Annotated in this window: 42 protein-coding genes (1 of these 42 running past the window's edge); 16 read left to right on the top strand and 26 right to left on the bottom strand. The window is 71.7% G+C overall.

Annotated elements, in window-relative coordinates; all coding sequences use genetic code 11:
* The 4 genes from AB0D31_RS16310 to AB0D31_RS16295 all read right to left on the bottom strand — a co-directional run.
* Nucleotides 1-970, bottom strand: partial view of an alpha/beta hydrolase-fold protein gene (locus AB0D31_RS16310; protein WP_362722761.1) — the 5' portion only. It extends 167 nt beyond the left edge of the window; 970 of the gene's 1,137 nt are visible here — the first part of the coding sequence; its start codon is at nt 968-970; its stop codon lies off the left edge, out of view.
* 151 nt (nt 971-1,121) lie between these two features.
* A complete protein-coding gene (locus AB0D31_RS16305; protein ID WP_362722866.1) occupies nt 1,122-2,336 on the bottom strand; it encodes an alpha/beta hydrolase-fold protein in 1,215 nt (404 codons plus the stop codon).
* 137 nt (nt 2,337-2,473) lie between these two features.
* Nucleotides 2,474-3,154 carry a response regulator transcription factor gene (locus AB0D31_RS16300; protein WP_362722758.1) on the bottom strand — a complete coding sequence of 227 codons (681 nt, stop codon included), beginning with the start codon at nt 3,152-3,154 and terminating at the stop codon, nt 2,474-2,476.
* Entirely contained in the window at nt 3,151-4,434 is a 1,284-nt protein-coding gene (locus tag AB0D31_RS16295; RefSeq protein ID WP_362722756.1) for a PspC domain-containing protein, read from the bottom strand. Before AB0D31_RS16295 ends, AB0D31_RS16300 begins: the two co-directional genes overlap by 4 nt.
* Nucleotides 4,435-4,786: 352 nt before the next feature.
* Here AB0D31_RS16295 and AB0D31_RS16290 point away from each other — a divergent pair, with 352 nt between their 5' ends.
* Entirely contained in the window at nt 4,787-6,076 is a 1,290-nt protein-coding gene (locus AB0D31_RS16290) for a PspC domain-containing protein (protein WP_362722754.1), read from the top strand.
* 156 nt (nt 6,077-6,232) lie between these two features.
* Here AB0D31_RS16290 and AB0D31_RS16285 read toward each other — a convergent pair whose 3' ends face one another.
* Together AB0D31_RS16285 and AB0D31_RS16280 are read right to left on the bottom strand one after the other, a co-directional pair.
* Nucleotides 6,233-6,748 (bottom strand): TQO small subunit DoxD, encoded by a 516-nt coding sequence (locus tag AB0D31_RS16285; protein ID WP_362722752.1) that lies wholly within the window; start codon nt 6,746-6,748, stop codon nt 6,233-6,235.
* A 235-nt stretch (nt 6,749-6,983) separates the two neighbouring features.
* Nucleotides 6,984-8,228: a hypothetical protein gene (locus AB0D31_RS16280; protein WP_362722750.1), complete on the bottom strand. Its 1,245-nt coding sequence runs from the start codon at nt 8,226-8,228 to the stop codon at nt 6,984-6,986.
* A 334-nt stretch (nt 8,229-8,562) separates the two neighbouring features.
* On the opposite strand from AB0D31_RS16280, the gene AB0D31_RS16275 reads away from it, so the two are divergent.
* Nucleotides 8,563-9,171 carry a TerD family protein gene (locus AB0D31_RS16275; protein WP_362722748.1) on the top strand — a complete coding sequence of 203 codons (609 nt, stop codon included), beginning with the start codon at nt 8,563-8,565 and terminating at the stop codon, nt 9,169-9,171.
* A 109-nt stretch (nt 9,172-9,280) separates the two neighbouring features.
* The gene (locus AB0D31_RS16270; RefSeq protein ID WP_362722746.1) at nt 9,281-9,667 is read left to right on the top strand and encodes a hypothetical protein; all 387 of its coding nucleotides are present in this window, start codon (nt 9,281-9,283) and stop codon (nt 9,665-9,667) included.
* Between the two features lie 156 nt (nt 9,668-9,823).
* Here the strand turns inward: AB0D31_RS16270 and guaA are convergent, their stop codons facing one another.
* A complete protein-coding gene (gene guaA / locus AB0D31_RS16265) occupies nt 9,824-11,413 on the bottom strand; it encodes a glutamine-hydrolyzing GMP synthase (protein ID WP_362722743.1) in 1,590 nt (529 codons plus the stop codon).
* A gap of 325 nt (nt 11,414-11,738) precedes the next feature.
* On the opposite strand from guaA, the gene AB0D31_RS16260 reads away from it, so the two are divergent.
* Nucleotides 11,739-12,116 (top strand): chorismate mutase, encoded by a 378-nt coding sequence (locus AB0D31_RS16260; protein ID WP_362722740.1) that lies wholly within the window; start codon nt 11,739-11,741, stop codon nt 12,114-12,116.
* Nucleotides 12,117-12,531: 415 nt separating this feature from the next.
* Here the strand turns inward: AB0D31_RS16260 and AB0D31_RS16255 are convergent, their stop codons facing one another.
* The 9 genes from AB0D31_RS16255 to AB0D31_RS16215 all read right to left on the bottom strand — a co-directional run bounded on the left by AB0D31_RS16255 (nt 12,532) and on the right by AB0D31_RS16215 (nt 31,973).
* Complete coding sequence (locus tag AB0D31_RS16255) at nt 12,532-13,320, bottom strand: hypothetical protein (RefSeq protein ID WP_362722738.1); 789 nt, start codon at nt 13,318-13,320, stop codon at nt 12,532-12,534.
* Between the two features lie 314 nt (nt 13,321-13,634).
* Nucleotides 13,635-15,458, bottom strand: a complete 1,824-nt coding sequence (locus AB0D31_RS16250; RefSeq protein ID WP_362722735.1) for a GMC family oxidoreductase — start codon at nt 15,456-15,458, stop codon at nt 13,635-13,637.
* Between the two features lie 94 nt (nt 15,459-15,552).
* Nucleotides 15,553-17,181: a succinic semialdehyde dehydrogenase gene (locus AB0D31_RS16245; RefSeq protein WP_362722732.1), complete on the bottom strand. Its 1,629-nt coding sequence runs from the start codon at nt 17,179-17,181 to the stop codon at nt 15,553-15,555.
* A gap of 143 nt (nt 17,182-17,324) precedes the next feature.
* The gene (locus AB0D31_RS16240; protein ID WP_362722730.1) at nt 17,325-19,040 is read right to left on the bottom strand and encodes a serine/threonine-protein kinase; all 1,716 of its coding nucleotides are present in this window, start codon (nt 19,038-19,040) and stop codon (nt 17,325-17,327) included.
* Between the two features lie 225 nt (nt 19,041-19,265).
* Nucleotides 19,266-21,074, bottom strand: a complete 1,809-nt coding sequence (locus AB0D31_RS16235) for a serine/threonine-protein kinase (RefSeq protein ID WP_362722728.1) — start codon at nt 21,072-21,074, stop codon at nt 19,266-19,268.
* Nucleotides 21,075-21,218: 144 nt separating this feature from the next.
* Nucleotides 21,219-22,937: a serine/threonine-protein kinase gene (locus AB0D31_RS16230; protein WP_362722726.1), complete on the bottom strand. Its 1,719-nt coding sequence runs from the start codon at nt 22,935-22,937 to the stop codon at nt 21,219-21,221.
* A gap of 202 nt (nt 22,938-23,139) precedes the next feature.
* On the bottom strand, nt 23,140-26,301 hold the full coding sequence (locus AB0D31_RS16225; protein WP_362722722.1) for a protein kinase: 3,162 nt from the start codon (nt 26,299-26,301) through the stop codon (nt 23,140-23,142).
* A 205-nt stretch (nt 26,302-26,506) separates the two neighbouring features.
* On the bottom strand, nt 26,507-28,402 hold the full coding sequence (locus AB0D31_RS16220; RefSeq protein WP_362722720.1) for a serine/threonine-protein kinase: 1,896 nt from the start codon (nt 28,400-28,402) through the stop codon (nt 26,507-26,509).
* 1,864 nt (nt 28,403-30,266) lie between these two features.
* Nucleotides 30,267-31,973, bottom strand: coding sequence for a glycerol-3-phosphate dehydrogenase/oxidase (locus AB0D31_RS16215; RefSeq protein ID WP_362722718.1), 1,707 nt, complete (start codon nt 31,971-31,973; stop codon nt 30,267-30,269).
* A 233-nt stretch (nt 31,974-32,206) separates the two neighbouring features.
* Here AB0D31_RS16215 and AB0D31_RS16210 point away from each other — a divergent pair, with 233 nt between their 5' ends.
* Together AB0D31_RS16210 and AB0D31_RS16205 are read left to right on the top strand one after the other, a co-directional pair.
* A complete protein-coding gene (locus AB0D31_RS16210; protein ID WP_362722715.1) occupies nt 32,207-33,451 on the top strand; it encodes a nucleotide sugar dehydrogenase in 1,245 nt (414 codons plus the stop codon).
* A 155-nt stretch (nt 33,452-33,606) separates the two neighbouring features.
* Complete coding sequence (locus tag AB0D31_RS16205; RefSeq protein WP_362722712.1) at nt 33,607-34,122, top strand: hypothetical protein; 516 nt, start codon at nt 33,607-33,609, stop codon at nt 34,120-34,122.
* 73 nt (nt 34,123-34,195) lie between these two features.
* Here AB0D31_RS16205 and AB0D31_RS16200 read toward each other — a convergent pair whose 3' ends face one another.
* The 4 genes from AB0D31_RS16200 to AB0D31_RS16185 form a co-directional block, all read right to left on the bottom strand.
* Complete coding sequence (locus AB0D31_RS16200) at nt 34,196-35,320, bottom strand: GuaB3 family IMP dehydrogenase-related protein (protein WP_362722709.1); 1,125 nt, start codon at nt 35,318-35,320, stop codon at nt 34,196-34,198.
* Nucleotides 35,321-35,428: 108 nt separating this feature from the next.
* On the bottom strand, nt 35,429-36,934 hold the full coding sequence (gene guaB / locus AB0D31_RS16195) for an IMP dehydrogenase (protein WP_362722707.1): 1,506 nt from the start codon (nt 36,932-36,934) through the stop codon (nt 35,429-35,431).
* A gap of 243 nt (nt 36,935-37,177) precedes the next feature.
* A complete protein-coding gene (locus AB0D31_RS16190) occupies nt 37,178-37,762 on the bottom strand; it encodes a sigma-70 family RNA polymerase sigma factor (protein ID WP_362722704.1) in 585 nt (194 codons plus the stop codon).
* Nucleotides 37,763-38,016: 254 nt separating this feature from the next.
* On the bottom strand, nt 38,017-38,628 hold the full coding sequence (locus AB0D31_RS16185; RefSeq protein WP_003948568.1) for a response regulator transcription factor: 612 nt from the start codon (nt 38,626-38,628) through the stop codon (nt 38,017-38,019).
* Nucleotides 38,629-39,054: 426 nt separating this feature from the next.
* Between AB0D31_RS16185 and AB0D31_RS16180 the strand changes: the two genes are divergently transcribed.
* Entirely contained in the window at nt 39,055-39,384 is a 330-nt protein-coding gene (locus AB0D31_RS16180; RefSeq protein WP_328310856.1) for a WhiB family transcriptional regulator, read from the top strand.
* 226 nt (nt 39,385-39,610) lie between these two features.
* Here AB0D31_RS16180 and AB0D31_RS16175 read toward each other — a convergent pair whose 3' ends face one another.
* Nucleotides 39,611-40,504 (bottom strand): LysR family transcriptional regulator, encoded by an 894-nt coding sequence (locus tag AB0D31_RS16175; protein WP_362722701.1) that lies wholly within the window; start codon nt 40,502-40,504, stop codon nt 39,611-39,613.
* A gap of 81 nt (nt 40,505-40,585) precedes the next feature.
* Here AB0D31_RS16175 and AB0D31_RS16170 point away from each other — a divergent pair, with 81 nt between their 5' ends.
* A complete protein-coding gene (locus AB0D31_RS16170) occupies nt 40,586-41,254 on the top strand; it encodes an MOSC domain-containing protein (RefSeq protein WP_362722698.1) in 669 nt (222 codons plus the stop codon).
* A gap of 338 nt (nt 41,255-41,592) precedes the next feature.
* Nucleotides 41,593-42,366 carry an SDR family oxidoreductase gene (locus AB0D31_RS16165; RefSeq protein WP_362722695.1) on the top strand — a complete coding sequence of 258 codons (774 nt, stop codon included), beginning with the start codon at nt 41,593-41,595 and terminating at the stop codon, nt 42,364-42,366.
* A 33-nt stretch (nt 42,367-42,399) separates the two neighbouring features.
* On the opposite strand, the gene AB0D31_RS16160 is transcribed toward AB0D31_RS16165, so the two are convergent.
* Nucleotides 42,400-44,262, bottom strand: coding sequence for a DUF2264 domain-containing protein (locus AB0D31_RS16160; RefSeq protein ID WP_362722692.1), 1,863 nt, complete (start codon nt 44,260-44,262; stop codon nt 42,400-42,402).
* 481 nt (nt 44,263-44,743) lie between these two features.
* Here AB0D31_RS16160 and AB0D31_RS16155 point away from each other — a divergent pair, with 481 nt between their 5' ends.
* The 6 genes from AB0D31_RS16155 (at nt 44,744) to AB0D31_RS16130 (ending at nt 51,546) form a co-directional block, all read left to right on the top strand.
* Nucleotides 44,744-45,964 (top strand): substrate-binding domain-containing protein, encoded by a 1,221-nt coding sequence (locus tag AB0D31_RS16155; RefSeq protein WP_362722690.1) that lies wholly within the window; start codon nt 44,744-44,746, stop codon nt 45,962-45,964.
* 231 nt (nt 45,965-46,195) lie between these two features.
* Nucleotides 46,196-47,524, top strand: coding sequence for a sugar ABC transporter substrate-binding protein (locus AB0D31_RS16150; RefSeq protein WP_362722687.1), 1,329 nt, complete (start codon nt 46,196-46,198; stop codon nt 47,522-47,524).
* Nucleotides 47,525-47,867: 343 nt separating this feature from the next.
* The gene (locus AB0D31_RS16145; RefSeq protein ID WP_362722863.1) at nt 47,868-48,728 is read left to right on the top strand and encodes a sugar ABC transporter permease; all 861 of its coding nucleotides are present in this window, start codon (nt 47,868-47,870) and stop codon (nt 48,726-48,728) included.
* The gene (locus tag AB0D31_RS16140; protein ID WP_362722684.1) at nt 48,725-49,603 is read left to right on the top strand and encodes a carbohydrate ABC transporter permease; all 879 of its coding nucleotides are present in this window, start codon (nt 48,725-48,727) and stop codon (nt 49,601-49,603) included. The genes AB0D31_RS16145 and AB0D31_RS16140 overlap by 4 nt, the downstream gene beginning before the upstream one ends.
* Nucleotides 49,604-49,661: 58 nt before the next feature.
* On the top strand, nt 49,662-50,690 hold the full coding sequence (locus AB0D31_RS16135) for a hydroxyacid dehydrogenase (RefSeq protein ID WP_362722681.1): 1,029 nt from the start codon (nt 49,662-49,664) through the stop codon (nt 50,688-50,690).
* Nucleotides 50,691-50,850: 160 nt separating this feature from the next.
* Nucleotides 50,851-51,546 carry an ester cyclase gene (locus tag AB0D31_RS16130; protein ID WP_362722678.1) on the top strand — a complete coding sequence of 232 codons (696 nt, stop codon included), beginning with the start codon at nt 50,851-50,853 and terminating at the stop codon, nt 51,544-51,546.
* A 148-nt stretch (nt 51,547-51,694) separates the two neighbouring features.
* On the opposite strand, the gene groL is transcribed toward AB0D31_RS16130, so the two are convergent.
* The 4 genes from groL to AB0D31_RS16110 form a co-directional block, all read right to left on the bottom strand.
* Complete coding sequence (groL, locus tag AB0D31_RS16125) at nt 51,695-53,317, bottom strand: chaperonin GroEL (RefSeq protein WP_362722675.1); 1,623 nt, start codon at nt 53,315-53,317, stop codon at nt 51,695-51,697.
* Nucleotides 53,318-53,453: 136 nt separating this feature from the next.
* Nucleotides 53,454-53,762 (bottom strand): co-chaperone GroES, encoded by a 309-nt coding sequence (groES, locus tag AB0D31_RS16120; RefSeq protein ID WP_120721868.1) that lies wholly within the window; start codon nt 53,760-53,762, stop codon nt 53,454-53,456.
* 354 nt (nt 53,763-54,116) lie between these two features.
* A complete protein-coding gene (locus AB0D31_RS16115) occupies nt 54,117-55,193 on the bottom strand; it encodes a polysaccharide deacetylase family protein (RefSeq protein ID WP_362722672.1) in 1,077 nt (358 codons plus the stop codon).
* Between the two features lie 19 nt (nt 55,194-55,212).
* Nucleotides 55,213-56,118 (bottom strand): polysaccharide deacetylase family protein, encoded by a 906-nt coding sequence (locus AB0D31_RS16110; RefSeq protein ID WP_362722669.1) that lies wholly within the window; start codon nt 56,116-56,118, stop codon nt 55,213-55,215.
* A gap of 95 nt (nt 56,119-56,213) precedes the next feature.
* On the opposite strand from AB0D31_RS16110, the gene AB0D31_RS16105 reads away from it, so the two are divergent.
* Nucleotides 56,214-57,410, top strand: a complete 1,197-nt coding sequence (locus AB0D31_RS16105; protein WP_362722860.1) for a class I SAM-dependent methyltransferase — start codon at nt 56,214-56,216, stop codon at nt 57,408-57,410.
* The last annotated feature ends 261 nt before the right edge of the window (nt 57,411-57,671 follow it).

Raw genomic sequence — 57,671 nt, 5'->3', positions numbered from 1 at the left:
GCCCGTCGCTGTAACCGTCCTTCTGCTCTCCGGAGGCGAACAGCGAGACGCGCGGCGGTGTCGCAGCGTGCTTGAGGATCCACAGCGGGTTGGACTCCGTGCGCAGTTTGGGGTCCTTCGCGGTGATCGAGTCCTTCTCGGCGGCCGGGTCGTTGTAGCCGGACAGGGTGACGCCGGCCCGGTAACGGTCGGGGTGCTCGATGGCGAGCTTGGTAGCGCAGTGGGCGCCCGCCGAGTACCCGGCGACGGCCCAGCCGTCCGCGCCCGGGGTGGCACGGAAGTTGTCGGTGACCATCTTGCGGACGTCGACGCTGAGCCAGGTGTCGGCGTTGACCACGCCCGGCACGTTGGCGCAGCCGGTGTCCTTGCCGCTCAGGAGCGTGGTGCGCGGTGAGACGAGGATGAAGGGCGCGACCTCGCCGCGCTCCATCAGCGGGGTGAGCTGTTCCTGCGACTTCAGGGTGCCGAACCAGGCACCTATCGAGCCCGGGTAGCCGGGGAGCAGCTCGACGACGGGGAAGGTCTTGCCCCGGTAGGCGGGGTCGTCGTACTGCGGCGGCAGCCACACCGCCACCTCGCCCTCGACCCCGGAGACCTGCCCCTTGAGCAGGGTCTTCACGACGCCCTTGCCGACCTTGCTGGTGTACGGCTCGAACTTCTGTTTCACCTTGGGCTCGGTCGCCGTGTTCATGCCGCCGGTGCCGTCGGGGCCGAGGTCGGGGGCGGCGTTGACGTGGTCACCGCCGCCGAGCAGGTCGTCCCAGGTGTCGTAGAGGCCGTTGGCGTTGTTGACGAGCAGGAAGACCACGAGGATCGCGGTGACCTGGGCGAAGCCGAGCATGAGGAGCCGCGAGACCCAGCGGACGAACGCCGGACCGCCGATCCTGGTCCATAGGAGGAGGGGCAGCAGGAGTGCGGCCGCGGCCGCGACGATCGCGGTCACGAAGAAGGGGGTTCCGGTCAGGCTCATCACGCCCCGGAAGAGGGACGGTCGGGAGCACCAGTTGCCCACTTTGCCAGCGTTTTGCCAAAAGGTGACGCCTCGTGCCCTTTACTTCTCAGCCCGTGTGCGGTGGTGGGTTTGGGTACGTTTCGCCGCGCGCGCCGGGGCCGCCCGTGAGCTACCCGGCGCTGCGAATCCCGGTCTTCTGCGGTGCCGTCTTCTGGGGCGCGGTGTTCTGGGGGGCCGTGTTCGGGGGCGTGGCCTTCCGGGGCGCGGTGTTCTGGACGCCGCTCACCTGGGCGGACAGCCAGCGGAACACCTGGGGCACAAGCGGCTTCCACACCACGTTGAGATGGCCGCCGCCGGTTCGGTGCACCCACACCCGGGTGGGCGTCTTGGCGGCGGCGCGCAGCGCGAGCCCGTCCTCGTAGCCGTCGCCCGGCTGGCCGGTGAGGTAGAGCGAGGTGCGGGGCGGGTGCTTGGCGTGGGTGAGTATCCACAGCGGGTCGGTCTCGCGCCGCAGTACGGGATCGCCGGCGGTGATCGAGTCGGGCTCGGCGGCGGGGTCGTTGTAGCCGGACAGCGCGATCCCGGCGCGGTAGCGGTCGGGGTGTTCGACGGCGAGCTTGGCCGCGCAGTGCGCGCCGGCCGATATCCCGGCGACGGCCCATCCGTCGGGGCCGGGGACGGCACGGAAGGTGTCGGTGACCATCTTGCGGACGTCGACGCTCAGCCAGGTGTCGGCGTTGACGACGCCCGGCACGTTGGCACAGCCGGTGTCCTGGCCCCCGGCGAGCAGCGCGGTGCGCGGCGCGACCAGAATGAACGGCTTGACCTCGCCGGCCGCCATCAGCGGCCGGAGCTGCTCGGCGACGTCGAGGTTGGTGAACCAGTCCCGGGCCGAGCCGGGATGGCCGGGCAGCAGCTCGACCACGGGGAAGTCCTTGTTCTGGTACGCCGGTTCGCCGTACTGCGGTGGCAGCCACACATAGACCTCGCCCTCCGCCCCGGAGACCCGGCCGGTCAGCTGGGTGACCCGGACGCCGGCGCCCATCTCGGGGTCGCCGGCCGGGGTGAAGGTCTGCTTGATCCGCGGTTCCTCGCCGATGCGGCGGCCGCCGGTGCCGTCGGCGCCGAGGTTGGGGGCGGCCGCGACATGGCTGTCGGTGCCGAGCAGGTCGCCCCAGGTGTCGTAGAGACCGTTGGCGTTGTTGACGGCGACGAACACCACGAGGACCGCTGTCGCCTGCGCGGCGACCACCATGCCGAGCCGCAGGGCGCCGCGCACCACGACGGGCCCGCCGACCCGGTGCCACAGGAGCAGCGGCAGCAGCACGGCGAGCGCGGCCACCACGATCGTGGTGGCGAAGAAGGGCGTCCCGGTCAGGCTCATCACGTCCGGCAAGAGTGACATGAGCGCGCCCGCGTTGCCGGTTTTGCCATGGTTTTACACGGGTGAAACCGTGCGCGGGTAAGCCGTACGGTTCCTCCGTCGCGGCTCGGACGGACCCACGGCCCGGCGTGCGGACCTCAGACCAGCCTGCGTGCCGTCGCCCATCGGGTCAGCTCGTGGCGGTTGGAGAGCTGGAGCTTGCGCAGCACCGCCGAGACGTGCGACTCGACCGTCTTGACGGAGATGAAGAGCTGCTTGGCGATCTCCTTGTAGGCGTAGCCCCGGGCGATCAGGCGCAGCACCTCGCGCTCGCGCTGGGTGAGGCGGTCCATGTCCTCGTCGGCCGGCGGCGCGTCCGTGGAGGCGAACGCGTCCAGGACGAAGCCCGCGAGGCGCGGCGAGAACACCGCGTCGCCGTCCTGCACCCGGAAGATCGAGTCGATGAGGTCGGCGCCGGTGATGGTCTTGGTGACGTAGCCGCGGGCGCCGCCGCGGATCACCCCGATCACGTCCTCCGCCGCGTCCGAGACGGACAGCGCGAGGAAGCGCACCGGGTTCTCGGCGTCGGCCATCATCGTCGCCGAGCGGCGCAGCACCTCGACGCCGCCGCCGCCGGGCAGGTGGACGTCGAGCAGCACCACCTCGGGGCGGGTCGCGGTGATGACCGTGACCGCCTGGTCGACGTCGGCGGCCTCGCCGACCACCTCGACGCCCGTGGTCGCGGTCTGGCCGATCTCCGCCTGGACTCCGGTGCGGAACATCCGGTGGTCGTCGACGAGGACCACCCTGACGTGGCGGCCTGTCGTTTCCTCGGTCATCCCTGTGCCCTCTCCATCTCCAACTCGACCTCCGTGCCCCCGCCGGGCACCGAACGCAGCCTGGCCGTACCGCCGTTGCGCTGCATCCGGCCGATGATTGATTCCCGTACGCCCATCCGGTCGCCGGGCACCGCGTCCAGGTCGAATCCGGGTCCCCGGTCGCGTACCGAGACGAAGACCGTGCGGCCCTCGACCTCCGCGTACACCTGGACGGCGCCGCCCTCGCCACCGTACTTGGCCGCGTTGACCATTGCCTCGCGTGCGGCCTGCATTTGTGCGGACAGGCCGTCGTCCAGCGGGCAGTCGCCGACGACGACCACCTCAATGGGGACACCGTGCTTGTCCTCGACTTCGGCCGCCGCTTTCTTCACGGCCTCGGCGAGCGTCTGCGGCTCCTCTTCCTTGTCCTTTCCGGTGCCCCCCGGTTTGTAGAGCCAGGCGCGCAACTCCCGCTCCTGGGCCCGGGCCAGGCGCCGGACCTCGCCGGTGTTCTCCGCGTTGCGCTGGATCAGGGTCAGGGTGTGCAGCACCGAGTCGTGGACGTGGGCGGCGACTTCGGCGCGCTCCTGGGCGCGGATGCGCATCAGGCGCTCCTCGGACAGGTCCTGCGTCATGCGCACCAGGTAGGGCCCGGCGAGCAGGGCGATGCCGGCGAGGACGGCTATCGCCGCGGTCAGGACGTTGCCGAGCTGTGCGGCCGAGCCGTTGACCACGACGAAGCCGGTCAGTCCGGTGCCGACCAGGGCGACCCCGGCCAGACCCCGGGCCACCGGGAGCCATCGGCTGCGGCGGGCGCCCTCGGTCCAGCGGGCCCGGCGCGTGTTGTCGGCCTGGCGCCACACCAGGACGACGCCGACGCCGATGAGGAGAGTGGGGAAGACGTACGGGTTGGCCCAGCCGCCCACATCCACCTTGGAGGCGAAGATCGCGGCGCCGAGGACCAGCGCGATCAGCGCGACGATCTGCCCCTTGTCGGGCTTGCGCAGCCTGCGCCGCCCGTCCGCGCTCAGCTCGAACGCGGAGCGCTGGCCGGTCGTGGTGCCGCCGAGGCCCAGCGGGACCACGAACCAGAACGCCGCGTACAGCAGCGCCCCCAGGCCGTTGACCGCCAGCAGCCCGAGGAAGACGATCCGCACCCACACCACCGGAAGGCCCAGGTGTCCGGCGAGCCCGCGCGCGACGCCGCCGAGCATCCGCCCCTCGGCGGAGCGGTACAGCTTGCGGACCGGCGCTTCGTCGGCCTCGGGCGGCGACGACAGGCGGGGGGTGGCGACTGGCATGCCCCGATCGTCACACGGCCGCGGCCCCCGGAACATCAGGGTTGGCCCCCAGGCTTCCCTGAGGCAAGCCCCCGCACGCGGGGGAGGCCACCTCCCCTTCACGGGGGAGTCGTGGGGTCCACGGGAGAGCCTCGCGGGTCGCGAACGGAGCCTCGGGGGTCGCAAGGGGAAGCCTCGGGGACGAAATCAGGGTGAGGCCAGGGTCGGGGCGGGTGCCGTGTGCCGCATGGGCCCGTCACCATGTACGTATGAGCACGCCGACCCACGTGACCGTATGAGCACGCCGACCAAGGTGTCCGTATGACCACGCCCGCCCAGGTGACCGCATGAACACGCCGACCGAGGTCTCCGTATGAGCACGCCGACCGAGACGCCCCTCGCGCCGCCCGACCCGGCTGCCGAGCCTGCGCTGCTGCGCCGTAGCAGCCGCAACAAGGTCATCGGCGGGGTCTGCGGCGGCCTCGGCCGGTACTGCGACCTCGACCCGGTGATCTTCCGCATCGCACTCGGCGTGCTCGCGGCGACCGGCGGCCTCGGCCTGGTCCTGTACGGCTTCGCCTGGCTGATCCTGCCGCTCGACGGCGAGGACGAGAACGAGGCCCGGCGGCTGCTCACCGGCCGCGTCGAGGGTGCGGCGCTCATCGCCGTCCTGATGGCCCTGGCCGGCTGCGGGATCTTCCTGACGATGCTGAAGAACGGCCCGGTGATGACGTTCGCCGTGCTGCTCGTGCTGCTCACCGCGGGCTCCGGCGTCTGGTCGCAGCGCCGCGCCGCGACGCCGGCGGACACCCCGCTCGACCCGGTCGCCGCCCAGGCCGTGGCGGACGCGCCGCCCGAGACGAAGGCGCCGCCCGCGCCGTCCCCGCCGTCCTGGTGGCGGGACCCGATCATCAAGGACGGCACCACGGGCCCGGTCGCCACGGGCTATTTGTGGGGCCCCGCGGACGCGTTCGATCTCCCGGCCGCCAAGACCGGCAGGGCCGCGAAGGCGGCGGCGCGCGCCGACCGGGGGCCGCGCTCCATCGGTGGCCTCGTCTTCCTGGCGGCGCTGCTCGCCTTCGGGGCGGGCCTCGGCGACCAGTGGGGTCACCAGCCGCTCGGCACGGGGTTGCAGACCGGGTTCGCGGCCGCGCTCGCCGTGTTCGGGCTCGGCCTGCTCGTCAGCTCGTTCGCCGGCCGTACGGGCTTCGGCACCCTGTTCCTGGCGGTGCTCACGGCGGCCTTGCTCGCAGGTTCCGCCGCGCTCCCCAAGACCATCGACGCGCACTGGGTGCGCACGGGCTGGGCGCCGGTCACGGTCGGCGAGGTGCGGCCCGAGTACCGTCTGGGCACCGGTGTCGCCACCCTCGACCTGAGCAGGATCGCCGTGCCCGCGGGCCAGACCCTGACGACCGGCGCGCAGGTCGGCGCGGGCCGCGCCAGGGTCGTCGTACCGAAGGACGTGACCGTGAAAGTGAGTTTCGACGTCGGTCTCGCTGACATCCGGCTGCCCGGTGAGAAACCGGACGACCTACGGGTCTCGACGGACGACAAGCGCACGGCCACCCTGGCGCCGCCGGCGGGCGCCGCGCCGGCCGGCACGCTGGAGCTGCATCTCGCGGTCGCCGTCGGCCAGGCGGAGGTGGACCGTGCTGCGTCATGAGTTCCGCCCCGGCCGGGTTGTCGCCGGGCTCGCCCTGATCGTCACCGCCGTTCTGTTCGCGGGGGACGCGGCGGGCCGCTGGAACACCCCGTCGCCGGTCGCGATCCCGCTGATCTGCGGCGGCCTCGGGATCGCGTCCCTGGTGAGCTGGGTGGACTACGGGTTGCGGCGGCGCCGCCTTGCGAGGAAGGCGTCGGCGGAGAGCAAGGGTGTCCCGGCCAGCACCAGCGGCAGCCAGGCCATCAGGTAGGCGAGGTCGTTGCCGTAGTAGTACGGGGTCGTCTGCCAGCTCACCGTGAGCCACAGGGAGAGCGAGATGAGGGCCCCGCCCAGCGCGGCGAGCCGGCCGAACAGGCCGAGCAGCGTGCCGATGCCGACGGCCAGTTCGCCGAGGGCGATGGCGTACCCGAAGCCGACCGGGCTCTTGAGGGCGAGGTCCACGAGGGCGGGGATCGCCGAGCTGTCCCGCACCCCGTGCATGAGTTCGCCGATGGAGCCGGTCCCGCTCGCGTGCAGGAACGCGCTGTCGGTGAGCTTGTCGAGGCCGGCGTAGACGAACGTCACGCCGAGGAAGACGCGCAGCGGCACCAGTGCGTAGGTCCGGGCCGTGGCCCGCCACCCCCGCGTCCGGTCTGCTCCGGCCCGCTCCCTGGTCGCATATCCATGAGACATGGCTGATTCCGCCTCCATCCGATTCACCTGTCACCAGACGATACGGACGGGGGGAACGCGTGTCTCAATCCCCCACAGGTCGCCGCTCCGCGTCGCGGGCCGAGCCGGAGGGGGGCCGGGCGGCGGGGCCTATTCCGCGATCTCCACCGCACCGAGCCGGGGCCGGGCGGCGGAGGCTGGCCACGATCTCCACCGGCACCCGATCTCCACCGCGCCACGGGCCGGGCGGCAGAGGCTACTCGGCGATCTCCACCAGTACCCCGTTCGTCTCCACTCCCGCGGCCGTCACCACCCGCACCTCCACCCGTCCCGCCTCGACGTCCACCGGTACCGGCACGGTCAGCACCGTGTCCGTCGGGTTGGCGAAGCCGCCGGGGACGGGGATCAGCGGGACGTGGACATGGACGGCGCCGATGCGCACCACCATCCGCGCGAGCCGGTCCGGGGTGCCGGCGCCCGGCGGCACGAAGCCCACGCCGCGGATCTCGATGTCGTCGCCGGTCCTGATGGGCGCGTCCAGATCGCCCGCCTCCCGGGCCCGCACCACGGACAGCACCACCGGGCGGCCGCCCTCCGCGTACTTCGCGGACAGGTAGGTCGCCGCCGACACCACGACCAGCCCCGCCAACCCCCAGGGCAGGTCCGGGAGTTGTTCGGGTCGGCGTGCCAGGCGTACGGCCGCGAAGAGGAGGGCCACCAGGCTCACCGCCACGTACTGGACATCGGCGAGGCTCCCCCGGCCGGCGTCGTCGGCCAGGAGGTCGGCGCCGCGCGGGCGGTCGGCGCGCACCTTCTGGAGGCGTTGCCCGTGGAGACGTACGGTCACGACCCTGCGGACCAGGACCGCGATCGAGGAGGTGAGGAAGACGACGGTCAACAGGCCGCCGCAGCGGGCGAGTTCGAGGCCGTGCAGGACTTTCTCGCGCTCGGCGGCATCCGATGCGGCGGCCAGGCGCAGGGCGAGGACCAGTGTGGTGAAGAGCGCGAAGAGGACCCAGGACGCGGCGACCGCGCGCGAGGTCGAGAGGCGGTTGTCCTCGCCGAGCACGGGGGCGAGCAGCCCGCCGCCCGAGCGGTGCAGATGCGCGGTGGCCGTCAGGAGGGCGGCGACGGCGAGCGCAGCCAGGAGCCCGGCGGTGCGGGCCACCGTCCAGCCCGCTCCTACGGCGGTGGACGCCTCGGCGAGGGCGAGGGCGACCACCCCGCCCCAGACGGTGGCGAGCGTGCCCTGCCATACGCGGTCCGGCCAGCTCCGGCCGGCTTCCCGGCTGCGTTCGGCGACGGCTCGCGCGGACTGGGTGAGCTCGTCCGAGACCCACTGCCGTGAGGCGCCCGCGGAGTGGGCGAGGGCGGCGGGCAGCCCCTGGCCCGCGGCGAGTCCGTCCCGCTTGGCGAGGAACTCCGCCACCGCGCGCCGGTGTCCGTCCCGCGCGCCGTGCGCGCAGTCACCGCCGCATTGCCGAGCCTCCTGGACCGCCACCGGGACTCCGCCTTCCGTCAAACCCCTTGAACCGAGGAGGGAATTGTCGCGCACGAATCACGCCCCGGGGCCGGTGTGGCCCGGCCCTGAGGGTGATTGACGCACCATCGAATTGACGTACTACGACACGAGTTCGGGTCCGCCGGCCATACGACGGGCGGCTCGGCGCCCCTCGGAACCGCTTCCCTCATGTGAGGCGTGTGGGAAGGGAGGGGCTGCTGGCGCTTTATGACGGGGCGCCACCGACCCTGCCTTTTTAGCCCATCCGGATGGTTGAATAGCGCACATCACGTCACGTGACTTGACAAATCCGACACTGGAAAGGTTTTACATCATGACCACTCCGCCCTCACCCAGCGTCCTCACCCTGACCAAGGATCACGGCGCAGCCGACCTCGACGGTGTGACGAAGATGGGCATCGGTGCGTCCTGGGACACCACGTCCGGGGGGAGTGGCGCCCTCCTCGGCGCCCTGCGCAAGGCGCGCGGCACCGACCTGGACGTGTTCGCCATCCTCCTGAACGGCAAGGACCCGGTCCGCTACGCCGGCCTGGACGTGACCGACCCCCTGCAGAACGGCGCCGTGACGTCCACCGGCGACAACCAGACCGGGCGCGGGGACGGCGACGACGAACTGATCGAGGTCACCTTCGACCGGGTGCCGCCGCAGGTCACCAGCATCGTGTTCGTCTGCGCCGCCTATAAGAAGGGCAGCGACTTCAAGAAGGCCGCCAACGTGTCCTTCAAGGTCTACGACAGCACCGGCGGCACCACCCAGCAGGTCGCCGACATATGGCCCTCGCTCCTGGGCAACGGCAACGCCATCGCCGTCGCGAAGGCCTACCGCGTGGGCGCGGCCTGGAAGCTGGAGGTCATCAACACGCGCGGCACGGTCAAGCAGGGCGACCAGGAGAGCCTCCTGCGGTTCGCGGCCAACAAGTAGGCCACCGCGCGACGGCCTGTCGGCGCCCGGCCGTTACCGCCTCTTTCGCGAGCGGCCGGTGCACGGATCTTCTCGTCCCGCCCGGCTCGTGCGATCGTGATCTGACTGGATGTCAGGTAGTGGGCTGTGCGAGGGGGAGGTCACCGACGTGGCACAGGACTGGACGGCGGTCTATCTGGCGCACCGGGAGACGTACGCCGCGTTCTTGACCGCGACGGACCTGGAGGCCCGGGTGTCGTGGCACCGCTGGCGCGGCGAGTACGAGGACGAGCAGCAGGCGCTCGCCGCGACGGACGCCGCCTTCTCGACGACGCAGGCCGCCTTCAACATGATCGACCTGGAGGCCGTGGGCGCGGCCGCGGAGGCCGCGGCGCTGGTGGCGGCGATCCGTGCCATGCACGAGGCCGACGCGGAACCGCCGGGCGTCTGGGAGGAGTTCACCAGGCTCCGTACGGAGTTCATCGCGGCGGCGCGGGAACACCTCAAGGCGCACTGAGAGACTCCGTGCCGGAAAGGCTCCGCGACCCCGGCCCCTGAACCCGGCCCGCCACCCCGAGCCGGGCCCCGGCCCGCGACCCCGACGCGACGACGGCGCCGCCCCGGTGAGGGGGCGACGCCGTCGCTCATGCGGTGGAGCTGATCCCGGTCCGGGTCACTCCCACTCGATGGTGCCCGGCGGCTTGCTCGTCACATCGAGGACGACGCGGTTGACGTCGGCGACCTCGTTGGTGATGCGGGTGGAGATCTTCGCGAGCACGTCGTACGGCATCCGCGTCCAGTCCGCCGTCATGGCGTCCTCGGAGGAGACCGGGCGCAGCACGATCGGGTGGCCGTAGGTGCGGCCGTCGCCCTGGACGCCCACCGAGCGCACATCGGCGAGCAGCACGACCGGGCACTGCCAGATCTCGCGGTCGAGCCCGGCCGCGGTCAGCTCCTCGCGGGCGATCGCGTCGGCCTGGCGCAGCAGGTCGAGGCGGTCCTTGGTGACCTCGCCGACGATGCGGATGCCGAGGCCGGGGCCGGGGAACGGCTGGCGCTGGACGATCTCCTCCGGCAGGCCGAGCTCCTGGCCCACCATGCGGACCTCGTCCTTGAACAGCTTGCGCAGCGGCTCGACGAGCTCGAACTCGATGTCGTCGGGCAGGCCGCCCACGTTGTGGTGCGACTTGATGTTCGCGGTGCCGGTGCCGCCGCCGGACTCGACGACGTCCGGGTAGAGCGTGCCCTGGACGAGGAAGGCGACCTCGGGGCCGTCCTCCTGGAGGATCTCCAGCTGCGCCTGCTCGAAGACCCGGATGAACTCACGGCCGATGATCTTGCGCTTCTCCTCGGGGTCGCTGACCCCGGCCAGCGCGTTCAGGAACCGCTCCTGCGCGTCGACGACCTTCAGGTTGGCGCCGGTCGCGGCCACGAAGTCCTTCTCGACCTGCTCGGTCTCGCCCTTGCGCATCAGACCGTGGTCGACGTACACGCAGGTCAACTGGGAGCCGATGGCCTTCTGTACGAGGGCCGCGGCGACCGCGGAGTCCACGCCACCGGACAGGCCGCAGATCGCGCGCTTGGTGCCGACCTGCTCGCGGATGAGGGCGACCTGCTCCTCGACGACGTTGTGCGTCGTCCACGTCGGCTCGATGCCGGCGCCGCGGTAGAGGAAGTGCTCCAGGATCTGCTGGCCGTGCGTGGAGTGCATCACCTCGGGGTGGTACTGGACGCCGTACAGCTTCTTCTCGTCGTTCTCGAAGGCGGCGACCGGGACGACGTCGGTGGAGGCCGTCACCGTGAAGCCCTCGGGGGCGGCGGAGCAGGCGTCGCCGTGCGACATCCACACCGACTGCTCGGCGGGGGTGCCCTCGAAGAGCGTGGAGCCCTGCTTGGAGACGGCCAGCGGAGTGCGGCCGTACTCGCGGGCGCCGTTGTCGTCGACCGTGCCGCCGAGCGTGGTCGCCATCAGCTGGAAGCCGTAGCACATGCCGAAGACCGGCACTCCGGCCTCGAAGATCGCGCGGTCCAGGCGCGGGGCGCCCTCCGCGTACACGGAGGACGGGCCGCCGGAGAGGATGATCGCCTTCGGGTTCCTGGCCAGCATCTCGGCCACGGGCATGCTGCTCGGGACGATCTCGCTGTAGACCCGGGCCTCGCGGACGCGGCGGGCGATGAGCTGGGCGTACTGCGCGCCGAAGTCGACGACCAGGACGACGTCCGGGTTGTTGTCGGGCGCGGCTGCGGAGGGTGCTGCTGGCACGGGTGGCGGCCTTCCGGCGGTGGGAGGGGGTCGGTATTTGTCGATTCTACCGGGGCCGGCGGTGGCCGGTTCGTCTCACCATCCGAACCCGGATTGGCCCGCCCTCGGGGCGCCGGTCCATACTGTGGCCATGCGCGAGCACCAGACCTTCGTCTTTACCTATGGCACCCGGCCCGCCGGGCGCCATGGGTTCGTGGGTTTCGCCGCGTGAGCGACTGACGCACACTTCCCAGAGCGCCCCGGGCCGACAAGGCCCGGGGCGCTCTGTGGTTTCCGGTCCTTGCCGATCCGGGGCGCCGCACCCACCACCCGAGGAGCAGACCCCATGAGCACGACCACCACCAGCCCGACCGTCATGAGCCCGACCACCCCCGGGAAGGTCGCCCCCGCGAAGGACGCCGCCGCGAAGGACGCCGCCGCGAAGGACGCCGCTGAGAAGACCGGCGCCCGCACCGACGAGGCCGCCGCGGTGATCGCCGGCGCACGCGAGCGCATCGACGCGCTCGACGACCGCATCATCGGCCTGATCCAGGAACGCGCGGCCGTCTCGGCCGTCATCCAGGAGTCCCGCATCGCCTCGGGCGGGCGCCGGGTCAATCTCAACCGCGAGATGGAGGTCCTGGCCCACTTCCGCGACGCCCTGGGCAAGCCCGGCACCGCCCTCGCGATGACGATGCTGGAGCTGTGCCGGGGCCGTATCTGAGTTCGGGCGCTCCTCACCCGTACGGCGCCGTGACCGTCCCCGGCCCGGCTTCGTTGGTGGGGTGTCCGTGCCAGCCAGGGGCGGGCCCGAAGAAAACCACGCGTGGCTCCGCTGGGGCGTGTGACGTATCTGCAAGTACGTCGTGGGACCTCGCCCCAGTGTGCGTGACCGGACGGCAGGGGACAGCAGCCCGGTCACACCCAAGAGCGGTCGGTTCCGGGGACGCCCGGGACCGACCGCATCCGGTCGAACGATCGTCCCGGTCGCGGCCCCATCACCCGCTTCACCTCACCTCTCGGCGAACCCGGCCGCATCACCCCTCTCGGCGGACCCGCCGCGTCTCACCCCCGGCCGCGTTTCGGCACCCCAGGTCGCGTTTCGGTCGAGCCGGTCGAGCCGGTCGAGCCGGTGGCGCTCAGCTGCGGCTGAGGAGTCCGCGCCCTTGATGGCGTTCCGCGTCCAGCGTCTTGCTGCGGTCGTACGGGTCGACGGCGGAGCCGCTCGGCGCGGCGCCCTGGACCGGTTCGTCGGAGAAGTGCGGATGCGTGTAACCGTCATAGACGCCGCAGGCCGAGTTGGCGATGTCTTCCTCGTAGCGGGTGATCCAGAGTTTGCCTTCGGCGGAGGTCTGCGTGGCCGAGCTGGTGACCTCGACGTCCAGGACCCGGCGCACGATCGTGCGGGCCACCGTCGTCGAGCCGGGCGCCGCCTTCACCAGCGGGTAGACGAAGCTGTAGTCGCTGTGGACGAGGACGCCGCCGCCGTCGGACGTGGCGCTGAACGTCATGCGGCCACGGGTCTTGACCACGTTCCCCACGAGCGCGACCTCCTTGGGGTCGAACCGGCTGAAGAGGCTCAGCGGGTTGTGGGCCTTGTCCGGCTTGGCCAGCGCGGTGGTGAGACGGGCGAGGACGTCCGTCTCCCCCGGGTCGATCAGAGCGAGCGCCCGCTCGGGGCGGCCGCCGCGCAGGGTCGACGGGTTCAGGTCGGCGTCGATCAGCAGGTCCCGTGTATCGGCCAGGGCCGCCGCCTCCCGCTCCTTGCGCAGCCGGTCGGTCACCATCCGGGCGCGCGCCGAGGGCTCCTTGGGTGCGGCGGACGTCTTGATGTCCAGCTCGCTGTCCCGGATGAACCGCTCCCAGACCTCGTCCGGCACCGCGTCGTCACCCGACGCCCCTCCCGAGGCCGGCTGCTCCTCACTCACTGTGTCCCTCTTGACATGTCCTGGGCGGCACGGGCGGCCGCGGCAGCCGTTCGACATGCGGCGCCGGGCGATGGTTGCCCCGACAGGGAAGTGGCGTGGATCACATAAGGATTTCGTGAAGGTGGACAACCATTCACGTCTGTCACAGGTCATGCAGACGGAACCAACAGCCTCGCCCGTTTTGCGTTCACGCCTGCGGGGCTCCACCAGGTCTCCACGTACGCGACAGGCGCTGCACTCGGAGGGGGGTGCAGCGCCTGACGCGTGTCCGGTCGCCGAGCGGCCGCGACGCCGTTACGACGCCGGTTCCGCGGCTACGACGCCGGCTCCTTCGGCGGGACCTGCGGCAGACCGAGGAAGGGCAGCTTCAGCGCGCCGAACGCCTCCGCGGGGACGGCCGGCGCCTTCGGCTCGACGGGGGCGAGCCGGACATAGGCCGCACCCTGCGCCGGGCGGAGGTCCTCCTCGCCCTTGTTCGGCCACAGCGACATGGCCCGCTCGGCCTGTGCGGTGATCGTCAGGGACGGGTTCACGCCGAGGTTGGCCGAGACGGCCGCGCCGTCGACCACCGAGATCCCCGGGTGCCCGTAGAGCCGGTGGTACGGGTCGATCACACCGGTCTCGGCCGAGTCGCCGATCGGGCAGCCGCCGAGGAAGTGCGCGGTGAGCGGGGTGCCCATGAGCTCGCCGACGTTGGACCCCGCGAAGCCGTTGATCTCCGCTGCGATCGCCGCGGCCCCCTCGGTGGCCGCCTTGATCTGCTTGGGGTTGGGCGCGCCGTGTCCTTGCTCCGCGGTCAGCAGGCCCTTGCCGACACCGTCCTGCTTCAGGTGCGTGGTGAGCGAATTGTCGAGTGACTGCATGACCAAGCCGATGATCGTTCGCTCGGACCAGTGGTGATTGCTGATCGAACGCGCGAGGAGCAGGGGGTGTTTGGCCGCGTTGCCGAGCCAGTTGCGGACCCGGTTGACGCCGTAGGGCACCTGGAGGATCGACATGCTGCCCATCGCGTTCGAACCCTTGCCGTAGCGGACGGGCTCGATGTGGGTGTTCTCGTCCGGGTGGATCGAGGAGGTGATGGCGACGCCCCGCGTGAAGTCGACCCTGGGCGCGCCGTGCTGCTTGCGGTAGCGGCGGCTCGTGGTCTGCGCGCCGACGAGCGCTTCCGAGTTGGTACGGGTCAACTCCCCCAACCGCTTGGAAATGTACGGGAGTTGACCGCCCGATTTCATCCGGTGCAGCAGGGTCTGGGTGCCGTAGGTGCCTGCCGCGACGACGACGTGACGCGCGGTGAACAGGCGGCCCGGGGCGTCCTTGCGGTCGGTGGGCAGCGTCGCCACGGCGTGGCCGCCACGCGAGTCACCGGTCACCGATACGACGGTCGTCATGGGGTGGACGACCGCGCCCGCCCTCTCGGCGAGGTACAGGTAGTTCTCGTTGAGGGTGTTCTTCGCGCCGTGCCGGCATCCCGTCATGCACTCACCGCACTCGGTGCACGCCTTGCGGGAGGGGCCCGCACCGCCGAAGTACGGGTCGTCGACGGCCGTGCCGGGGCGCGCCTTCGCCGTGCCGTCACCGTCCTGGCCGTCGCCGAAGAAGACACCGACGGGCGCCATGTGGAAGGTGTCGCCGACCCCCATGCGCTGGGCGGCGGCCTTGAGGTGGACGTCGGACGGCGTCATCGTCGGGTTGAGCCGTACACCGAGCATGCGCCGCGCCTGGTCGTAGTAGGGCGCCAGCTCGTCCTGCCAGTCGGTGATGGACTTCCACTGCGGGTCGTCGAAGAACTGCTGCGGCGGCACGTAGAGGGTGTTGGCGTAGTTGAGCGATCCGCCGCCGACGCCGGCGCCGGCGAGGACCATCACATTGCCCAGCAGATGGACGCGCTGGATTCCGTACAGGCCGAGCTTCGGCGCCCACAGGTAGTTCTTGATGTCCCAGGAGTTCTTCGGCAGGGTCGCCGCGGTGAAGCGGCGGCCCGCTTCGAGCACACCGACGCGGTACCCCTTCTCGGTGAGCCTCAGCGCCGTCACCGAGCCACCGAAGCCCGACCCGATCACGACGACGTCGTAGTCGTACCCGCGGTCGTCGTACCCGCCGTCGTCGTCCGGATTCTGCGCTGGGGGTACCTGGGGCATGGCTCTCCTCGTGCACGGGGGGGCGGACGGGTCGTCGGCGGGAGCGGGATCCGATGGACGGGTCTTCGGCGGGGCGGGGTCCGGAGGAGGCGGGCTAGCGCAGGCGCAGGGCCTTCATCGCCTTGAGGCTGCGGGTCATGAAGGCCGCGTACTTCTCGTCGTCCATCCCGAAGGACGGGGCGAGCGGGATGAGGCGCTGCTGGGCGACGGTCTGCGCCTCGGTGTACTTGAGGATGCCCTCGGAGCCGTGCCGGCGGCCGAGCCCGGAGTCCTTCATGCCGCCCATCGGCGACTGGACGCTGCCGTACGCGGGGGCGTACCCCTCGTTGATGTTGACCGTGCCGGTGTTCAGTTTCGCCGCCACCTCGTGGCCGCGGCGTGAATCCTTGGTCCACACCGAGGAGTTGAGGCCGTACGGCGTGCCGTTGGCCTGCTCGATCACCTCGTCCTCGTCCGTGAAGCGGTAGACGGAGACAACCGGCCCGAAGGTCTCCTCGGTGCACACCGCCATGGGCGACTCGACGCCGTCCAGGATGGTGGGCTCGTAGAAGAGGGGGCCGATGTCGGGGCGGGCGACGCCGCCGGCGACGAGGGTGGCTCCCTTGGCGACGGCCTCGTCGACGTGCCGGGTGACGGTCTCCAGCTGGCGTTCGCCGACCAGCGAGCCCATGTCCGCTCCGTACGCCAGTGATCGACCGAGCCGCATCGCCTTCGTTCGTGCGGCGAATCGATCGAGGAAGGCGTCGGCGATCGATGCGTGCACGTACAGTCGCTCGATCGAAATGCAGAGCTGACCGGCGGAGGAGAAGCAGGCACGGACCGCGCCCGCGGCCGCCTTCTCCACATCGGCGTCGTGCAGCACAAGCATGGCGTTCTTGCCGCCCAACTCCAGGGATACGCCCACCAGTCGGGCCGCCGCGCCCTGGGCCACCTCGCGGCCGGTGCGGGTCGAGCCGGTGAAGGAGACGTAGTCGGCGTGCTTGACGACCTCGGGGCCGACGACGGGACCGCCACCGAGGACGACCTGGAAGACCTCGGCCGGGAGGCCCGCCTCGATCAGCAGGTCGCGTGCCCACAGGGCGGTGAGCGCGGTCTCGGTGTCGGGCTTCATCACGACGGCGTTGCCGGAGACGAACGCGGGCAGCGCGTCGCCCACCGACAGTTCGAACGGGTAGTTCCATGGCGCTATCTGCCCGACGACCCCGCGCGGCTGACGCAGCTCCGTGACCTTGGTCAGGGTGGGTACGACGCCCGTGTGACGCCTGGGCTTCAGGTAGGCGGGGGCCTTGCGGCCGTAGTGGCGCGCGGCGACCGCGACCGCCTGCACCTCCTCGTGGGCGTGCAGCCGCGCCTTGCCCGTCTCCAGCTGGATCAGGTCGAGCACCTCGGCCTGGCGGGCGAGCACGAGATCGTGGAAGCGCAGCAGCACGGCGGCCCGCGCGCGGACCGGTGTCGCGGCCCAGGCGCGCTGTGCCGCGCGGGCGCGGGTGAACGCCTCGGCGACGTCCTCGGGGGTGGACTCGGGCAGGTCGGCGAGTTTGTCCCCGGTGAACGGCGTGTGGTTGGCGGTCCGCCCCGAGCCGACCACACCCCGCGTGAGCTGGGCGACGAGCTGCGCCGTGACCACGTCGGCGGCGGTGCGCGCGCCGGCCGGGGCCGGGGCCACCGGGTTGGTGCCGGCAGGTGTGCGGGTGGTCGTGGGCGAGGCCTGCGAGTCCGTCATGGGGGGAGCGTATGCCGGGACGGGCACTTTCGGTACCCGTCGGTAACAGCTTTTCGCACCCCGTCGACCATGCCAGCGATCACTGGCCGCATAACTGCTGATCAGGGACTTGTGGCGGATCAGGGTCGCCCACAACCGCAGGGTCAGAGGTCGTGGATCTTCAGACCCTTCTCGACTTCCGCGAAGAGCGCCCCGCCGTCCTTGGACGCCTTGCCGGCCGCCGGCATCGTCACGCGCAGCCGCCAGTAGGTCGTGCCCGCACCCGGCACGAGCAGCTCGTGGTAGCGGTAGCGGACCGGGTTGGTGGCCGAGGACGAAATCGGGGTGTACTCGGTGACCAGGTCGTACGCCTTCTTGCCCTGGTGCACGACGGTCGTGGTGGTCACCTTGGCGTCCTTGAACTCGACGCCGTTCCTGCCGCCCTTCTCGTAGTACGCCTTCCAGGCCGCGGGGTCGGCCGGCAGCGTGGGCTCGCCGCTCTTGTCGGCGGCCGGGTCGAGCCGGTCGGCGTAGATCGTGAAGACGGCGCTCGGGTCGTCGTACGTGACGCTGTCGCCCTCGCTGCCCTGGGTGCGGGCGTAGTCGTCGGGGACCGTCATGTCCGCGTGGAGCACCTCGTTCTCCGGCCGGACCTGCCACCCGGCGGGAAGCCCGCCTCCGCCTGCGCCGAACGGGTCCGCGACGATCAGCACGACCGCGGCCGCCGCCGCCACGAACCCGCCGCCGAGCCCGTACCGCGCACGGCGGCTTTCCACGAGAACCGGCGGCACCCAGCGGCTCGCGCCGGCCGGTGACGTGCCGCGGTCGAACAGCCCGCTCCCCGCGCCCGGGGCGCTTCCCGCCGCCGCGGCCGGCGCCGGGGCGGCCACGGCCTCCAGCGTGGCCCGCACCTCCGCGGAACTCGGCCTGGCAGCCGGGTCCTTGCGCAGCAACTGCATGACGAGGGTGCCGAACGCGCCGGCGCCGCGGGCCGGCATCTGCGGTTCGGCGGAGAGCACCGCCTGGAGGGTGGCGGGGGTGTTGCTGCGCCGGTAGGGCGACATGCCCTCGACTGCCGCGTACAGGACCACCCCGAGCGACCACAGGTCGGACTCGGGACCGGGACGCCGGCCCAACACCCGTTCCGGGGCGATGAATTCGGGCGAGCCGACGAACGCGCCCGTCTCGGTCAGGCCCTGCTCGCCCTCCACCTGGGCGATCCCGAAGTCGGTCAGCACGACGCGGTCACCGCGCCCGAGCAGGACGTTGGCCGGCTTGACGTCACGGTGCAGGACGCCGGCCTCGTGGGCCGCCGCGAGCGCGCCGAGGACGGCGAGACCGATCCCGGCCGCCTCACGGACGTCGAGCGTGCCCTCCTGGAGCCGGTCGGCGAGCGACTGGCCGCTGACGAGTTCCATCACGATCCACGGCCTGCCGTCCTCCATGACGACGTCATGCACGGTGACCACGGACGGGTGCTCGATGCGGGCGGCGGCGCGGGCCTCGCGCCGCATGCGCAGATGGACGGTGGACCGTTCGCGCTCCCCCAAGTGGTCCGGCACACGCGGTTCCTTGACCGCCACGTCGCGCTCGACGACCTCGTCACGGGCCCGCCAGACCGTGCCCATCCCGCCGGACCCGAGCCGCGCGAGGAGACGGTAGCGGCCACCGAGCAGCCGGCCGGCGCCGTCGCCGACGTCGTCGCCGCCGCCGACGACGACGGGCTGCCGCTGCGTCGGCTCATGCGGTGCCGGGTCGTGCGGGCTCCTGGGCTCGTGCGGTGCCGGGTCGTGCGGGTGCTGCCGCGGCACCGGAGCGGGCTCCGGGGGCCGCAGGGCGTAGCTGGTGGGCTCGTCCGCCCGCCCTCCGTCGTTCGTCATGACCACATCCTGACGAACGGCGTGCCCCGGTGCCACGCCGGGCCCGGTGCGGATGCAGACCCGTGACAGAAGCGCGGAATCCGGAGCCGGAGGCACCTAGTCCGGATCGGAGCCCGGAGTTCGGAGTTCAAAGCTCGGCGTTCAGAGCTCGGCGTTCAGAGACCGGCGTTCAGAGCCCGGAGTTCGCAGCCCGGCGCTGAGAGCCCGGCGCTGAGAGCCCGGCGTTCAGAGCTCCGGTACGAAGGAGTCGAGCGCGGTGTCGAAGGTCCGCTTGGCCTCGTCGAGCCGGCCGATCGGCGCCGACACCCACACGTCGTACATCCGCCCCGGGACGTCCCAGGAGACGTCATAGGTGTGCCGGGCGCCCTCGGCCTTGGTGAAGCCGTTCCAGGTGAACTCCCACAGCGCCGCGTCGTGCCCGTGGTGCGTGGTGGCGGTGACCTTGCCGTCGCGGTAACCCGGGTTGGTGACCGGCCCGTTGGCGGCCGACTGCTTCATGACGCCGAGCGGCCCCCCGGCCACCGTGTGCTGCGTCCTGATCCCCACCTTGAGGGCGCCGTCCGGTGAGTTGTAGAACACGCGTTGCGCGTCGGTGGTGCGTACGTAACCGTCGGGCAGCGCGATCCCGAAGCCGTCCGGGTCGCGCACGAACTGGAACCCGTCGGGAAGCGGTGGCAGGGCGGCCTGCCGCGGGGCCGGCGGTGGAGGCGGAGGCGGGCGCCGCGGCGCATCGCTGCGCGGTCGGGTCGCGCCTGTGTCGGGCGTGCCTGTGTCGGGCGTGCCGGTGTCGGGCGTGCCGGTGTCGGGCGTGCCGGTGGCGGGCGCCCCGACCGCCACGCTCGGCGAGGTCCGCTCCCGCGTGTCCCGGTCCGCACCCAGGCCGTCGAGCGCGAACACCGCGACGACCGCGCCCGCCCCGGTCAGTACGAGGACGAGGGCGGCTGCCGCCAGCAGGCTCCGCTTCCGCCACGGCCGGGCGACGGAAGCGGTCCTGGCGACCGGGGTGTTGGCCGGCCCGGGAACGGAGTGCCCGGTGCCGGGCGGGCCGGGAGGGAGCGGTGCGAAGGCCTGCGGGGAGGCGACGGCCGGGGCCGCGCCCGAGGCCGGTGGCGTGGCGGGTCCGACGCGGTCCGCCGGTGTGGGGCGGCGCGGGGGTGTGCTGCCCGTCGCCATGAAGGCGCGCAGCAACGATTGCGCCTCCACCGCGCCCAGGCGGTGCGCCGGGTCCCGCTCCAGGAGGCCCTGGACGACGGGCAGCAGCGGGGCCGCGGCGGCGGGCGGCCGGATCTCGTCGAGGACGACGGCGTGCAGGACTCCGCCCAACGAGTCGCGGTGGAAGGGGGATTCGCCGCTGAGGGCCGCGCACAGGAGTGCGCCGAGCGACCACAGGTCGGACTCGGGGCCGGCCCCCGCGCCCTGCATCCGTTCCGGCGCGGTGTACTCGGGTGACCCGACGAACGCGCCTTCTTCGCTGATGGTCGAGGCGCCGGGCACCTGGGCGATGCCGAAGTCGGTGAGCACGACACGGCCGCCGTCCTCCTCGATGAGGACGTTGGCGGGCTTGAGGTCGCGGTGGAGCACCCCCCGGGCGTGCGCGGTGACCAGCGCACCGAGGAGCGCCACTCCGATCCGTGCGGCCTCGTCGGCGTCGACGGGCCCCTTGGCGGCGAGCAGGTCGGCGAGCGAGCCGCCGTCGACGAGCTCCATCACGATGTACGAACGGCGGGCCCCGGCCGCGTCGTCCCGCGCGTCGTCCCGCGCGCCGTCCTCGACGACGTCGTGCACGACGATCACGTGCGGGTGTTTGATCTGGGCGACCGCCCGCGCCTCGCGCAGGGCCGCGGTGGCCGGGGCGCCGCCTTCGGGATGGAGTTCCTTGACGGCGACCTGGCGGCCGAGCAGTTCGTCGTGCGCCCGCCAGACCGTGCCCATCCCGCCGCGCCCGAGCCGCCTCCCCAGGCGGTAACGTCCGGCGATCAGACGGGAGTCGGGCCGGTCACGGGATCCTTCCGGCTGGTGCTCTGCTGTGGGCATGGGGTTCCCCCTCGATCTCCCCGCACGCGTGAAGGCCCATCATGCCGCACCCCGGCGGCCTCCGACGGCGTTCGCCACACGCGGGGAAGAGCCCCGTGGGGCGAAGGGCCCCGCAAGGCGAAGGGCCCAGCGGGGCCCGCCCGGTCAGCCGCCCGTCGACGCCGCGGGCTGCCAGCCCTGGAGCACCGTGTCGAACTGCTGGCGCGTGGTCGCCCAGTCCTCCTCGGGGCCCGACATGTAGAGGGCGTACTCGGGCTTGCCGCCGTCGCCGTAATACATCTGGTCGATGGCGTGCCGCTTGCCGGGGAAGTCCTGCTTCTCCACGTAGGTGAACTCCCACAGGGACGCCTTCACCTGGTCGCGGTAGTTGTTGCTGTGCAGGGTGACCCGCTTGTACTGCGGCAGCCGGTCCTTGAGCGACTTCTCCATGTTGAGCATGTGCATGTACGGGTTCTCGAAGTCCGGCACCTTGTCGACGCTGATCCGGATGCGGTGCTTGCCGTTGTCCGGGGTGTAGTCGATCTCGTTGCCGTCCATCTGGCGCTTCCAGCCCTTGGGGACGAGCAGGCTGAAGCCGGCTTTGTCCTTGACCCGCTGCCAGCCGGCGGGCAAGGACTGGTCGCCGCCGCCCGGCGACCGGCCGGCCTCCGGGGAGGAGGGCGCGGCGGAACCGGAGGAGCCGGCTCCGACACCGGCGCCCGAACTGTCCCGGCCTTCCTGGTACTTCAGATAGGCGAATCCGGTCCCCACGCCGACCACGGCGGCCAGCGCGACCACCAGTGCGACGGTGCGCCAGCGCCGCCTGCGCGGCGCCGGAGCGTGGGGGTGGTGCGGCGCGGGCGCGGCCGCCGTCACCCGGGGCTGCGGCTGTGCGGGGGCGGGTCGTTCGGGGACTGGCTGCGGGCGCGGAGCCGGGTTCACCACGGTGGGCCCGGTCTGGGCGCGCGCGGCCGAGCGCAGCTCCGCCGCGGAGAGCGGGCCGGTCGGCACATGGGCCTGCGCGGCCTGGGAGGCGCGTCCCTCCATCGCGTCGAGGAACATCCGCTCGGCCTGCTCGACCGAGGGCCGCTCCTCCGGCGTCTTGCGCAGCAGCGCGATGATGACGGGGCCCAGCGCTCCGGCGCGGTCCGGCGGCGGAGGCTCCTCCTCCACCACGGCCTGCATGGTGGAGATCGGCGAGTCCCTGCGGAACGGCGACACGCCCTGCACCGCCGCGTACAGGGTTGCGCCGAGCGACCACAGGTCGGACGCCGGCCCCGGGTGGGCGCCCTGGACCCGCTCGGGCGCCAGATAGTCGATGGAGCCGACGAGTTCACCGGTCTTGGTGATGGTGACATCGCCCTCGATTGCGGCGATACCGAAGTCGGTGAGCAGCACCCGGCCGTCACGGGCGAGCAGCACGTTGCCGGGCTTCACATCCCGGTGCAGGACACCGGCGGTGTGCGCGGCGCGCAGCGCGCCGAGGACGTGCAGTCCGATGCGGGCGGCTTCGCGCGCCTCGATGCGGTGGCCGTCGGCGGCCTTGACGGCGTCGGCGAGCGAGGGCCCGTCGACGTACTGCATGACGATCCAGGGCCGGTTGTCGTGGTCGAGGACGTCATGGACGGTGACCACGCCGGGGTGGGTGATGCGGGCCGCAGCGCGCGCCTCTTTCTGCGTACGGGCGTGCAGCACCGCGCGGTCGGCCTCGGCGACATAGAGGGCGGCGGTCAGTTCCTTGACGGCCACGGTGCGGTGCAGGACCTCGTCGTGGGCGCGCCAGACCTTGCCCATGCCGCCGCGGCCTATCGCGTCTCCGAGCCGATAGCGCCCGGCCAGCAACAGCCCCGCTCCGGAGCCGCTCGTGCTGTGAGTGTTTTCCACGTCCCCCGCCCGCCCAGACCTTTCCTACGGAGCCAGATTACGGAGCGGAATCCGGCCAGGGAACCTCGGGGCACCCAACCGTGACCCCGCGAACCGCCCATACCGCGATGACCTGGCCTTTCACCGGTGCAACGCACCTCGCACACACATGGAATCCCGTGCGGGCGGGGCGATTTCGGGGAGAACGGAGCGTGACCGGCCGTCAGCGGGTGGCCCGGTAGGCGCCGGTGGCCTGCCCGAAGATCTCTGTCACCTTGTCACGCTGGGACTCGGGGCCGATCACCTGGACCACGTGATATCGGCCATTGACAATCAGGGCGAGATTGCGGACGTACACCTGCCGCCCGCTGCTGTCCCGCCAGGTGAACTGCCCCTCGGCCATGGACTGCTGCCCCACGTCGATGCGGCGCAGACCCGAGGAGGTGGACCAGCTGGAGTCCCGGAACGGCTGGAGTTCGCGCTCCTTGTCCGCCTGGTAGGCCAGCGGATCGGAGCCGTCGGCCTGCACGGTGTCCCGCCCCGGCACGACAATCAGCGTGAAGTCGCCGCCGACATACCGGACTTGACCGGCATCGTTCATCGGCCGGCGCTGCCAGCTGCTGTCGACGCCGACCTGGAACCCCTCGGGGTCCTTGCGCACGACGTATCCGGCGGCCGGCGGGGAACTCGTCCCGCCCGGGCCGGTGGTCTGCGTCTGCTGGGAGGGGGGCGTGCCGCCGGGCGTCGGCGCGGGCGGATTCCCGGCCGGCGAACCGGGGCTCTGCTGCGCCGACGAGCCCGGGCTCTGCTGCCCTCCGGTGCCCGGCGGACGGGCGCCCGTGTCCTGCCCGGATCCGGATCGGGGCATGAACAGGACGGCGTACGCGATCGCCCCTGCCAGCAGCAGCAGGACGAGGACCAGGAGCAGCCGGCCGAGCGATCTCGGCTTTCCGGCCGGCGGCGCGGCCTGCCGGTGCCGGTGCCGGCCGTGCTCGACGGGGGCCCCGGCGGGCTTCCTTCGGCGCCGCACCAGTTCGCCCCTGCGGCGCACCACGGGAAGCTTGGTGTCGTCCGGGACGATCACCGGGGCGATGCGGGTGCCGGCCTCGGGCTCGGGCGCGGACCGCACCAAGGAGCGCAGCCAGCCGCGTACCTCCTCGAACTCCGGGCGCTCCGTGGGGTCCTGACGCAGCAGCGACTCCACGACGGGCCGCAGCGGTCCGCACTCCTCGGCGAACGCGGGCGGCTCCCCGCACACCATCTGTACGAGGTCGGCCGCGCTCTCCTCCGGGTACGGGGCGTGCCCCTGGACCGCGCGGAACAGCAGCGCGCCCAGGGCCCACAGGTCGGTGGCGGGGCCGATCGGCGGGGCGAGGCGCCAGTTCTCGTGTATGGGCCCGGCCTGTTCGGGCGCCCACCGCTCGGTGACCGCCCCCACGACAGCCATCCTCGTGTGCCGGGCCCGCTCGGCCGCGAGCCGGTTGGCGGGGCCGCGGTAGGCCGCGTCGGGGGCGGCCTGCGGTCCGTCCGTGGGGTGCTGTCCGGGGGTGGGGCGGGGCTGATGCACGGCCGTCCGCTCCGGGGCGGGCGCCGAGGGGCCGGGGTGCGGCATGCGCTGGGAGTCCGCACGGAAGGCGTCGGCCCGGAACCCCGGCGGCAACGCGGGCGTCCTGGGCGCGGACGCCTGAGCCCGGGGCGCTTCGCGGCCCGCGGTACGGGCGGGCCTGGAGGGGCCGGAGGGGTTCGGGGCGCTGGACGCGGCGGAGGGTTTGCGGGGGTCGGAGGAGGCGTTGGAGGTGGCGTCGGCGCCGTTGTACGGCCGCGGGGCTCCCGGGGCGTGGGGGCCGCTGTCGCCGTTGTACGGGCGCGGGGTGTCGGGCTGCGGCGTCGGGGCTCCCTCGGCCCGGCGCCCGGCGGGACGGGGCACCCAGCGGCCTGTCACGGGGTCGTACTGGCGGCGGGTGCGGCCGGAGTCGGGGCCCTGGTCGTCGGCGTACGGACTGGCGCCGCCGGCGGCTACCCGCACCCCGCGCACGGGGTCGTACATGCCCCGGCCGGCATCGGTCGCGCCGGCTGCCCATGCCTGCGTCTCCGCCTGCGGCGCCTCATCGGTCCGGGCCCCGGCCCCGGTCCCTGTCTCCGCCTCCGACTCGGCCCCCGCCTCCGGTTCCGCCTCCGGATGCGCCTCCGCTTCCGCCTCTGCGGACCAGCTCCGGTCGGCTTGGCCGGGCAGGGCCGTCCGTCCAGGCAGCGCTGCTTGGCCGGGCAGGGCTGCGTGGCCGGGCAGCGCGGATTGGCCGGGCGCCGGGCTGCCCGGCCGCTGCTCGGGCAGGGAGGCGTCCGTGCCGGTGCGCGCGGCGGCCCTGGCGCCCGCGCGGTACGCGGCGATCACCCCGGCCCTCCCGGCGGCCCCGGGCGGCGCGGGGCGCGCGGCGGGAGCGGGCTCGGCGGCGGCCCCCGGATCGGTTCCGGGATCGGTTCCGGGATCGGCTCCGGGATCGGGCGGCTGAGCCGAAGTGCCGTACGGTGAACCCTCGTTGGGGTCGTGTGTCGCCGTGAGCCGCGGCGTGCCGCCGAAGCCGTCGTCGTCGTCCGGGGAGAGCGGCACGGGGGCGTACCCACAGAGCGCTTCCTGTGCGGCGCCCACCGCGAGGCCGGTCAGGACGACCCGCCCGTCATCGCATATCAGGACCGTACGCGCCGTGATGTTGCGATGGGTCCAGCCGTGCGCGTGCAGCACCCGCAGCGCGGTCAGCACGTCGGAGGCGACCTCCGCGGCGCGAAAGGGGTTCATCGGACGGTCCGCGAGAAGCGCCGACAGGGGGCGCGCGGCGATCAGTTCGCTGACGATCCAGAGGGAGCCGTCCTCTGCGAACACGTCGAAGACCTGGTCGAGACGGGGATGGTCGGGGATCTGCGCGGCCGCCTGGGCCGCCTCGACGGCGCGCCGCACCGCGGGGTCGGTGGGCCTGCGAGTGGTACGCCCGTACCCCGGTGCCTCGCCGTATCCGCTCGGGTATCCGCGCTCGTCGCCATGGCCGCTGCCGTTACCGCTGCCGAATTCCCCGGCATGGCCGTAGGGATCGCGGCCGCTGTAGGGGCCGGCGTTGCCGTAAGGGCCGGCGTTGCCGTAGGGACCGCCGTCGCCGGAGGGGCCACCGTTGCCGTGTCCGCCGCCGCGCATATAGGCGTCCGGAGTCCCGTACGCGTCGTCGCCTTCGAGTACTTCCGCGTCGACGACCTCGGGCAACGGGATCTGACGGACCAGGACTTGCTGCCCGCTATAGCTGTCAAAGGCCGGCGTCTCGACCAGGTCGTAGCTGTCGTCGAGGGGTAGCGGCAGCCGATAGCGGTCGGCAAGCACCCGACCCGCATAGTCGTCCACGACGCCTCCCCACAGCGCGCTGTTCCCCCGGATCACGGCGCTCACACCCGCCGCAACCCGTCAATTCCGGTCGTTTACCGGCCCATTGCGGCTGCGTACCGTCCGCGAGCTCTCACGATACGTGGCCCCGGCGCGTCACGTCCGGGGGATACCCGTTTCCCCGGGCGACGCCGCCACGACCCCCGCGCCGGGCCGGGAACACCGGTCAGGCGGGCTGGAAGGTGGCGAAGAGCGCGGCCAGCGTCTGCTGCGTCGCCGGCTTCGACCAGTCCGCGTCCTTGGCCGAGAACATGATGCCGTAGCCCCGGCTCGTACTGACCACGAAGCCGCGGTCCACCGAGTGGTACTTGGTGCCGCTGTCGTCGTAGGTGAACTCCCAGTCGGCCGCGGGCCATCCGCGGTAACTCACCGCGGCTATCTTCACCCGCTTGTACCCCGACCTCGTCATGGATGACTCCTGGTTCATCCAGTCCGCCACTGGGTTCGACTTGGGGGTGTCGGTCCAGCCGATCAGCAGGCGCTGCCCGTCGGGACCGGTGAAGCGGGCGCCCGCGTCATCGGTCGACTTGTACGACCACCCCGCGGGCAGCCCTATGGAGAAGCCCTGGTCCGACTTGTACGGCGTGGTGGCCACGGAGCCCGTGCCACCGCTCTTGCCTCCGTCACCGCTGCCCGCGTCGGCACCGGTGCCGTCGCCCGTACCCGTGCCGTCGCCGGTTCCCTTGCCGTCGCCCTGGCCGGCCGTGGAGCCCTGACCGTTCGACGAGCCCTGCCCGGACGGGGTGCTTCCGCCGGACGAACTCTGCCCACTGCCGCCCTTCTTGCTGCTGGCGGGGGTGCCGCCGGCCGCGGGCCCGCTGGAGGCGGCCTTGTCGCCCTTGGCCTTGCCCGTCGTCTCGTCTCCCCCGCTGAGCGAGATGGCGAGCACCGTGCCGAGTATGGCGAGCGCGGCGACCACCGCGATGATGATCAAGGTGCGGCGCGGCACGACGTCGGTGAGCGAGGCGCGCGGCGGCGGGACGGGACCGGACGGCGAACCGGTCCTCGACCGCGGCGCGGGCACCGCCTTGGAGCGGACGTCCCGCGCCTCCCGGGCGCCCTGCGCCTTCTCCTTGGCGGACGCCTTGGCCTCGGCCGCCGCGTTCCGTACGGACTTGAGCGCGCCGCGCATCCGCTCGGCTGCCGCGTCGCTCTTCGGCTCGCGGGGCAGCGGGGGCAGCGGAACCACCCGGGTCGCCTCGGACGACACCGGCTCGGGCACGGGCTCCTGGTACTCGGGCGCGTTGAGCACCTCGGTCAGCAACTTGCGCGCGGCCGCGTTGTCCAGCCGCTGCGCCGGGTCCTTGGCGAGCAGTCCGTAGATGACCTGCTCAAGGAGGGGCCCGGCGTTCTTGGGCGGATCGACCGGTTCGGTCATCACCGCGGTGAGCGTGGCGATCGCCGAGCCCTTGTCGTACGGCGGCACGCCTTCCACGCTCGCGTACAGCAGCCCGCCGAGCGACCAGAGGTCGGCGGCCGGGCCCGGCTTGTGGCCGCGGGCCCGTTCCGGCGAGATGTACGAGGGCGCGCCGACGAGCATGCCGGTGGAGGTGATGGAGGGGTCGCCCTCCACCTGGGCGATACCGAAGTCGGTCAGGACGACCCGGCCGTCCTCGGCGATCAGCACGTTGGACGGCTTCACGTCACGGTGCAGGATGCCCTCGCGGTGGGCGGAGCGCAGCACGTCGAGGATGGCTAGGCCCACCTCCGCGGCGCGGCGGGGCGTCAGAGTGCCGTCCTCGCGCACGGCTTCGGCGAGCGACTTGCCCTCGACCAGCTCCATCACGATCCAGGGCCGGTCGTCCTCGTCCACGACGTCGTAGACGGTGACGGCGGCGGTGTTGCGGATCCGGGCGATCGCCTTGGCCTCGCGCAGGGTGCGCGTGATGAGCCGGCGCTTCTCGTCGTCGTCGATGCTGGAGGGGAAGCGGAGCTCCTTGACGGCGACGGTCCGCCCGAGCGTCTCGTCAACGGCCCGCCAGACCGTTCCCATTCCGCCCCGCCCGAGCACGCCCCCGAGCCGGTACCGCCCGGCGAGCAACCGCCCTTCCCCACCGTCCACGTCACCTTCGCCACCAACCCCGGCAGCACCGGCAGCACCGGCAGCACCGGCAGCACCGGCCGAGGCTGGGCCGGCCGAGGCTGGGCCGGCCGAGGCTGGGCCGCCGGATGCCCCGCCCTTGGCCAGACCCACACTGCCCTTGGCATCGACACCACCCCTGTCAACCGCCGTACCGGGCTTGGCGCCAGCGCCTCCGGAGATTGTGGGGGTTGCTGGGACTGCGGGGGTTGCTGGGACTGCGGGGGTTGCTGGGACTGCGGGGGTTGCTGGGGTTGCGGGGCTCGCCTTGAGGCCCGGCTTACGGTCCTCAGGCGCGGAGGCCGGCTTGGCGTCAGCGGGCTTGGGGGCGGGCTTCGCGTCGGCGGACTGGGAGGCCGGCTCGGTGTCGGCGGAGCCGGGGTTCGGCTCCGCGTCGACGGGCCCCGGGGTCGCGTTCGCGTCAGCCGACCTGGAGTTCGCCTTGGCGCCCGGCCTGGCGGCAGCGGAGCCGGGGTTCGGCTCGGCGTCACCGGGGTTCGGCTCGGCGTCAGCGGACCCAGAGTTCGCTTTCGCGTCAGCGGAGCCGGAGTTCGCCTCGGCATCCTCGGGCCGGGAGCCCGACTTGGCATCCTTGGCCTTGGCCTTGGCTGCCGCATTGCCGGCCGCATCGGCGGTGCCCTCCGTACCGAGCGAGTTGGCCTTCGCCTCGGCGGTGCCCGCACGTGCCGCGTCCGTACCGGACTTGGCGACCGACGCCCTCGGATCGGGCCGCCCCTTGGCGCCGGCCGCACGCGGCTTGGCCGCGGAGGTCCGGTCCGGCTCGGCGGCACGCGAGGCCGTGCCTCGACCGGGTCCGGCCGTCCGGTCACCCGCGGCCGCGGCGTCCGCCGCATCCGCCGGGCGCCGCCCAGACTTCGTGCCCGCCTCGCCCGAGGCGGATTCTGCGGGCGCCGACGACGCCCCCGGCTCCTGTCGCTCGTCCCGCTGGGGTTCCCGCGACTGCTCCGCCTCCGACATGCGTCCCCTCTGCGATTCCTGATCTTCGCCCGCGCCGGCCTCGGCCCGCGGCTCGCGGCCCGCCCTCATGGAGGCGGCCCGGCTCACCGCTCCGACCTGCCTGCCCGGCCGGGTGCCCGACCCGCCCGGAGCCGTACTCGAACCCGGCGACCGCGCGAGGCCCATAACCCGCCCTGGCAGAGCCCCCATTGTCCCTCACGCCAGGACCGGTGATGGTCCCGGGTCCATCGGCCGCCAAGTTGGCCGCGGAGGAAGGGAAGCCCAGCGTGCCGAGGCTTCGGAGGCCGTTCGTCGTAGCGATGATCACAGCACTGTGCGTCATCGACACGGCGTCAAAACCCGGCAAAGCGGGCCCTTCTCGCGCTGAACAGTCCCGTGCGGCGCGCGGCCCCGACCGGGCACCGACGGCGGCGTCCCGCCATCCGGCACCGCGCCCGGCACCCCATCCCGCACCCGGGCACTCGGCACCCGCCGAGCACCGCGACGGTCGACACCCTCCACTCGCGAGGACCTCCCCACGCGGGCGGACGGCATCACCAGGTCGTCCGTGGGCCACCAAACCGCCGGTGGGCCACCCAAGGGTTCGTGGCCCACAACTCGCCCATGTCCCCTAACTCGTCCGTGACCCCGAGCCGTTCGTGGCCCTGAGTCGTCCGTGACCCCGAGCCGTTCGTGGCCCTGAGTCGTTCGTGACCCCGAGCCGTTCGTGGCCCTGAGTCGTTCGTGGCCACCGTAGTCCCGCGAAGGGCCGCTGAGTACAGAGCCGGAGCACGGAGGACGGGTTCGGACCGGACTCGGCGACCCCGCCGCCCCCTCTCTTATCTCTCCCATCTCTCCCGCACCAGCGATCTCCGCCGCCCGTCGTGGTTCAGACCGGGGCGATGTCCGGCGCTCCGAGTCGGGCCGCGTCCGCCGTCAGGTCGTCGGGCTGGCGCTGCGACTCCCGTTCGGCCTCCACCCGCTTCTCGTAGTGCTCCACCTCCTTCTCGATCTGCTTGGTGTCCCAGCCGAGGACCGGTGCCATCAGCTCCGCGCACTCCCGGGCCGAACGGGTGCCGCGGTCGAAGGTCTCGATGGAGATCCGGGTGCGCCGGGTGAGTACGTCGTCCAGGTGGCGGGCCCCCTCGTGCGAGGCCGCGTACACGATCTCGGCGCGCAGATAGTCGTCCGCCGCGGCGAGCGGCTCGCCGAGCGTGGGGTCGGCGGTGATCAGCTCCAGGAGGTCCTCGGCCATCGACCCGTACCGGTTCAACAGGTGCTCCACGCGCACCACATGCAGTCCGGTCCTGGCCGCGATCCTCGCCCTGGCGTTCCACAGCGCCCTGTAGCCCTCGGCGCCGAGCAGTGGCACGTCCTCGGTGACGCAGGCCGCCACCCGCTGGTCGAGCGCGTGCACCGCCTCGTCCACAGCGTCCTTCGCCATCACCCGGTACGTCGTGTACTTGCCGCCGGCCACGACCACGAGCCCGGGGACCGGGTGTGCGACGGTGTGTTCGCGCGAGAGCTTGCTCGTGGCGTCCGACTCCCCGGCGAGCAGCGGCCGCAGGCCGGCGTACACGCCCTGCACGTCGTCCCGGGTCAGGGGCACCGCGAGCACCGAGTTGACGTGTTCGAGCAGATAGTCGATGTCGGCGCTGGACGCAGCAGGATGTGCCTTGTCGAGGTCCCAGTCGGTGTCGGTGGTGCCGACGATCCAGTGCCGGCCCCAGGGGATGACGAAGAGCACGGACTTCTCGGTCCGCAGGATCAGGCCGGTATTCGAGTGGATCCGGTCCTTGGGCACCACCAAATGGATGCCCTTCGAGGCCCGTACATGGAACTGTCCCCTCTCCCCGATCAACGCCTGGGTGTCGTCGGTCCACACTCCGGTCGCGTTGACGACCTGCTTGGCGCGGATCTCGTACTCCCCGCCCGCCTCTCCATCCTGCACCCTGGCACCGACAACGCGTTCGCCCTCGCGCAGGAAGCCCACCACCCGGGCCCGGTTGGCGACCTGCGCGCCGTACGAGGAGGCGGTGCGCACCAGGGTGGTCACATAGCGGGCGTCGTCCATCTGCGCGTCGTAGTACTGCAACGCTCCGACCAGCGCGTCCTTCTTCAACGCGGGGGCCACGCGCAGCGCATGGCGGCGGCTCAGGTGACGGTGGGTCGGCAGTCCCCGGCCGTGGCCCGACGACACGGACATCGCGTCGTAGAGCGCGACGCCCGATCCCGCGTACAGCCGCTCCCAGCCCTTGTGCTGGAGCGGGTAGAGGAACGGGACGGGTTTCACCAGGTGCGGCGCGAGCCGTTCGAGCAGCAGGCCCCGCTCCTTGAGCGCTTCGCGTACGAGGGCGAAGTCGAGCATTTCCAGGTAGCGCAGCCCGCCGTGAATCAGCTTGCTGGACCGGCTCGATGTGCCCGACGCCCAGTCCCGCGCCTCGACGAGGCCGGTGGCCAGGCCGCGGGTCACCGCGTCGAGTGCCGTGCCCGCGCCGACCACCCCCGCGCCCACGACCAGCACGTCGAGCTCGCCCTCCGCCATCGCGGCGAGCGCGTGTGCGCGCTGCTCGGGTCCCAGTGTCGCTGTCCTCACGGCATGCCTCCGGTTGGTCGGGGTGGTCCCGCAGACCGGGTGGTCTGGCTCACACACTCGATTCTGGACGGGACCGCCGACATCGGCCACCGCCTGTGGACAACACTCGCTCCCCCACACCCTCCCAATGCCGCAAATCAGTCATATTTCCTCTTAGTCTGACATTCCGCACGTCCATTCTGTCCACAGGGCTTGCGCTCCATGTCCCCTCCGGCTAAGGGAAGGACGGTCACATGCCCGCAGACCTCGCCGTCATCGGACTCGGCCACCTGGGCCTGCCCCTCGCCCAAGCCGCCGTCGCCGCCGGCATCCAGACCGTCGGCCACGACACCGATCCACACGCCGTCGCCGAACTCACCGCGGGGCGCACCCCCGTGGACGGCTCGCTCACCCCGGCCGATCTGCGCCGCATGTTCGCGGGAGGTTTCCGCACCACCACCGACCCCGCCGAACTGGGCCGTGTCCGTACCGCCGTCATCTGCGCCCCCACCTCCCTGGGCGCCGACCGCACCCTCGACCTGGGCGCGGTGGCCGACGCCGCACGGGCGCTGGCCCGCCGGCTGCGGCCGCACACCACCGTCATCCTGGAGTCGGCCGGATACCCCGGAACCACCGAGGAATTCCTGCGCCCGCTCCTCGAAGAGGGGTCCGGTCTGCTCGCCGGGCGCGACTTCCACCTCGCCTGCTCGCCCAGCCGCATCGACCCCGGCAACCGCACCCACAGCTTCGCGGCGACCCCCAAGGTCATCGGCGGACTCACCCCGGCCTGCACGGAATCGGCCGCCGCGTTCTACGCCCGGCTCACCGACAAGGTGGTGCGCGCCCGGGGGCTGCGCGAGGCCGAGATGTCCAAGCTGCTCGAAACCAACTTCCGGCACGTCAACATCGCCCTGGTCAACGAAATGGCCGTGCTCTGCCACGACATGGGCGTCGACCTCTGGGACGTCATCCGCTGCTCGGAGACCAAGCCGTTCGGTTTCCAGGCCTTCCGCCCGGGACCCGGCGTCGGCGGCCACGGCATCCCCCTCGATCCGACCCCGCTGCCCTACGCGGGCCTGCGCATGGTCGGCCTGGCGCGCGAGATCAACGCGCACATGCCCAGCTATGTCATCCAGCGCTCCACCACGCTCCTCAACGAGCACGGCAAGTCGGCGCGCGGGGCCCGCGTCCTGCTGCTCGGCGTGACCTACAAGCCGGACTTCGCCGACCAGGAGGGCTCCCCCGCCCAGGAGATCGCCGGGCGCCTGATGGATCTGGGGGCGCAGATCACGTACCACGACCCCCTGGTGCCCACCTGGCGCGTCCGTGACCAGCCGGTGCCGCGCGCGGACTCGCTCTACGAGGCCGCCGCCCACGCCGATCTGACGGTGCTGCTCCAGCACCACCGCACGTACGACCTCCAAGGGCTCGCGGTCAAGGCGCAGCTCCTCCTGGACACCCGGGGCGCGACTCCGGCGGGCGCCGCGCACCGGCTCTGATCCCTGTGGGGTCGCAGTGTGATCTCCGTGCGGTCCCAGTGTGATCCCGGCGTTTATTTATCCCCTACTTGTCATGGACCGGCTGTTACTCTTCGAGGCCGCTCAGTCGCACAGTCGTGCGGTTGTCCATGTTTGTTTCCAGGGGGAACGCGAAGATGAGCCAGTCCTTTCCGCAGCAGGAACAGCCTCAGCAGCCGGGCCCGTTCGACCAGGCCCAGCCGCCGCAGGGAGGTTTCGGCTACCCGGCGGCGCCGCCGGCCGCTCCGGTGCGGAACAACTTCGCGCTCGGCCTGATCGTCGCGATCGTCGCCGCCGTCGTCACGGCGGGCGTCTACGGCGCGATCATCGGCGCCACCAAGCACGAGATCGGTTACGCGGCCGTGGCGGTCGGCTTCGTCGTCGGCTTCGCCACCGGCAAGGTCGGCGGCCGCAACCCCGCGCTGCCCGTCCTCGGCGCGGTGCTCTCGCTGGTCGCCGTCTACTTCGGCCAGCTCCTCGGCGAGGCGATCATCGCCGCCAAGGAGCTGCCGGTGACCGTGTCGGAGCTGTTCTTCCAGCACTTCGGCCTCCTGAACGACGCATGGAAGGCCGACGCCGACCCGATGACCTTCCTCTTCTTCCTGATCGCGGCGGTCGCCGCCTTCTCGGGCGCCAAGAAGGCCGCCGCCTGATCGGACGCACGCCATGCGGAAGGGCCCGGATCGATTGATCGATCCGGGCCCTTCCGCATGTGCGGACGTCGCGTCAGCGCTTGTGCTGCGCGTCCGCCACCGTGACCTCGACCCGCTGGAACTCCTTGAGCTCGCTGTAGCCGGTCGTCGCCATGGAGCGGCGCAGGGCGCCGAACAGGTTCATCGAGCCGTCCGGGGTGTGCGAGGGACCGGTGAGGATCTCCTCGGTGGTGCCCACGATGCCCAGGTCGACGAGCTTGCCGCGCGGCACGTCCTCGTGGACGGCCTCCATGCCCCAGTGGTGGCCGCGGCCCGGCGCGTCGGTGGCGCGGGCCAGCGGGGAGCCCATCATCACGGCGTCGGCGCCGCAGGCGACGGCCTTCGGGATGTCGCCGGACCAGCCCACGCCACCGTCCGCGATGACGTGGACGTAGCGGCCGCCGGACTCGTCCATGTAGTCGCGGCGGGCCGCGGCGACATCGGCGACGGCGGTGGCCATCGGGACCTGAATGCCGAGGACGTTGCGGGTGGTGTGCGCGGCGCCGCCGCCGAAGCCCACCAGGACGCCGGCCGCGCCGGTGCGCATCAGGTGCAGCGCCGCCGTGTACGTGGCACAGCCACCGACGATCACCGGAACGTCCAGCTCGTAGATGAACTGCTTCAGGTTGAGCGGCTCGGCGGCGCCCGAGACGTGCTCGGCCGAGACGGTGGTGCCGCGGATGACGAAGATGTCGACCCCCGCGTCCACGACCGCCTTGGAGAACTGGGCGGTGCGCTGCGGGGAGAGCGCGGCGGCGGTGACGACACCGGAGTCGCGCACCTCCTTGATGCGCTGCCCGATCAGCTCTTCCTTGATGGGCGCCGCGTAGATCTCCTGGAGGCGGCGGCTCGCGGTCGCCTCGTCGAGACCGGCGATCTCTTCGAGCAGCGGCTGCGGGTCCTCGTACCGGGTCCACAGACCCTCGAGGTTGAGCACGCCGAGGCCGCCCAGCTCACCGATGCGGATCGCCGTCTGCGGCGAGACCACGGAGTCCATGGGGGCGGCCAGGAAGGGCAGCTCGAAACGGTAGGCGTCGATCTGCCAGGCGATCGAGACCTCCTTCGGGTCCCGGGTGCGCCGGCTCGGGACGATGGCGATGTCGTCGAACGCGTACGCCCTGCGGCCGCGCTTGCCGCGCCCGATCTCGATCTCAGTCACGTTGTGTGGGCCTTTCCCTCTACGTCTGCATGCTCCAGTATCCCCGACACATGGGCGAGGGGCGGCCCCGGGAACTCCGGGACCGCCCCTCGGACGCTTTCGCGGGCGTCAGCGCTTGTTGTAGTTGGGCGCCTCGACCGTCATCTGGATGTCGTGCGGGTGGCTCTCCTTGAGGCCCGCCGAGGTGATCCGGACGAACTTGCCGTTGGCCTGGAGCTCGGGAACGGTGCGGCCGCCGACGTAGAACATCGACTGGCGCAGACCGCCGACGAGCTGGTGGACGACGGCGGAGAGCGGGCCGCGGTAGGGCACCTGGCCCTCGATGCCCTCGGGGATCAGCTTGTCGTCGGTGGAGACGGTCTCCTGGAAGTACCGGTCCTTGGAGAACGAACGCTGGTCGCCGCGGGTCTGCATCGCGCCGAGCGAGCCCATGCCGCGGTACGACTTGAACTGCTTGCCGTTGATGAAGAGCAGCTCGCCCGGGGACTCCTCGCAGCCGGCGAGCAGCGAGCCGAGCATCACGGTGTCGGCGCCCGCGACCAGGGCCTTGGCGATGTCGCCGGAGTACTGCAGGCCGCCGTCGCCGATGACCGGGACGCCCGCGGCCTTGGCGGCGAGCGAGGCCTCGTAGATCGCGGTGACCTGCGGGACGCCGATGCCGGCGACGACGCGGGTGGTGCAGATGGAGCCGGGGCCGACGCCCACCTTGATGCCGTCGACGCCCGAGTCGATGAGCGCCTGGGCGCCGTCACGGGTGGCGATGTTGCCACCGATCAGGTCGACGCCCGAGGAGTTCGACTTGATCTTGGCGACCATGTCGCCGACCAGGCGGGAGTGGCCGTGCGCGGTGTCGACGACGATGAAGTCGACACCGGCGGCGATCAGCGCCTGGGCGCGCTCGTAGGCGTCGCCCGCGACACCGACGGCCGCGCCGACCAGCAGCCGGCCGTCCTTGTCCTTGGCGGCGTTGGGGTACTTCTCGGCCTTGACGAAGTCCTTGACCGTGATGAGGCCCTTGAGGATGCCGGCGTCGTCGACGAGCGGCAGCTTCTCGATCTTGTGGCGGCGCAGCAGCTCCATGGCGTCCACGCCGGAGATACCGACCTTGCCGGTGACGAGCGGCATCGGCGTCATGACCTCGCGCACCTGGCGGCTGCGGTCCGACTCGAAGGCCATGTCGCGGTTGGTGACGATGCCGAGCAGCTTGCCCGCCGAGTCGGTCACCGGGACGCCGCTGATGCGGAACTTGGCGCACAGCTCGTCGGCCTCGCGCAGCGTCGCGTCCGGGTGCACCGTGATCGGGTCGGTGACCATGCCGGACTCGGAGCGCTTCACCAGGTCGACCTGGTTGGCCTGGTCCTCGATGGAGAGGTTGCGGTGCAGCACGCCCGCGCCGCCCTGACGGGCCATGGCGATGGCCATGCGCGCCTCGGTGACCTTGTCCATCGCCGCCGAGAGCAGCGGGACATTCACCTTGACGTTCTTGGAGAGGTACGAGGAAGTGTCGATCTGGTCGGGCGCCATGTCGGACGCGCCCGGCAGGAGCAGCACGTCGTCGTATGTCAGCCCGAGCGTCGCGAACTTCTCGGGCACTCCGTCGACGTTTGCAGTCATGACACCTTCCCCAATGGCCTTGATCGGTGCGGATGTCCATGCTAACGGGCTGTGCGGGTGTCTCATTCCACGAGCAAGATCATCAGAATTCTTTGTACGTTCACACGTGGATCGCGGGGGTTGGCGCGCTCGCCGAGCGCCTATGGGTGCGCCCCCGGTCGGCGCCTCCCACTACGGCCGGCGCCTCCCGCTCCGGCCGCGTACGCCCTTCCCGTAGGCGCACGCCCTTCCCTTGAGGCGCCTTTACTGCCCGGCGAGGGCGCGCAGCCGGCTCAGGGCTCGGTGCTGCGCGACGCGGACCGCGCCCGGCGACATGCCCAGCATCTGACCGGTCTCCTCGGCGGTGAGGCCGACGGCGACCCGCAGCACCAGGAGCTCACGCTGGTTCTCCGGAAGGTTGGCGAGGAGTTTCTTGGCCCAGGCCGCGTCGCTGCTGAGCAGGGCGCGCTCCTCGGGCCCGAGCGAGTCGTCGGGCCGCTCCGGCATCTCGTCGGAGGGCACGGCGGTCGAGCCGGGGTGACGCATCGCGGCCCGCTGGAGGTCGGCGACCTTGTGCGAGGCGATGGCGAAGACGAAGGCTTCGAAGGGGCGCCCGGTGTCGCGGTAGCGCGGCAGCGCCATCAGGACGGCGACGCAGACTTCCTGGGCGAGATCCTCCACGAAGTGGCGAGCATCACCCGGCAGCCGGTTCAGGCGCGTACGGCAGTAGCGCAGCGCGAGCGGGTGGACATGGGCGAGCAGATCGTGCGTGGCCTGCTCGTCACCGTCGACAGCACGGTGAACGAGGGCACCGATGACCCCTTGCGCCGTAGCCTCGTCGTCGCGCATCGGTCCATGGTGCCCCGGGGGTGTCCCGCCCGTGGCACCCCGTCCGTAGTTGTGCACTGAAGCGTTATGAGCGGGTGCGCCGGAACTCATCCCCTGCACCCCCCTCCCGCTCGACCGACCTGTCCCCGAGGAACTCCACACCCACAAGGATGCGGCATCGCGGCGGAAGCAACACCTACTGCTGCCGTTCGCGGGTCGGCCGGGCCCGTTCGCCGGGTGGCGGACGGGGCTCCGACCGGCTGTCACACCTGCCGTCAGCGCACCAGGCCCCAGCGGAAACCGAGCGCGACGGCGTGCGCGCGGTCCGAGGCGCCGAGCTTCTTGAAGAGCCGCCGTGCGTGCGTCTTGACCGTGTCCTCGGAGAGGAACAGCTCGCGCCCGATCTCGGCGTTGGAGCGGCCGTGGCTCATGCCTTCGAGCACTTGGATCTCCCGCGCGGTGAGCGTGGGTGCCGCGCCCATCTCGGCCGACCGCAGTCTGCGCGGGGCGAGCCGCCAGGTCGGGTCGGCGAGCGCCTGGGTGACGGTCGCGCGCAGTTCGGCGCGCGAGGCGTCCTTGTGCAGATAGCCGCGGGCACCGGCGGCGACCGCGAGCGCGACCCCGTCGAGATCCTCGGCCACCGTGAGCATGATGATCCGGGCGCCCGGATCCGCGGACAGCAGCCGACGGACGGTCTCCACGCCGCCCAGACCGGGCATGCGTACGTCCATCAGAATCAGATCCGAGCGGTCGGCACCCCAGCGGCGGAGGACTTCCTCGCCGTTGGCCGCCGTCGTCACACGCTCGACGCCGGGCACGGTCGCAACCGCGCGGCGGAGCGCCTCGCGGGCAAGCGGGGAGTCGTCGCAGACGAGGACTGATGTCATGGCCGCCCTCCGCAGCTGATGCGCGTCACCTTGAGCCTCCAGGCTGGGTACATGTGTCACCTGAGCGATTGGCGCCCTCGGACACTTGCCCGAGCGCTTGTTCTTTCAATCGCCTCCGCACTCTCAACGACGGTCACTCGAAAGAGTTACGGGTTCGGCGGACACGTTCGGCACTCTACGTGAGGAAGCGTGCACACAGGAGAGTGTGGCGCGCCGCCGACCCCCCTTTTGGCGCTATGCCCCATTTAGCGGCTTTTCTTCCCTTTTGCTGGTGTCTGTGGCTAGATTCCCAATGAGTCATATTTACATCTACTTACACAGGAGATGTACCTTCGTCGGTACGTACGTTTCGGATGAGCCCCGTGCGCACCCGTCCTGTACCGGCCCGCCCATCCGCCTCAGCACGGTTTCAAGGGGACAAGAGCAATGGCAGATTTCTCCCGCCTTCCCGGACCCAACGCCGATCTGTGGGACTGGCAGCTACTCGCGGCCTGCCGTGGGGTCGACAGCTCGCTCTTCTTCCACCCGGAGGGCGAGCGCGGCGCGGCGCGGAGTGCGCGCGAGAGTTCGGCGAAAGAGGTGTGCATGCGCTGCCCGGTGCGCGCTCAGTGCGCGGCCCACGCCCTCGCGGTGCGCGAGCCCTACGGGGTCTGGGGAGGGCTCACCGAGGACGAGCGCGAAGAACTCATGGGCCGGGCGCGCAACCGCCTGGTGTCGGCCGCCGCGCCCATGGCGGGCGGCATGGAGGCGCCTTGACGGTGTGCGGAGCGCACCGGATCAGAAGAAACGTTCCTGCGCCGTTTGGCCCAGCACCGCCCGCAAAGCGGCGGCTCCATACGGGAGGCCGCCGGTCCGCCGCCTTGGGGATGCTGCCTTGGAGACGCTGCCTTGAGCACACCTGCTTGAGGCGACTTGCTCGTGCACTTGAGGACGCTCGTGTACTTGAGGAGGCTTGCTCGAGGGCGCCGGGAGGCGGTCGGCCCTAGTCGCGCGCCGCGGCCCTGGTCAGCTGGTCCAGGGTGGCCGCGACGGCCGGGACCTGGGCGAGGTCGGGCAGGGTGAGCGCGACGATCTCCCGCTCGACGGCGGGTTCGACGGTGACCGTACGCGCGCCCTTGGGCCGTACGGACTCGATGGCGAGCTCCGGCATGACCGCGACACCCAGCCCGGCGCCCACCAGGCCGATCACCGCCGGATAGTCGTCGGTCGCGAAGTCGATGCGCGGGGTGAAGCCGGACTCCTCGCAGACCTCGACCAGTTGGCGCCGGCAGCGCGGACAGCCCGCGATCCAGGACTCGTCCGCCAGATCCCTGATCGCGACGGCGCCGGCCTCGGCCAGCGGATGCCCCTGCGGGACGAGGCCGACCAGCCGGTCGACGAGCAACGGGCGCACCACCAGGTCGTCCCACTCGGTGGCGTTCGAGCCGTAGCGGAAGGCCAGCGCGATGTCGCAGTCCCCTTCGCGCAGCATCTCGACGGAACGCGGCGGCTCGGCCTCGACCAGGGAGACCCGCGTGCCCGGGTGGGCGGCGCGCAGCGCGGCGAGCGCGGTCGGTACGAGTGTGGAGGAGCCGCTCGGGAAGGAGACCAGGCGCACCCGGCCGGCCCGCAGCCCCGCGATGGCGGCGACCTCCTCCTCCGCCGCGGTCAGGCCGGCCAGGATGCCCGAGGCGTGCCGGACCAGGACCTCGCCGGCCTGGGTCAGGCGCATCTCGCGGCCGGTGCGGATCAGCAGCGGCGTACCCGCGGAGGATTCGAGGGCCTTCATCTGCTGGCTGACGGCGGGCTGGGTGCAGCCCAGCTCGCGGGCGGCCGCCGAGAAGGAGCCGGTGGCGGCGACGGCGCGCAGGATGCGGAGATGACGAGCCTCGATCATTCTTCGAGCATAAGCGAATCTTGGGGGTGACAGGAAAAAGTCGAGTGCGACTTTGAGTTCGACTCGGTTAGCGTTCCGCCCATGGAGCTTCTGTCAGTGAACGTGGGCCGCGCGAAGGCCGTCGGCTACACCGATAGCGAGGGCGGTCTCACAGGCGTGGACAAGCGCCCGGTGAACACCGCCGTCCGGGTGTTCGCGCCCGGCCCGAGAGGCGTGGGGGCCAGCGGCGTGGAGGGCGACGACGTCTGCGATCTCCGCTTCCACGGCGGCGACCACCAGGCGGTCTACGCCTACGCCCGCGAGGATCTGGACGCCTGGGAGAAGGAGCTCGGCCGACCGCTGCCCAACGGCTCGTTCGGCGAGAACCTCACCCTGTACGGCGTCGACGTGAACGACGCCCGGATCGGCGAGCGCTGGCGGATAGGGCGGTCCGCGGTCCTGGAGGTCGCCTCCGGACGCATCCCCTGCCGTACGTTCGCCGGCTGGCTCGATCAGAAGGGCTGGGTCCGGCGCTTCACGCAGGCAGCCGTTCCCGGCGCGTACTTCCGGGTGATCGAGCCGGGGGAGATCCAGGCAGGTGACGCGGTCGAGGTGATCGAACGACCGGATCGCGAAGTTTCGGTCGCCTTCTGGTTCCGGGCGTTCACGACCGAGCGGACACTGATGCCGCGCGTCCTGGCGGCGGGCGATGCCCTGGAACCCGAGGCGCACGAGACGGTGCGAACCTATCTGGCGAAGCACGGCTCCTAGCGGGCGGTTCGGGATGCCCCGGCCGACTGCGGACCGGCGACGTCCGCAGGCGGTTCGGGATGCCCTGGCCGACTGCGGACCGGCGACGTCCGGTGGAGTCCGGTGAACTCGCATAACGCCCATGCAGTCCGGCGAACTCGCGTGGCGCCCCGTGGAGTCCGGCGAAGTCCCGTGGAGTCCGGCAAAGTCCGGTGAAGAAGTGCCGGAGAGACCGGGTACCGCCGGTGAAGGTCTGCGTGGAATTGCCGTGATTGGGGCGGTTCATGGCGGTCGACACCGGTTCGGCGGCGGGCCGGGGCCGGTCATCGGGCGCCGGGCGGGGGCATTAACGTGCGCCTATGACGACTGCACTGATTACGGGAGCGACGGCCGGCATCGGTGCCGCGTTCGCGCGGCGCCTCGCGGCCGATGGACACGATCTGGTGCTGGTGGCCCGGGACGGCGAGCGGCTGAGCGAGCAGGCCACCGAGCTGCACGACCGGCACGGCATCGAGGCCGAGGTGCTGAGCGCCGACCTGTCCACGGAGGACGGGATCGCCGCGGTGGAGGCCCGTCTATCGCTGCCCCGGCGGCCGGTCGACCTCTTGGTCAACAACGCCGGGTTCGGCAACAAGGGCCGCTATCTCGAAGTCTCCATGGCGGACGAGCTGACCATGGTGAAGGTGCACATCGAGGCGGTGCTGCGACTGACGTCGGCGGCGACCGCCGCCATGCGTGAGCGCGGCCGCGGCGGCGTCGTCAACGTGGCCTCGGTCGCGGCGTTCGTACCGCGCGGCACCTACGGCGCGTCCAAGGCGTGGGTCGTGCAGTTCACCCAGGGCGCGGCCCGGGACCTGGCCGGGTCCGGGGTGCGGCTCATGGCGCTGTGCCCCGGGTTCGTGCGGACCGAGTTCCACCAGCGGGCCGGCATGGGCACCGACAACATCCCGGGCTGGATGTGGCTGGACGCGGACAAGCTGGTGGCGGCCGCCCTCACCGACCTCGCGCGCGGCAAGTCCCTCTCGATCCCCGACCCGCGCTACAAGGCGCTCATGGGTGCCGTGAAACTGGCGCCGCGCGGCCTGCTCGGCGGGATCACTTCGAAGACGGGCCGCAAGTACGGCCCCCAGTAACGCGCGTACAGCCTCCTGCGTCGCCTGGTGCTCTCACCCGCCCTCCCCCCTGTGGAGCGTCGGGGACGTGGGGTCGAGCACCAGGCGCCAGGCCGTCCCGTCCAGCCACGTCACGCGGACGGCGTGGCCGTCGACCTCGATGTCGGCGAGGGTGTGGACGGGGCCGGGATCCGGTTCCGCGGTGAGCGAGGCGAGCGCGACGAACAGCGAGGGTGCGCTTCCTGTCACGCCGTGCAGCGCTTGGACCTGCGACCTCGGGCCGAACAGGGTTGATCCTGCGGTCAGTTGACAGGCCTCCCCGGCGTAGCCGTGCACGGGGTGGAGCTGGGCGGTGCGCCCCGGGGTGACGGCCCACCCGGTCTGGCGCACGGGCGTGCCGGCGACGGCGCCGACGACCAGGTGGGCGCGGACCTCGGCCCGGCCGTGCGCGAGGGTGGCCGAGACGATCCGCACCCCGGGTGGCCCGGGCCGCGGCTCGGAGAGCGACGCGGCCCAGCCGGGCCCGTTGCCCAGCGGGACGGCGGGCCCGCGAGTGGTGGACGCGCCCTGTGACAGCAGCCCGAAGTGGTTGTCGGGCACGCCCTCCGATGTGGGGCCGGTGCGGGTCGAGTAGGCGAAGCGCGCATAGCAGGGGTCTTCGTCCTTGCCGCCGCCCACATGGTTGTTGCTTCCGTGGTTGTGGAGGCGGACCAGGCCGTCGGCCGCGGTCGACTGGATCAGCAGACCGGGCGGGCCGAGGGTGCGGGTGGCGTCCTCGGTCTCGGCGGGCAGCGGCTCCTCGACCGCCGTCCAGGCCGGGTGCTCGGGCGGCAGCAACAGTCCGAGATAGCCCTTGGCCGCCCAGTACGGGGAGGCCGGGCCCGAGTAGTGCTGGATCACCGGTGGGTACGGGCCGTGCCAGCCCAGGGTGAGCAGCCCCGCGGCATCGGTGGCGCCCTCTCCCCCGGGCCGGTCGAGGAAGTACTTCAAGGTGCCCGACGCCAGGCGGCGGGTGGCGCCGTGGGTGAGCGGGGTGTGGCCGGTGAGCGCGCCGAGCCAGGGCGCGGCCGCGGCAGCGAACCGGTAGGTGAGCGAGCGCCCGTACGGCATCGGCGCGCCGTCGGCGTCGAACAGCCGGCTGTGGGCGTCGAGTTGGGCGTGCAGGCGGGGACCGTAGCGGGCCAGGAGGTCCTGGTCGCCGGCGAGATGGGCGTGCAGAACGGGATAGAAGTGGAGGGCCCAGGCGTTGTAGTGGTCGAAGGAGCGGTTCGGGCCGTCGCTGTACCAGCCGTCGCCGAGGTACCACTGATCGATGCGTTCCAGGGCGCGTTCGATGGTGGCCGCGGCCCGGTCGGTCTCGATGCCGGCGTCCTGGAGGAATCCGGCGACGGTGAGGCCGAACAGCCACCAGTTGTTGTCGACCGGGGACGGACCGAGGGCGGGCAGCAGCCAGTCGACGGCGCGTTGGCGCACGCGGTCGTCGAGGGTGTCCCAGAGCCAGGGGCGGGTGAGCCGCAGCCCCAGGGCGACGGAGGCCGACTCCACGACGGCCTGCCGGACCTGGGCGGGCTGGGGCCAGGCGTCGGGAGAGGCCGGGTCCAACTCCCCGCTGGGAAGCGGGTTTCGGGTGCCCGAGGCGAGACCTTCGGCGTAGCGCTCCAGGTGGCCGTGGGGATCGCCGCCCTGGGCGCCGGCCACGCGGAAGGCGGCCAGCAGCCAGGTGCGGGCATAGCCTTCGAGGCCGTCCGACCGTGGCCCCGACCAACTGGGCCGCGCGCCAGGCAGGTTGACCAGGCCCCGGCCGGGCGAGGCGTAGGGCCGCACGGCCAGCAGGAGCCGGTCCGCCGACCGCTCCCAGTGCTCGCGGGTCCAGCCGGTGTACGGGCTGAGCTCACGGTTCTCGGGGGCGATGGGCATGGTGCGATGCTCCTCGGGGCGGTGCGGCGGGGCCAGGGGGTGGGGCGGGGTGGGGCCGGGGGCGGGGTGGGGGTGGGGCCGACAGAGTGCGGCGGGGCCGGGCAGGGGTGTGGTCGGCGGGATGCGGTTGGCGGCGTCTGGATCTTCGAGGCCTGCGTCATTGCGGCCTACGTCGCTGGAGCCCGCGCGGACTCTCCATCGTCATCGCCTGGACGCACGCACTCTCCATCGTCATCGTCGCGGCCCGCGCCCACTCTCCATAGTCCTCGTCGGGCCGCGCCCACTCTCCATCGTCATCGTCGGAACCCGCGCGCACTCTCCTCTGCCGTCGTCGGGGCCCGCGCGAAATCTCTGGGAACTTAGAACCCGGTTTGATCGAACGTCAATGGATCAGACCGAATGATCGAAACTCCTGTCGTTCGATCACGCCGTACTAGGGTTATGGCCCACCGGGCCGCCACACCGCGAAGGGGATGCCACCGTGCGTGAAAGCGCTGCTGAACGTCATGACCGACTGCTGGAACTGGTGCGCCGGCACGGCTCGGCACGGGTCTCCGATCTCGCCGCCCGGTTGGGCGTCTCGCCGGTGACCGTGCGGCGGGACGTCGAGTTCCTGGCCACCGAAGGGCGGTTGGACCGGGCGCACGGCTCGGTCTCCTGGCCGGGCGCGGGGGACGCCGCCCCGGCGACCGGTTCCCCGGGCACCGCACGCCGGGACCGCGCCCCGGGAGCCGCCTCGGCTTTCACCGCCCCCGCCACCTCCGCCTCCCCCTCCACCGCCGGCTCGCGCGAGCTCGTCATCGGCATGCTGGCGCCCAACGCCACGTACTACTTCGCCGAGGTCATCCGGGGTGCCCACGAGGCGGCAGCGGCCGCGGGCGCTCGGCTCGTGCTGCGGATCTCGGACTACCGGCCGCAGGAGGACGCGGGCCGGGCGGCCGGGTTGCTCGCGGCCGGGGCCGACGGCCTGCTGATCGCGCCGGGCTGGAAGGAGCCGGACGACCCGGTCGAGCACGGTGCCTGGATCGCCGGTCTCCCGGTGCCGACGGTGCTCCTGGAACGGCGCGGCGTGCCGGGCCGCGACCTGGACGACCTGGACCGGGTCTGCTCCGACCACGGCCATGGCGTGCTCATCGCGGTCCGCCATCTGCTCGCACTGGGGCACCCGACGCCCCTGCTCGTGGCACGGTCCGACAGCCCCACCGCGATCGCCGTACGGGCCGGATACCGCCACGCGCTCGACGCGCTGGGCCTCACGTCACCGCTCCCGGTGATCGACTCGGTCTCGGCGGAGGCGGACCCGAGCGGGTTCGAAGGTGCGGTACGGGCACTGCGCACCGCGGTCGCGGAGGGCCGCGCCTCGGCGGCGCTCGTCCACAACGACGTGGACGCCATCCGGATCGTGCAGCGGCTGGCCGAACTGGGCGTGCGGGTGCCGCACGACCTGGCGCTCGTGGCGTACGACGACGAGGTCGCGGCCCTCGCGGACATTCCGCTGACGGCAGTCGCCCCGCCCAAGCACGAGGTCGGACGGTACGCGGCCGAGCTGCTGATCGAGCGGTTGCGCGGCACCTCCGCGTACGGCACCGGCGGCGGCGAAGAGGCGCCGCGACGCCATGTCGACCTGCTGCCGAGGCTCCGCGTCCGAGCCTCCTGCGGAGCCCCCTCCGAGACCCTGCGGAGCGCAGCGGGCGCGCCGTGAATGACCGCGCACTCACCCCGCGCTCACCCGAACGCACCCCGCACGCGCCCCGCGAGCGGCCGCCCCCGCGCAGCCCCCGCGGCTGCCCGTGAGCGTTCGGTCCTGACGCGCGAACGTTCACTCATTCTCTGATCTTTTTTCGATCAATCGAACTTTCGCTCTTGACTTCGGTCAGAACTGGGCCAAGGATCGCGGCCATCGCCTCGTCCCCTCACGTTCAGGAGCCGTTCCGTGAGCCGCAGTTGGACCAGATCGACCTCCGCCCTCGTCGGCACCGCCACCGCTCTCGCCGTGCTCACGGCCTGTGGTGGGGGCGGCAGCAAGACGAGCGACGCGGGCAAGGGCACCGCCGACAAACCCGTCACCATCACGTTCTGGGCCTGGCAGAAGGGCTCGAAGGATGTGGTGGATGCCTTCAACGCCTCCCACAACAACATCCACGTGAAGTTCGAGGAGATCCCCTCCGGCAACGCCGGCGGCTACGCGAAGATCTCCAACGCGGTGAAGGCGGGCAACGCGCCCGACCTCGTCACCGTCGAGTACCCGATGCTCCCCGAGTTCGTCAGCCAGGGCTCGTTCCAGGACATCAGCAAGTACGTCACCGACGACGTGAAGAAGCAGTTCCTGCCGCAGGCGATCCAGCAGACCACGCTCGGCGGCAAGAACTGGGCGATCCCCTTCGACGCGGCACCGCAGGCGTACTTCTACCGCAAGGACTTCTTCGCGAAGAACAACATCGAAGTCCCCAAGACCTGGGCCGAGTTCAAGGATGCCGCGCAGAAGGCCAAGGCCGCCGACCCCAAGGCCCGCATCGGCACGTTCTTCCCCGACGACCCGACCACCTTCGAGGCGATGGCCTGGCAGGCCGGCGCCCAGTGGTTCAAGGCCGACGGTGACACCTGGAAGCTCAACACCGCCGACGCCGCCACCAACAAGGTCGCCGACTACTGGCAGGGCCTGCTCGACGACAAGCTGGTGCAGAACGCGGTCTCCTTCAGCCCCGAATGGACGGCCTCCCTCAAGGACGGCTCCACCGTCGGCTACCTCGGCGCCTCGTGGGGCGCGGGCGTGCTCGGCGGGACCGTGCCGGACCAGAGCGGCAAGTGGGCGGTGGCCCCCATCCCCACCTGGGACGGCAAGCCCGCAAGCGGCATGCTCGGCGGCTCCACCTGGGCGGTGACCAAGAACAGCACCAAGACCGAGGCCGCCCTCGAATTCGCCCAGTGGATGTCGACCACCGAGGCCGGTATCGACGCGCGCATCAAGTCCGGTACGTCGAGCGCGTTCCCGGCCGACATAGCGCTGCGACCGGCCGCGCAGAAGGCCTTCGACGCGAAGTTCTACACCGGCCAGGACGTCTACCAGCTCTTCGACGCCGCGGGCAGCTCGATCAACGCCAACTGGGGCTGGGGCCCGAGCATGGGCACCACCAACACCGCGCTCAAGGACCAGCTCGGCAAGGTCGCGGGTGGCTCGGTCACGATCAAGGACGCGATCAAGACCGCGCACGACGCCACGGTGACCGAGCTGAAGAAGCGCGGGCTGAAGGTCGAGGGCTGACCGGATGAGGACGAAGCGGCGCGCCGCCCCGCCCGGGTCCGGTACGGCCTGCACCCCGGCCGCACCGGGCCCGGCCGGCGAGCAGGGTGACCGCCCGACCTCGGCGGACGACGATGCCACGAGACCCGTACGCACCGAGGCACCCGGCGCCGCGCAGGCCGGCACCCGGGCCACACCGGAGCCGGCCGATGAGCAAGGCACCCCAGGCCATCAAGGCGCCCCAGGCGATCAAGGAGCTTCCGGCCGCCCCGGGGGCAGCCCAGCCCGCCGTTCCGCCCGCCCCGCCTCCCGTCTCCGCAAGGGGCCCCGCGGCGCACGCAGCCGCACCAACGCGGCCGCCGGTGTGCTGCTCAGCCCGTTCTTCGTCCTGTTCACCGTCGTGACGGTGGTGCCGATCGGGTACGCGATCTGGCTGAGCCTGTTCACGGAGAAGCAGTCCGGGCTCGGCTTCGGCGGCGCCACCACGGTCTTCAGCGGGCTCGACAACTACACGGCGGCGCTGGGCGACCGGGCCTTTCGCGAGGGCTTCTGGGTGCTCGCCGGCTACTGCGTGGTCTACATCCCGCTGATGGTCGGCGGCGCCCTCGCGCTCGCGCTGCTGCTCGACTCGACGCTGGCCCGCGCCCGCCGCTTCTTCCAGCTCGCCCTTTTCCTGCCGCACGCCGTGCCCGGCATCATCGCCGCGCTGATCTGGGTCTACCTCTACACCCCGGGTCTCAGCCCGGTCGTGAAGGCCATGCACTCCGGCGGCGTCGGCTTCGACTTCTTCTCCTCCAGCGGCACGCTTCCCTCCGTCGTCAACATCGCGCTGTGGGAATGGCTCGGCTACAACATGGTCATCTTCTACGCGGCGCTCCAGGCCATCGACCGCTCGGTCCTCGAAGCGGCCACCATGGACGGCGCCGGTGAGTGGCGCACCGCGTTCGGTATCAAACTCCCGCTGATCCGCGGCTCGTTGACGATGGTGGCGCTCTTCACCGTCATCGGCTCGCTCCAGCTCTTCACGGAGCCACTCATCCTCAACCAGGGCGGCAGCTCCACGGTCACCTCCACCTGGACGCCCAACATGTACGCCTACACCGCCGCGTTCAGCCGCAACGACTACGGGCTCGCCGCCGCGTCCGCCGTGCTCCTCGCCCTCGTCGCGGCCCTGCTCTCCTTCGTCGTCACCCGCCTCACCAACCGGAAGGGGGCCACGGCATGACCTCCTTCACAGCCACCGCCACCGGACCCCGGCGGCCGTCGAGCCGCTGGCTGTCCAGGACCGCGGTCAACGGCGCGCTCCTGCTGTCCGTCCTCTACACGCTCTTCCCCCTGGTGTGGCTGATCACGGCCGCCACCAAGGACACCGGTGGCCTGCTGTCCGGCGAAGCCTTCTCCTTCAAGGGCTTCGACCTGGGCCACAACCTGTCGCAGCTCACCTCGTACAACGACGGCGTCTACTTCCGCTGGTACCTCAACTCCCTTCTGTACGCGGGCGTCGGCGCGGCCGTCTGCGCGCTGGTCTCCGTCGCCGCGGGGTACGCCTTCGACAAGTACACCTTCCGCGGCAAGGAGAAGCTGTTCGGTGTCGTGCTGCTCGGCGTGCTCGTGCCGGCCACGGCGCTCGCGCTGCCCATGTACCTGCTGGCGAGCAAGGTCGGCCTGGTCAACACGTACTGGTCGGTTCTGATACCCGTTCTGGTCAATCCGTTCGGGGTGTATCTGGCGCGTGTGTTCAGCGCGAGCTACATCCCCGGCGAGGCGCTCGAAGCCGCCCGTATCGACGGCGCCGGCGAGCTGCGCACCTTCTGGTCGATCGGTCTGCGCATGGTGATGCCGGGCTTCGTGACCGTCTTCCTCTTCCAGTTCACCGCGATCTGGAACAACTTCTTCCTCCCCCTGGTCATGCTCAGCGACCAGAAGCTCTTCCCGCTGAGCCTCGGTCTGTACGCCTGGAACAGCAACACCCATGCTGAGCCGAGCTACTACCCTCTCGTCGTCACCGGCTCCCTCCTCGCCGTCATCCCCCTGATCGTCGCCTTCGTCTCCCTCCAGCGGCACTGGAAGGCCGGACTGACCGCCGGCAGCCTCAAATGACCGGCCCGGAAGCCCAGTCACCCCCGGCCAGCGCCTCGTGAGGAGTCCGAGTCCCACCATGCACCACACCACTGACAACCGGCCCGCCCTGCTGCTCGCGATGGGCCCCGGCATCGCCGACCGCCTCCTCACCGAGCACCACCGCACCCGGCTCGCCGCCCTCACCCGTACCGACCCGTACCTGGTCGCGCACGATCTCGTGGCGCCCACGGCGCCGGTCGCGAAGGCCCTCGCCGAGGCCGAGGTCCTGCTCACCTGCTGGGGCGCTCCCCCGCTCACCGCGGACGTCCTGGACGCGGCCCCGCGGCTGCGCGCGATCGTCCACGCGGCGGGCTCCGTCAAGCACCACATCACCGACGCCTGCTGGGACCGCGGCATCACCGTGACGTCGGCCGCCGCGGCCAACGCCCTGCCGGTCGCCGAGTACACGCTCGCCGCGATCCTCTTCGCCGGCAAGGAGGTGCTGCGTTCCGCCCAGCGCTACGCCGAGCTGCGCACCGCCCCCGCGTGGCTGAGCGAGACCGAGCACACCGGCAACTACCGGCGCACCGTCGGCCTGGTCGGCGCATCGCGCATCGGGCGGCGCGTGATCGAGCTCCTGCGCCCCTTCGACTTCGAGGTTCTTCTGTACGACCCGTACGTCGGCGGAACCGAAGCGGCGGCCCTGGGCGTTGAACAGGTGTCCCTGGACGCGCTGTGCGCCCGCAGCAGCGTCGTCTCCGTCCACGCGCCCCAGCTCCCCGAGACCCGCCGCATGATCGACGCGCGCCTGCTCGCCCTGATGCCGGCGGGTGCCACGCTGATCAACACCGCCCGCGGCTCCCTGGTGGACGAGCCGGCCCTGCTCGCCGAGCTTCTCTCGGGCCGTCTGCACGCGGTCCTGGATGTGACGGAGCCCGAACTGCCCCCCCGTGAAAGCCCGTTGTACGACCTGCCCAACGTCCTGCTCACCCCGCACATCGCCGGCTCGCTCGGCAATGAGCTGTACCGCATGGCGGATCAGGCCCTGGACGAGGTGGAGCGATTCGCCTCGGGCCTGCCGTTCTCGGACCCGGTGCTCCCGGCGGCCCTGCACCATTCGGCGTGAGCGGCGTCCCGTACGGACATCGGCGCGAGCGGCGTCCCGTACGGACATCGGCGCGAGCGGCCGGCCCGTCCCGCCCGACAGGGGCCGCGGCTCTCCCCGCACAGGGAGGCGGTACATCACTAAACTGGTGATATCACCCCAGAGCCATCCGGGAGGAGTCATGACGTTCACGCAGGTGATCGACTTCAAGACCGCGCGGTTCAGTGACCTGGACCGGCTCATGGACCGCTGGGTCGAACAGACCAAGGGCAAGCGGACTGCCTCCCACAGCCTCGTCGGCAAGGACCGCGCCGACCGGAACCACTTCGTCGAGATCATCGAGTTCCCCTCGTACGACGAAGCGATGGCGAACTCGAAGCTCCCGGAGACCGACCGGATCTTCGCCGAGATGGTGGCCCTCTGCGACGGACCGCCCACCTTCACGGACCTGGATGTGGTGCGCAACGACCAGTTGAACGCTTCAACAGCCCGCCGCTTCTTCCACGAGATCGCCTCGGGCGGCAACCTGGACGCCATCGACGAGGTGTTCGCCGCCGACTACGCCGATCACGACCCCCTCAAGGAGCAGGACACGGTCGTCGGCTCCGACGGGATCCGCGCCGACGTCACGGGATGGCGTGCCTCGTTCGACTTCGCCTTCGAACTCGACCGGCAGGTCAGCGAAGGGGACGACGTGGTGACGCTGTGGACGTTGCAGGGCACCCACACCGGCGACTTCATGGGCCTGGCCGCCACCGGCAAGCAGGTGAGCATGACCGGCACCACGATCTTCCGGTTCGAGAACGGCAGGATCCAGGAAGGCTGGTGGCACTCCGACGCCATCAGGCTGATGAAGCAGCTGGGCATCGCGGGCTGACCCGAAACCCGCGCACGCCCCCTCGGGGGGAAGAGGAACGGGGAAACGGGGAAGGCCCCCGCCCCGCCGGAACGGCGGGAGCGGGGGCCTTCACACGGTGCGGGCCCGACGTCTACGACGTTGGGCGGTCCCGACGACGTCTACGACGTCAGTGGGAGTGACCGTGGCCGTGACCGGCCTCGGGCTCCTCCTCGGCCGGCTTCTCGACGACCAGGGTCTCGGTCGTGAGCAGCAGGGAGGCGATGGAGGCGGCGTTCTCCAGGGCGGAGCGGGTGACCTTGACCGGGTCGATGACGCCGGCCTTGACCAGGTCGCCGTACTCGCCGGTGGCGGCGTTGAAGCCGAAGCCCTTGTCGAGCTCGCTCACCTTGGAGGTGATGACGTAACCCTCCAGGCCGGCGTTCTCGGCGATCCAGCGCAGCGGCTCGACGACGGCGCGGCGCACGACCGCGACACCGGTGGCCTCGTCGCCGGTCTTGTCGAGGTTGCCCTCGAGGACCTTGGCGGCGTGCACCAGAGCGGAGCCACCACCGGAGACGATGCCCTCCTCGACCGCGGCGCGGGTCGCGGAGATGGCGTCCTCCAGACGGTGCTTGCGCTCCTTGAGCTCGACCTCGGTGGCGGCGCCGACCTTGATCACGCAGACGCCACCGGCGAGCTTCGCGAGGCGCTCCTGGAGCTTCTCGCGGTCCCAGTCGGAGTCCGTGGCCTCGATCTCGGCCTTGATCTGGTTGACGCGGCCCTCGACGTCGGCCTTGTTGCCGCCGCCGTCGACGATCGTCGTGTCGTCCTTGGTGATGGTGACGCGGCGCGCGGTGCCGAGCACGTCCAGACCGGCCTGGTCGAGCTTGAGGCCCACCTCTTCGGCGATGACGGTCGCACCGGTGAGGGTGGCGATGTCCTGGAGCATGGCCTTGCGGCGGTCGCCGAAGCCCGGGGCCTTGACGGCCACGGCGTTGAACGTGCCGCGGATCTTGTTGACGACCAGGGTGGAGAGCGCCTCGCCCTCGACGTCCTCGGCGATGATCAGGAGCGGCTTGGAGGCGCCGGCCTGGATGACCTTCTCCAGGAGCGGCAGCAGGTCCTGGATCGAGGAGATCTTGCCCTGGTTGATCAGGATGTACGGGTCGTCGAGGACGGCCTCCATACGCTCCTGGTCGGTGACCATGTAGTGCGAGAGGTAGCCCTTGTCGAAGGCCATGCCCTCGGTGAACTCGAGCTCCACACCGAAGGTGTTGGACTCCTCGACGGTGATGACACCGTCCTTGCCGACCTTGTCCATGGCCTCGGCGATGAGCTCGCCGATCTGCTTGTCCTGGGCGGACAGCGCGGCGACGGCGGCGATGTCGGTCTTGTCCTCGATGGGACGGGCGGTCGCGAGGAGCTCGTCGGAGACGGCCTTGACCGCGGCGTCGATGCCCTTCTTCAGGGCGGCCGGGGAGGCACCGGCGGCGACGTTGCGCAGACCCTCGCGGACGAGCGCCTGAGCCAGCACGGTCGCGGTGGTGGTGCCGTCACCCGCGATGTCGTTGGTCTTGGTCGCCACCTCCTTGACGAGCTGGGCACCGAGGTTCTCGTACGGGTCGTCGAGCTCGACCTCGCGCGCGATGGTGACACCGTCGTTGGTGATGGTGGGGGCGCCGAACTTCTTGTCGATGACGACGTTGCGGCCCTTGGGACCGATCGTCACCTTCACCGTGTCGGCAAGCTTGTTGACGCCGCGCTCAAGGGCGCGACGGGCGTCCTCGTCGAACTTCAGGATCTTCGCCATGGGAGCGGTTCAGCCCTCTCGAAAACTCGGGTTAATGACACTGCGCCCCTCGCCGCCCGGCAATCAGCGGGGTGACCAGGGGCGCAGCTCTCAAAGCATTCGCTTCGAACTCGAAGTACTCGCGTACTCCGGTGAATTACTTCTCGATGACCGCGAGCACGTCGCGGGCCGAGAGGACGAGGTACTCCTCGCCGTTGTACTTCACCTCGGTGCCGCCGTACTTGCTGTACAGCACGATGTCGCCGGTGCTGACGTCGAGCGGCAGACGCTCGCCGTTCTCGAAGCGGCCCGGACCCACGGCCAGGACGACGCCCTCCTGGGGCTTCTCCTTGGCGGTGTCCGGGATGACCAGGCCGGAGGCCGTGGTCTGCTCGGCGTCGAGCGGCTGGACCACAATGCGGTCCTCAAGCGGCTTGATGGCAACCTTGGAGCTGGTGGTCGTCACGATCCGGTCTCCCCCTTCGGAGATCTCACGGGGTTAACTGTTTGGGTGGCGACCAGGTGGATCCGTCGTCGCGGGTGCCGGACCTGCCCGTCGCTGTGTTGGCACTCTCCAGTGGGGAGTGCCAGAAGCGAGACTAGGACGACGGTTAGCACTCGGTCAAGCGGAGTGCCAATCTCGTACCTTCACGGCGGATCCTCGCGGGCGCAGAACACGGCGGATCGTGGCGGCTCGGAGCGGGCGGATCATCGCGGGCTCGGAGCCGGCGGATCATCGCGGGCTCGGAGCCGCCGGAGCATCGCGGGCTCAGAGCCGCCGGATCATCGCGGGCTCAGAGCAATGCGGATCGTCGCGGGCTCAGAGATAGTCCTCAAGGCGGCCCACGGTGAAGCCGCGCGACCGGATCTGTTCGAGTACCTGCGCCGTCATGCGCGTCGCACCGGCGCCGGGCCCCGGCAACCGGGTCCGCACGATGTCCCCGGGGCGCAGCACCCGGGCCCCCTCGGCGTACCGCAGACCGTCGGCCGTCATCGTGACGCGGGCCAGCACCAGCGCGCGCACCCCGCACTCCTTCGCGGCGCGTACGGTACGCGCGTCGTAGGACCCGTACGGCGGCCGGAACAGTCTCGGGCGGGTCCCGTACCGGGCGGCGAGCCGGTCCTGCTGACCGCAGATCTGCGCCCGCTGCCGCTCGTACGTCAGGGTCCGCAGATCGGGGTGGTCGAGGGTGTGGTTGTAGATCCCGGCCCCCAGGGCTCGCAAGGCGTCCACCCGGGCGCGGGCGGTGCGGGCGGCGGCCGCGGCGCCGGAGTCGGCGGCGGCCGCGGCGCCGGAGTCGGCGGCGGCCGCGGCGCCGGAGTCGGCGGCGGCCGCGGCGCCGGAGTCGGCGGCGGCCGCGGCGCCGGGGTCGACTGCGGCCGCGGCGCCGGGGTCGGCGGCGGTCGCCGGAGCCGCGGCGGAAGCGGGAGCGGCGGCGACACCCCGGTCGCCGTGTGCGTCCCCCTCGCCGTCGGCGCCCGCGCGGGCCTCCGTACCGGTGTCGGCGCCCGTGAGGAACAGGGCGACCGGCAGCCGGAGATCGCGGATCATGCGCGGGAAGGCGGGGTCCGCGACCGGCCCGTCGTCGAACGTCAGGAACACCACCTTCGCGCGCACCGGTACGCGGTCGACGACGAACGGCACCCCGGACCCGCCCCTGACGCGAGCCGGCCGGGGTGCGGGCGCCAGCGGGGCGGCGAGGCCCCAGCGCCGGGCGGCGGCCATGCGCGCGTCGGACCCGGGCGGCGGCACGGCGTGCTGGGCGGCCTTGCGCCCGAGCCGTTTGAACGGGGCGACGGGCGCGGTCGGTTCCGAGCACCCGGCCAGCGGCCCGAGCAGCGCGCCGGCCGCGAGCAGCCCGGCCAGGGCGGCCCGGATCCGGCGCGCCCGGCTCACCTCTGCTCCCCGGACCGGCTCACACGTAGTCCTCCAGACGGGCCACGGCGTACCCCTTGTCGGTGATCACCTTCATCACCTGGCGGACCATGTCGGGCATGGTCCCGTTCCAGTCCTCGCGCCCGCGGAAGTGGGTCAGGATGATGTCGCCGGGGTGCAGGTCGCGGTCCCACTCGCGCCACTCCATGTGGTCGGTGAAGGCCTCCTCCGCCCACAGCGGCGCGGCCTCGATCCCGCACGACTTGGCGGCCTTGAGGGTGTCCTCGTTGTAGTTACCGTACGGCGGCCGGAACAACCGGGGACGCTTGCCGGCCCACTGGCCGATCTTGTCCTGCTGGTCGCAGATCTCTTTCCGCTGCTCGTCGTAGGAGAGCGCCGGCATGTACCGGTGGTTGAGGGTGTGGTTGTTGAGCGTGACGCCGAGGCCCTGCATCTTCTTGAAGTACTCGTGGTTGTCCTTGACCAGGTAGTCGCTGAGGAACGCGCTGTAGGGGATGCGCAGTTCCTGCATCATCTTCAGGAAGGTCGGGTCCTTCTCGGCGCCGTCGTCGATCGTCAGGAAGACGATCTTGTCCTTGGTGGGGACGGTGGTGAAGACGGGCGGCAGCGAGTCGCCGCCGTCGGTCTCGAACCCCGGCCGGTTGGTGATCCTCGGCTTGACGGCGGGCGCCGCGGGCGCGAGCAGGGGCGCTTTGGCGAGCCCCCACTTCTTCACCGCCGCGAGCCGGGCGGCCTCGGCGTGCTTGAGTTGGTCGGCCTGACTGGTGAGGGCTCCGGCGGCCCCCTGCTGGGCGGCCTGCGGCCCCGGCCGGCCCGAGCCCGCGTCCTCGGAGGAGCAGGCGGAGGCGAGCAGGGCGGCGGCGAGGGTCAGAACGGCGCAGGCGGCCTTGGTTCTGGTTTTTCCCTTTTGTCGTACTAGTTGCATGGCGCCGCATCCTGTCAGGCACGGGCCCCCCGACCCGTACGACACCGCCGTCACGGACCCCACCATCGCCCGCCTGGCCCACAGCGGGGCCGCCGCTGGACGACAATGACGGGGTGAACGACCTCGACACCTTCTCCCTCCTGCTGGCCGACGAGGGCCGCGCCCTGCTCGCATCCCTGCGGGAGTACGACCCCGCGCAGGAACTCGCGGTCGCCACCAGGCTGCGCCGCGAGCACGACACGAGACTCGTGTCGGCGGCGCTGGGGCAGGCGCGGCTGCGGCAGCGGGCGGTGGCGAAGTTCGGCGCGGCGGACGCGCACCGGATGTTCTTCACGCCCAACGGTGTCGAGCAGTCGACCCGTACGTCGGTCGCCACCCACCGCGCGCGGACCTTCGCCGCTCGGGGCGTACGGAGCGTCGCGGACCTGTGCTGTGGCATCGGCGGTGACGCTCTGGCGCTGGCGCGGGCCGGGATCTCGGTCCTCGCGGTCGACCGCGACCCGCTGACGGCGGCGGTGGCCCGCGCCAACGCGGAGGCGCTGGGCCTCGCGGAGCTGATCGAGGTGCGCTGCGCGGACGTGACCGAGATCGATACGGCGCCGTACGACGCGGTCTTCGTGGACCCGGCCCGGCGTGGCGGCCGGGGCCGCATCTTCGACCCCGAGGCGTACTCGCCGCCGCTCTCCTGGGCGACCTCGGCGGCGCTCGCCGCGCCCTTCGCCGCGCTGAAGATCGCGCCCGGCATCCCGCACGAGGCGATCCCGCCGCAGGCCGAGGCGGAGTGGATCTCGGACGGGGGTGACGTGAAGGAGGCGGTGCTGTGGTTCGGCACGGACGTGACCCCGGGCGCGGTCCGCGCCACGCTCCTGCCCGCGTCCGCCGCGCTGTGGACGGCGGCCCCGCTCGCCGCGCCGCCGGTCGGGCCGGTGGGCCGCTATCTGTACGAGCCGGACGGCGCGGTCATCCGCGCGCACCTCGTCGCCGAGATCGTCGAGCGGTGCGGGGGGCGGTTGATCGACGAGACGATCGCGTACGTGACGAGTGACGAGCCGTATGTGTCCCCGTACACCTCGGCGTACGAGATCACCGATCAACTCCCTTTCAACCTGAAGAAGTTGAAGGCATTGCTGCGGGAGCGGGAGGTGGGGGTGCTGACGGTGAAGAAGCGGGGGTCGGCGGTGGAGCCGGAGGAGATCCGGCGCCGCGTGAAGCCGGCCGGCCCGAACGCGGCGACGGTCTTCCTGACCCGAGTAGCCGGCGCCCCCACGATGCTCCTGGGCAACCCCGCGTAACCCCTCCGTGCCGGGTGCCCTACTAGGGACACGGGGCTGTGCCGTTCGCGCAGCTCCGCCACGGCGGACGCGACGGTTCGGCACCGGGTGCCCTACAGGGGCGCGGGGCTGTCACATCTGCGCGGCTCCGCCACGACGGGCACGACCGGCCGGCACCGGGTGCCCCACAGGGGCGCGGGGCTGTCACATCTGCGCGGCTCCGCCACGACGGGCACGACCGGCCGGCACCGGGTGCCCCACAGGGGCGCGGGGCTGTCACAT

This window comes from Streptomyces sp. NPDC048361 (genome assembly GCF_040651795.1).
Lineage (GTDB): Bacteria > Actinomycetota > Actinomycetes > Streptomycetales > Streptomycetaceae > Streptomyces.
This window is presented reverse-complemented; position numbering and strand designations above follow the sequence as displayed.

Bases quoted from the DNA above. Each gene is read 5' to 3' on its own strand.
- AB0D31_RS16305 (WP_362722866.1), bottom strand. From the start codon at position 2,336: ATGAGCCTGACCGGGACGCCCTTCTTCGCCACCACGATCGTGGTGGCC.
- AB0D31_RS16300 (WP_362722758.1), bottom strand. From the start codon at position 3,154: ATGACCGAGGAAACGACAGGCCGCCACGTCAGGGTGGTCCTCGTCGAC.
- AB0D31_RS16295 (WP_362722756.1), bottom strand. From the start codon at position 4,434: ATGCCAGTCGCCACCCCCCGCCTGTCGTCGCCGCCCGAGGCCGACGAA.
- AB0D31_RS16290 (WP_362722754.1), top strand. From the start codon at position 4,787: ATGAGCACGCCGACCGAGACGCCCCTCGCGCCGCCCGACCCGGCTGCC.
- AB0D31_RS16285 (WP_362722752.1), bottom strand. From the start codon at position 6,748: ATGTCTCATGGATATGCGACCAGGGAGCGGGCCGGAGCAGACCGGACG.
- AB0D31_RS16275 (WP_362722748.1), top strand. From the start codon at position 8,563: ATGACCACTCCGCCCTCACCCAGCGTCCTCACCCTGACCAAGGATCAC.
- AB0D31_RS16270 (WP_362722746.1), top strand. From the start codon at position 9,281: ATGTCAGGTAGTGGGCTGTGCGAGGGGGAGGTCACCGACGTGGCACAG.
- AB0D31_RS16260 (WP_362722740.1), top strand. From the start codon at position 11,739: ATGAGCACGACCACCACCAGCCCGACCGTCATGAGCCCGACCACCCCC.
- AB0D31_RS16250 (WP_362722735.1), bottom strand. From the start codon at position 15,458: ATGCCCCAGGTACCCCCAGCGCAGAATCCGGACGACGACGGCGGGTAC.
- AB0D31_RS16245 (WP_362722732.1), bottom strand. From the start codon at position 17,181: ATGACGGACTCGCAGGCCTCGCCCACGACCACCCGCACACCTGCCGGC.
- AB0D31_RS16240 (WP_362722730.1), bottom strand. From the start codon at position 19,040: ATGACGAACGACGGAGGGCGGGCGGACGAGCCCACCAGCTACGCCCTG.
- AB0D31_RS16235 (WP_362722728.1), bottom strand. From the start codon at position 21,074: ATGCCCACAGCAGAGCACCAGCCGGAAGGATCCCGTGACCGGCCCGAC.
- AB0D31_RS16210 (WP_362722715.1), top strand. From the start codon at position 32,207: ATGCCCGCAGACCTCGCCGTCATCGGACTCGGCCACCTGGGCCTGCCC.
- AB0D31_RS16205 (WP_362722712.1), top strand. From the start codon at position 33,607: ATGAGCCAGTCCTTTCCGCAGCAGGAACAGCCTCAGCAGCCGGGCCCG.
- guaB (WP_362722707.1), bottom strand. From the start codon at position 36,934: ATGACTGCAAACGTCGACGGAGTGCCCGAGAAGTTCGCGACGCTCGGG.
- AB0D31_RS16190 (WP_362722704.1), bottom strand. From the start codon at position 37,762: ATGCGCGACGACGAGGCTACGGCGCAAGGGGTCATCGGTGCCCTCGTT.
- AB0D31_RS16185 (WP_003948568.1), bottom strand. From the start codon at position 38,628: ATGACATCAGTCCTCGTCTGCGACGACTCCCCGCTTGCCCGCGAGGCG.
- AB0D31_RS16180 (WP_328310856.1), top strand. From the start codon at position 39,055: ATGGCAGATTTCTCCCGCCTTCCCGGACCCAACGCCGATCTGTGGGAC.
- AB0D31_RS16175 (WP_362722701.1), bottom strand. From the start codon at position 40,504: ATGATCGAGGCTCGTCATCTCCGCATCCTGCGCGCCGTCGCCGCCACC.
- AB0D31_RS16170 (WP_362722698.1), top strand. From the start codon at position 40,586: ATGGAGCTTCTGTCAGTGAACGTGGGCCGCGCGAAGGCCGTCGGCTAC.
- AB0D31_RS16165 (WP_362722695.1), top strand. From the start codon at position 41,593: ATGACGACTGCACTGATTACGGGAGCGACGGCCGGCATCGGTGCCGCG.
- AB0D31_RS16160 (WP_362722692.1), bottom strand. From the start codon at position 44,262: ATGCCCATCGCCCCCGAGAACCGTGAGCTCAGCCCGTACACCGGCTGG.
- AB0D31_RS16140 (WP_362722684.1), top strand. From the start codon at position 48,725: ATGACCTCCTTCACAGCCACCGCCACCGGACCCCGGCGGCCGTCGAGC.
- AB0D31_RS16135 (WP_362722681.1), top strand. From the start codon at position 49,662: ATGCACCACACCACTGACAACCGGCCCGCCCTGCTGCTCGCGATGGGC.
- AB0D31_RS16130 (WP_362722678.1), top strand. From the start codon at position 50,851: ATGACGTTCACGCAGGTGATCGACTTCAAGACCGCGCGGTTCAGTGAC.
- groL (WP_362722675.1), bottom strand. From the start codon at position 53,317: ATGGCGAAGATCCTGAAGTTCGACGAGGACGCCCGTCGCGCCCTTGAG.
- AB0D31_RS16110 (WP_362722669.1), bottom strand. From the start codon at position 56,118: ATGCAACTAGTACGACAAAAGGGAAAAACCAGAACCAAGGCCGCCTGC.